Consider the following 57,671-nt stretch of genomic DNA (forward strand, 5'->3'; position numbering starts at 1 on the left):
TGCTGCGATCGGCGCCTTGCACGGCTTCTTCATCGCCTATGAGCGGATACCGGCCTTCATCGTCACGCTTGCCGGTCTCTCGGTCATCCGCGGCGTAGCGCTGCTGATCACCGGCGGCTATTCGATCCCGGTCGAACCGACCAGCTTCTTCGTCAACATCGGCAGGGCCTGGTTTCTCGGTGTGCCGGTGCCGGCGCTGCTCGCCCTTGTCGTGCTGATCATTGCCTATCTCGCCTTCAACCAGACGCCGTTCGGCCGCTATGTCACCGGCATCGGCGCCAATACAGAAGCCGTGCGCCGCGCCGGTGTCGATACGCGCTTCATGACGCTCTTCGTCTACATCCTGTCGGGCATGGCGGCGGCGGTGGCCGGCATCATCCTCGCCGCCAGGCTCGGTTCCGGCTCGTCGAATGCCGGCCAGGGTTTCGAGCTCGATGTCATCGCCGCCGTGGTGCTTGGCGGCACCAGTCTGTTCGGCGGGCGCGGTACGATCGTCGGCACTGTGCTCGGCGCGTTGACCGTCGCGGTCATCGGCAACGGCCTGATCCTGGCGCACATGTCGCCCTTCCTGACGCCGATCGTTACCGGCACAATCATCCTCGTTGCCATCTGGCTGAATTTCCGCCTGTTCAAGGGCGCAACGCGGAGCCGCTGACATGGATCATCTGTTCGACGACAAGCCAAGGGAACGGGCGCCGATCGGCGTTGCCTCCGGCACCGTTATGACCGTTACCGGCCCGGTTGCGATCGCCGATATGGGCGTGACGCTGATGCACGAGCATATCCTGCTCGATGGCGCGACATCGTGGAAATGCCCTTGCCATCCCGACGAGAAGAAGCTCGCCGAGCAGCCGGTCAGCATGGAGATCATCGGCGAGTTGCGGATGAACCCCTACATGAACCGCGACAACGTCTCGCTCGACGACGGCGACCTGGCGCTGTCGGAACTGGCGAAGTACCGGGCGCTCGGCGGCCATACCGTGGTCGATGCGACCAACATTGGCATTGGCCGCGATCCGGTGAAGCTGGCGCGCATCGCCCGTGCCTCGGGACTGCGGATTGTCATGGGGACGGGCTTCTATCTGCAGCACACCCACCCCGACTGGCTGAAGGCGATGGACGTCGACGACGTCACCGAATTCCTCGTCAACGATGTCGGCGGCGGGTCGACGCAGCCCGAGGTGATGGCCGGCATCATCGGTGAGGTCGGCGTCAGCAAGGATTTCACCGACGAGGAGCGCAAGTCGCTGCGGGCTTCGGCTCGTGCGGCGAAAATCACCGGCGTGCCGCTGACCATCCATCTGCCCGGCTGGGAACGGCTGGCGCATGAGGTGCTTGACGTTGTGGAAGCGGAAGGCGCCGATCTCCGGCATACGGTGCTTTGCCACATGAACCCCAGCCACAACGATCTCACCTACCAGAAAAGCCTGGCCGCACGCGGCGCCTTCCTGGAATACGACATGATCGGCATGGATTTCTATTATGCCGACCAGGACGCGCAATCGCCCTCCGACGAGCAGAATGCGCAGGCGATCCGTTCGCTGATCGACATGGGTCTGGTCGACCGGATTCTGCTGTCGCAGGACGTCTTTCTCAAGATCATGCTGACCCGCTTCGGCGGTTTCGGCTACGGCTTCATCCTCAAGCATTTCGTGCCGAGACTGAAACGCCATGGTGTCGAGCAGTCGGCAATCGACACGATGCTCATCGACAATCCAAAGACTGTGTTCGCCGAGGGCCTCAGCCGCGGCTCCAAAACAAGATAGGGAGACTACATGTCCAGGAGGAAGGTTCTTCTCGCAGGCGAGTCCTGGGTCTCGACCGCGACCCACATCAAAGGCTTCGATCAGTTTCCCACCGTGACCTATCACACCGGTGCCGATGAGTTGCTGGCCGCGCTGAAGGACAGCCTGTTCGACGTCACCTTCATGCCGGCGCATGAGGCACAGCGGAATTTCCCGCAGACCATGGAAGCGCTTTCGGCCTTCGACGCGGTCGTGCTCTCCGATCTTGGAGCCAACACGCTGCTGCTTCACCCCGATACCTGGATCCACTCCAAACCGACGCCGAACCGGCTGCGCCTGTTGCGCGACTATGTCGGCAATGGCGGCGGCCTGTTGATGTTCGGCGGCTATTACAGCTTCCAAGGCATCAATGGCGGCGCGCGCTATCACAAGACGCCGGTTGAGGACGTTTTGCCGGTCATCTGCCTGCCGGTGGACGACCGTGTCGAGGTTCCAGAAGGCTATGCGCCGGTCGTCGTCGGCCCGCAGACCCATCCGATCCTCAAGGGCCTCGGCAAGGATTGGCCAATCCTGCTTGGCTTCAACGAGGTCACGGTCAAGGACGGCGCGGAAGTTCTCGCCACCGTCTCTTCCGACTACCGTTCGCTGCCGCTGCTGGCGACCGGCAAATATGGCCAAGGCCGCACCGTCGCCTGGACGTCGGATGTCGGCCCGCACTGGCTGCCGCCGGGCTTCATCGCCTGGAATGGCTACAAGACGTTGTTCGAACAGATGCTAGGCTGGGCAACGGCCAGGGATTAGCCATGCGCGTCCATGTCGTCGGCAATGTCTGTGTCGATACAACGTTTCGGCTGGAGCGGTTTCCCCAGCCGGGCGAGACGCTGAACGCATCGGAACATGCTGACGGACTTGGCGGCAAGGGTGCGAACCAGGCGGTGGCCGCGGCGCGCATCGGAGCCGATGTTCGCTTCCGTGCCGCGATCGGCAACGATCCCGCCGGAGCCTGGATCGCAGAGCAGTTGAGCCGCGATCTCGATGCCAGCCATCTGGCGGTACTGCCACTGCCCAGCGATCGGTCAACGATCATGGTCGATGCGCGGGGCGAGAACCTGATCGTCACCGGAGCCAGTTGCGCCGCCGCGTACAATCCTATGGCCGACAGCGGTTTTACCCGAGCGATCGAACGCGGCGATATCGTGGTATTTCAGGGCAATCTGGCTCCGGATATGACGGCCACTTGCCTGAAGGTGGCGCGCGGCGCGGGAGCGATGACGATCTTCAATCCGAGCCCGCTTGCGGCCGACCACACACCGGGCTTGAGCGACGTCAGCGTCGTCATCGCCAACGCGGGCGAAGCGGCGCAACTGACCGGGGCTGGCGACCCTGCCATGGCGGCCCGCGACTTGATCCGTCAGGGCGCCGGCGCTGCCATCGTGACGCTTGGCGCACTCGGCTGCCTTGTCGCCGATGGCGAAGGACGGATCGACCGGATCGCGGCGCCCAGGGTGGCCGTGCTAGACACCAGCGGCGCGGGCGACGTCTTTTGCGGTTGCCTCGCTGGTTGCCTTGCGGCCGGCATGGAGCTCCCCGCGGCAGCGCGGATTGCGGTCCGCGCCGCAGCCATCTCGGTCGGGCGCGCCGGCACCCTCGGTTCCTGCCCCGACAGACGGGAAATGAAAGTGCTTATGGAAACGACGGAAGCGAAAACCGCATGACAAATTCCCCTAACTCCAAACCCATTGGCCAGGTCGCGGATGATGTGCTGCAGTCGATCTTCGGCAGGAGCAAGGTGGTGATCGGCGTTGTTCACCTTGCACCCTTGCCGGGTGCGCCGCGCTACGATGGCGAGGCGGTCGAGGCCATATATCAACGCGGCCTCGACGATGCGAAAGCCTATCTGCATGGCGGTTGCGACGGCGTGATCGTCGAAAACCACGGCGACGTGCCTTTTGCCAAGCCGGATGACATTGGGCCGGAGACTTCAGCCTATATGTCCGTCGTCTCCGACCGCATCCGCCGCGAACTCGGCCGGCCGATCGGCATCAATGTGCTTGCCAATGCCTCCATTCCCGCGCTGTCGATCGCCAGTGCCTCCGGTGCAGCCTTCGTGCGCGTCAACCAATGGGCCAACGCCTATGTCGCCAATGAGGGCCTTATCGAAGGCGAAGCGGCGCGCGCCATGCGTTTCCGCGCTAAACTTCGGGCCAACGGCATCCGCATCTTCGCCGACGCGCATGTCAAGCATGGCGCCCATGCGATCGTCGGCGACCGGCCGATCGAGGAGCAGGTCAAGGACCTCGTGTTCTTCGATGCCGACGCGGTGATCGCCACCGGCCAGCGCACTGGCCACGCCGCCGACCTCAGCTACATCAGGATGATCAAGGACGCCGCCGGACTGCCGACGCTTGTCGGCAGCGGGGTGACACCCGACAACGCCAACGATATCTTGGACATCGTCGACGGCGTCATTGTCGCCAGCTCGCTGAAACATGATGGAGTGTGGTGGAATCAGGTCGATCCGCAACGGGTAAAGGCCTTCATCCGCGGCCTCAAGCGGTGACTTCAGTGCCGGAGATCGACGGCGAGCGGCTGCTGGGCCGGCTCGATGCCTTCGCCCGGATCGGCGCGACGCCAGCCGGTGGCGTAAACCGACAGGCGTTCAGCATCGAGGATCGCGGCGCCCGGCGCCTGTTGGCGGAATTGGCGCTCGCGCGCGGCTTCGCGGTTTTCCAGGACGCCATGGCAAACCTTTTCATCCGCCGCGAGGGCACGGATGCCACCCTGCCGCCGCTGCTTATCGGCAGCCACCTCGACAGCCAGCCGACCGGCGGGCGCTTCGATGGAGCGCTCGGCACGCTTTCCGCCTTCGAGGCGCTCGAAGCGCTGGAGGACGCGAGGGCCGAGACTCGGATGTCGATCGAGGTCGTCGCCTGGGCCAATGAAGAGGGCAGCCGGTTTACGCCGGGTGTCATGGGCTCCATGGCCTTCACCGGAGCCGACATTTGCGCATGGCGGTCCATAGTCGGTAGCGACGGTGCGTCCCTCGCAGAGGAGCTCGGGGCAACGATCTCCGCCTTGCCAGAGGCAACCCTTCGCCCCCTCGGCATGCCGATATCCGGCTACATCGAGCTGCATATCGAACAGGGACCATCGCTGGAAAAGGAGCGGTTGCCGATCGGTATCGTCACAGCCGTGCAAGGTACGCGCTGGCTGGAGGTCTGCATTGAGGGCGCCGCCGGTCACGCCGGTACAACCGGCCTCGCCTACCGTAGGGATCCGATGGTCGCGGCCGTTGCCGCGATTCACAGGCTCCAGACGACGATCATGCCGTTCGACAGCAGGGCAAGGCTGACGGTGGGCCGGGTGACCGCCCAGCCGGGATCGATCAACGCCATACCGCAGTCTGTGGTCTTCGCCGTCGATATCAGGCATCCGCGGGTAGAGCGGCTCGATGCCATCGAAGCAGAACTGCGCCAGGTGTGCGCGGCGGAGGCAGAAGCTCAGCATTGCACGGTAACGATCAGTCGGTCGTTCGACATGCCGGGGGCGGCATTCTCTCCCGATATGGTCAAAACCGTCGAGGAGGCCGCCAATAGCCTAAAGCTGCCGCACAAACAGATGATCTCGGGTGCATTCCATGACGCGCTGTTCCTCGCCCGGGTGGCGCCTGCCGTGATGATCTTTGTGCCGTGCCGTGACGGGCTGAGCCACAACGAGGCGGAATATGTGGAGCCTGCCCACGCGGTTACCGGCGCGCGGGTTCTGCTTCAAGCGGCCACCGTCGCCGCCTCTTAGGCAGCGACGGTGGCACAGGCGTGCTGGCGTGAAGAGGCAACCCGTGGGACTTCCTGGTGCCCGTCCGTCATTTCGTGACGTCGGCGGGCTGCAACGGGTGGTCAAGGCCGCCGAGCTGCGGCGGATTGATCGCGGACGTACGATCGGCCCACATTCAACACCTGACCCAGCAGAAAAGCCCACCAGATCCCTGGGCCGTCATTGACGCCGTGGGCGATATAGGCGGTGACGAATCTGCTAGGCTATCGCCTCGGCCACCGGCAGGAAATCCCCACGCCCGCCATAGAGCTTGCCCGTGTCGATCGCGAGCAACTGGCGCCGTCCAGCCGTCCAGCGCTGCTGGACGTTGTCGCACTCGAGGCGTCCACAAGGATGCGTGTGTCCCAACTGTCGCTGCGGTTAATCCTAAAGCCAATGTCGCGCACCATGGAAAGAGACAATCCCGATTGGGCACCCAGAAACTGGTGATGTCGCCGGCAAGGGAGGCCGCTTCGTAGTATTGCGCGACGGCGACGCCAGGCATCATGGCAACGAACCTTATTGCCCAAAGGCATCGGCGCTTTCAAAAATGTCGATAGATGACTGCGAGCCGTTTTGATCCTTCCCGGCCATCGCCAGATGGACGTTGCTACCGCACATTAGCAGAACCGGATTTTTCTCGCCAAAGGCGAAAAATCGAAACGTCGTTCCTTATCTCTATAGATTTTGTCGAATATCGTCTGCCCCGGTTTGGAAATGACCGATGCGCATGCAGGGTCTGGGAGATTGACGAGTTGGCAAGGCTATCGGTTCTCGGAATATCCGGCGGCGTAAGCACGCCATCGCGCACAACCGCGGTGGTGAACGCGCTGGTCAAGGACGTCGCGCTGCGCGTCCCGGCAGACACGGGCCTGATCGAAATCACCGAGGCGGCGCCTTCGCTTTTCGTCGGACTGTCCCGTGGCGCCCTCGGCGCGTCCGGCGAAGCGATTATCCAGCGTGTCGAGAAGGCCGATCTGCTCGTGGTCGGAACGCCTGTCTATCGGGCTTCCTACACCGGCGCCCTCAAGCACCTGTTCGACCTCGTCGACTATCGCGCGCTCGCCGGCAAGACCGTGCTTCTCGCGGCGACAGGCGGAAGTCCATACCATGGCCTGGTTCTCGAACATCAGTTGCGGCCATTATTCGGCTTTTTCGGCGCCGTCACCGTACCGACCGGCGTCTATGGGGCGCCCGACGATTTCATCGGCGCCGAAATCGTCGGCGAGGCGATACGCGAACGCATTTCACGGGCCGCATCCGAAGCGGTTTCACTGCTCAATTCCAACCATGCAAATGCCGCCGCCGCAGCGCGCGTCGGCTGAGCCAACCAAAAAGGGAACAACGACATGACGTCTCATTCCGACGGCCTGAAATTCGCCTACTGGGTTCCGAACGTCTCCGGCGGCCTGGTCATCTCCAACATCGAGCAGCGGACCGGTTGGGACATCGACTACAACCGCAAGCTCGCCCAGATCGCAGAGGCCAACGGCTTCGACTACGCACTGAGCCAGATCCGCTTCACCGCCGGCTACGGCGCCGACAACCAGCACGAATCCGTGTCGTTCAGCCACGCGCTGCTGGCCGCCACCACAACGCTGAAAGTGATTGCCGCCGTGTTGCCCGGTCCATGGAACCCGGCGCTGGCGGCCAAGCAGATCGCCACCATCAACCACCTGACCAATGGCCGCGTGGCCGTCAATGTCGTCAGCGGCTGGTTCCGTGGCGAGTTCGCCGCCATCGGCGAGCTGTGGCTCGACCATGACGAGCGCTACCGCCGCTCGGAGGAGTTCATCCGTGCGTTGCGCGGCATCTGGACCGAGGACAATTTCACGCTGAAGGGCGACTTCTATCGCTTCACCAACTACTCGATGAAGCCGAAGCCGATCGATCCGCAGCCCGAGATTTTCCAGGGCGGCTCGTCGCGCGCCGCGCGTGACATGGCTTCGCGGGTGTCCGACTGGTATTTCACCAACGGCAACACACCCGAAGAGATCAGGAAGCAGGTCGACGACATCCAGGCCAAGGCGAAGGCCAATGGCCACAAGGTGAAGATCGGCGTCAACGCCTTTGCCATTGCTCGCGAAACCGAGGCAGAAGCACGCGCGGTGCTGGACGAGATCGTCGCCCAGGCCAATCCCGAAGCGGTGCAGGGCTTCGCCGACCAGGTCAAGAACGCCGGCAAGGCCTCGCCGGAAGGCGAGGGCAACTGGGCGAAATCGTCCCTTGAGGATCTGGTGCAATACAATGACGGCTTCCGCAGCAATCTGATTGGCACGCCGGAACAGATCGCCGAACGCATCCTCAAGCTGAAGGACGCCGGCGCCGACCTGATCCTGCTCGGCTTCCTGCATTTCCAGGAAGAGGTCGAGTTCTTCGGCAAGCGCATCATCCCGCTGGTGCGCGAACTGGAAGCGGCGCGCGACAGGGAGCTTGTCGCCGCCGAATAGGTCAGGGCGCGGCCTTCGGACCGCGCACTCCTTCAAAAATTAGGAACGTGTCATGATTGGTGCTTCGCTGGGAGCAGCCGCATACGAGCGTGCACCCGAAATTTCCGGCATTCTTGCTGTCGCTGCTTCCGTCGAGGAGGCGCGCCCGGCGCGCCTGTCGGCAAAGGTCAATGCAATCCTGGCCCTGAGCAGGGTAGGCATTTCCTTTGGCGGTGTCACGGCGCTGAGCGATGTCGACCTCGAGGTCAAGAGCGGCGAAATCCGCGCCGTGATCGGCCCCAACGGCGCAGGCAAATCCTCGCTGATCAACATCATCAGCGGCCTCTATCACGCCGACCACGGCAAGATCGCGATCGCCGGCCAGTCATTCTCCCGTGTGCCCGCGAACCGTCTGGCACGTCTGGGCGTCGCGCGCACCTTCCAGAACCTGGCGCTCTTTCCCGGGCTTTCCGTGCACGACAACATCGCGTCGGGCCGCGTCCACACCAGGCGCGCCAGTTTCGTCGAACATATTGCCGGCCTGCCACGCGCCAGGCGCGAAGACGCTGCGATTGCCGAAAAGGTCGACCAGACAATCGCCTTCCTGCATCTGGAAACGGTCGCCGATCGGCTGGTCGCGACGCTGCCCTACGGCTTGCAGAAGCGGGTCGAACTGGCGCGAGCGCTGGTTGCCGAGCCGAAGATCCTGCTGCTCGACGAACCGATGGCGGGCATGACGGCGACCGAGAAAGCCGAGATGGCCGGGTTCGTGCGCGCCGCGCGCGACCGGCATGGCGTCACCATCATCCTAATCGAGCACGACATCGGGGTCGTCATGGGCCTATCCGACCGCGTCGCCGTGCTCGATTACGGCCGCAAGATCGCCGACGGCACGCCGGCCGAAGTGCGCGCCGATCCGGACGTGGTCCGGGCCTATCTCGGCACCGCCGAGGGCGAGGATGGCGAGGGCATCTGATGAGCTACTATGATTTTCTCTTCGTCGTCGAAGTGCTGGTCGGCGGCCTGTTGTCGGGAGTCATGTATTCGCTCGTCGCCATCGGCTTCGTGCTGATCTACAAGACGTCGGGTGTGCTGAACTTCGCGCAAGGGTCGATGGTGCTGTTTGCGGCACTCACCTTCGTCAGCCTGGTCGAACGCGGCATCCCGTTTGCGCTTGCGCTGCTCATCACCTTCGCAGTCATGGTCGCGCTGGGTTTCACAATTGAGCGAACCGTGCTCAGGCCGCTGGTGAACCGCTCGCCGATGACAATGTTCATGGCCACGCTTGGCCTGTCCTACATCATTGAGGGCGCTGCCCAACTGATCTGGGGCACGCAGGTGCACGGGCTTGATCTCGGCATCGACGACACGCCCTTCGAGGTCGGCGGCATCCTGATCTCGTCGTTCGACCTTCTGGCAGCTGGCATCGCCGCAGCGATGGTGGCGGGCTTGAGCGCCTTCTTCTACTGGACGCGGATCGGGCTGGCGTTTCGCGCCGTCGCCGACGACCAGTTCGCGGCCCTTGCCGTCGGACTGCGGCTGCCGCGGATCTGGGGAACGGTGTGGACGGCCGCGGGCTTCGTGGCGCTGGTCGCGGGACTGCTGTGGGGTGCCCGCCTCGGCGTCCAGTTCTCGCTGTCACTGATCGTGTTGAAGGCGCTGCCGGTGCTGGTGCTTGGCGGCTTCGATTCCATCCTTGGCGCCATCGTCGGCGGCCTGATCATCGGCGCCAGCGAAAAGCTCGCCGAGGTCTATCTCGGCCCCTTCGTCGGCGGCGGCATCGAAGGCTGGTTCGCCTATGCGCTGGCGCTGGTCGTGCTGCTGGTGCGTCCCTCCGGCCTGTTTGGCCAGAAAACCGTCGAAAGGGTCTGACCGATGGCCGTGCAAGCGCTCGATGCCGCAAGGGCTCCAATCGACTGGCTGAGGTTCGCCCGGAAATTAGCTTTGCCGGCCGTGGCGATCGTCGTCGTCTACGGCCTGGTCCCGGCCTTTGCGTCGAGCTATCTGGTCGAGGCGATCCTGCTGCCGTTCCTTGCGCTCTGCCTGGCGGCAGTCGGCCTCAACCTCCTGACCGGCTATTGCGGCCAGCTTTCGCTTGGCTCCTCCGCTTTCATGGCGGTAGGCGCCTTCGCCGCATACAATTTCAACCTGCGAGTCGAAGGACTGCCGCTGCCTGCCACCATGATCCTGGCCGGGATTTCGGCCGCCGGAATCGGCGTCATCTTCGGATTGCCGAGCCTGCGCCTGCGCGGCTTCTATCTCGCCGTTTCGACGCTCGCCGCCCAGTTTTTCGTGCAGTGGGCGCTGACCAAGTTCGGCTGGTTCTCCAACGACAATCCGTCCGGGGTAATTTCTGCACCGCACCTTGCCGTTGCCGGGTTTTCGCTCGACGGTGCCGCCGGACGCTATTTACTTTCCGTCACCACCGTCGCCTTGCTGACGGCACTGGTCTGGCGGCTGGTCAGCAGCGCCACCGGCCGCAACTTCATTGCCGTGCGCGACAATGAAACCGCCGCGCGCGTCATTGGCGTGCCGGTGCTGCGGACCAAGCTGCTGGCGTTCGCCATTTCGTCCTTCATCATCGGCATCGCCGGCGTGCTGTGGGCCTTCACCTATCTGCGCACGGTCGAGCCGGCCGGCTTCAATCTAGACCGCTCGTTCCAGATCCTGTTCATCATCATCATCGGCGGGCTGGCTTCGATACGCGGTGCGTTTCTGGGCGCCGCATTCATCGTCGTCTTCCCGCTCGTTCTGTCTCGGCTCGGCGCCTTCGTGTTCGGCGGCCTGTTCGATTCTGGTGTGCTCGATATGAGCCAGCGCATCGTGCTTGGCGCGCTCATCATCATTTTCCTCATCGCGGAACCGAACGGGCTGTCGGCCCTCTTCGACCGCCTGAAACGACGGATCGGCTCAAGGTCCAGCTGAGCGCCGCTCGACATTCTCTCACGGACCCAAAACCTCAGGAGACGCAACTCATGACCTTCTTCAGTCACCTCAAGAAAGCGGCGATCGCCACCGCTTTCGTGCTCGGCGCGACAGCCGTGCATGCCGACGAACAATATTTCCCGCTGCAGAGCTACCGCGTTGGCCCATATGCCGCCGGCGGCACCGGCTTCTTTGGGGGCTTCATCGACTATCTCAACCTGATCAACATCCGCGACGGCGGCGTCAATGGCGTCAAGCTGACCTGGAGCGAGGGCGAAACCCAGTATGAGGTCGAGAAGGGCGTCGAGGTCTATGAGCGCTTGAAGAGCAATCCCGGCATCGCTGCCTGGAACCCGCTCTCGGTCGGCATCGCCTACGCCATGATCGACCGCATCACCGACGACAAGGTGCCCCTTATCACCATCAATCACGGCCGCACCGACACCACCGACGGCCGGGTATTCCCTTACGTCTTCCCCCTGCTGCTCAACCCCTACAGCGAAACATCGGGCATCGTGAACTACATCGCCTCCAAGGAAGGCGGCCTCGACAAGCTCAAGGGCAAGAAGATCGTCGTGCTCTATCACGGCTCGCCCTACGGCAAGGAGACGATCCCTATCTATGAGCTGCTGTCGCAGAAATACGGCTTCGAGCTGTCGCAGATTGAAGTTCCGCATCCGGGCAACGAGCAGCAGGCGCAGTGGCTAACCATCCGTCGCGAGCACCCCGACTATGTCGTGTTGCGCGGCTGGGGCGTGATGAACCCGGTTGCGCTGAAGACCGCGCAGAAGACCGGTTTCCCGGCCGATCATATCGTCGGCAATGTTTGGTCCAACTCCGAAGAGGACGTCATCCCCGCCGGCGACGCCGCCAAGGGCTACACTGCCATCACCACCCAGGCGTCGGGCGCCGACTATCCGGTCGTCAAGGAGATCGTCAAGACGGTCTACGATGCCGGCAAGGGCAATCTCGAGGACAAGAGCCGCATCGGCTCGGTCTACCACAATCTCGGCATCGTCAACGGCATCCTCAATGTCGAAGCCATCCGCATCGCGCAGGCCAAGTTCGGCAATCGCACGCTGACCGGCGACGAGGTTCGCTGGGGCTTCGAACATCTCAAGCTCGACCCGGCGCGCGTTGAGGCACTCGGTGCCAAGGACCTGTTCCATTCGATCAACGTCTCCTGGGACAATCACGAGGGTGACGGCTACGTGACCTTCCAGCAGTGGGACGGCAAGAAGTGGAACGTCGTGTCCGACTGGATCGCGCCCGACTGGAAGCTGCTGCGCCCGATCATCGAGAAGTCGTCCGAGGCCTATGCCAAGGAAAAGGGCCTCAAGATCCGCACGGCCGAAGACGCCGATGCTGTGGTCAGCAACTGAGTTTGAAGAGCTCACGGCCGGCCCGCGGGCCGGCCGTGCCATCCATCTTCGCAGCGGAGTTATCGATGTCCAGCCCGGAAAATCCGATCCTGTCGATCAGCCGCGTCGAGGCCGTCTACAACGGCGCCATCGCCGCCCTGCATGGCGTCGACCTCTCGGTCGGCAAGGGCGAGATCGTGGCGTTGCTCGGCTCCAACGGCGCCGGCAAGACGACGCTGTTGCGCGCCGCATCCAATCTTCTGCCGGCAGAGCGCGGCTCCGTCACTGCCGGCCGGATCATTTTCGATGGCGAGGATGTTTCTAGGGCAAGTCCCTCGCACCTCGTCCGCAAGGGCCTGGTCCAGGTTCTCGAGGGCCGGCACTGCTTTCGCTCGCTGACGGTCGAGGAGAACCTTCTGACCGGGGCGCTCGGGCGTTCATCCTCGCGCGTTGGCGTGAAGGCCGACCTTGAGCGTGTCTACGCGCTGTTTCCGAGGCTTCTCGAGAAACGGCGCACGCGGTCCGGCCTCACCTCCGGCGGCGAGCAGCAGATGACGGCGATCGGTCGCGGACTGATGTCGCGGCCGAAACTCTTCGTGCTCGACGAGCCCTCGATGGGGCTCGCGCCGCTGATCGTCGACGAGATCTTCAGCGCCTTGAAGCGGCTCAATCGGGACGAGGGTCTTTCGATCCTTGTCGCCGAGCAGAATTCGGCGGTGGCGCTGAAATATGCCGACCGCGCCACCGTGCTCGAAAACGGTAAAAGCGTGCTGGAAGGGTCGGCTGCCGACCTGCGCCAGCGCGACGACATCAAGATCTACTATCTCGGCGGCGCGCCGCTTCCATCGCAACACTTTCCCCAGGAGACTGCAGCATGACCATCCAATCCAAGCAGCCGTCCGACGCGCGCGTCGCCGTGCCTCCGGTCGAGCGCCCGTCGGCCAAGGCACATATCATCAAGACCGATGCCGAGGCGGTCGCCATCGCCGAAAAACTTGCCATTGAATTCGCTAGGGAAGCCTCGAAGCGGGACCGCGAGCGCATCTGGCCGAAGGAAGAGCTCGATGCTTTTTCGCAGAGCGGCTTGTGGTCGATCAATGTGCCGAAGGCCTATGGCGGGCCGGAGGTTTCCTATGTGACGCTGTCGAAGGTGATCACCATCATCTCGGCGGCTGATCCCTCGCTTGGCCAGATTCCGCAAAACCATCTCGGCGTGGTCGCCGCCATCCGCACGGTTTCGGACGAGGCGCAGAAAAAGCTGCTCTTCGCCGAGGCACTGTCCGGCACGCGCTTTGGCAACGCGTTTTCCGAGTTCGGCTCCAGGCGTGCCGCCGACTTCGAGACCAAGTTTGTCGATGCCGGTGACCATGTCGTGGTCAACGGCCAGAAATTCTATTCAAGCGGCGCCCTGCTCGCCCATCTGGTGCCGATTGTGGCGCTCGATGACGAGGGGCGCGCCTGGTATGCCATCGCCGATCGCGGCGCGCCCGGACTGACCGTCATCGATGACTGGTCGAGCTTCGGCCAGAAGACGACGCTCTCCGGCACGGTCCTGCTCGACAATGTGAAGGTGGCGAAGACGCATCTCGTCCCCGGCTACAAGGGGTACGACAAACCGACAGCCGACGGACCCGTCTTCCAGATCATCCAGGCGGCGGTCGATCTCGGCATTGCCAAGGCGGCGATCGACGAGACGGTCAGCTTCGTGCGCACCAGGTCGCGCGCGTGGATCGACAGCGGCGTCGATAATGCCTGGCAGGATCCCTATACGATCCAGGCGATCGGCGACCTTCGCCTGCGCGCCAATGCGGCCGAGGCTATTCTGGAAAAGGCCGGCCTTGCGGTCGACCGCGCCGTGGCCGATCCTAACGAGAAGACGGTCGCGGAGGCGCAGATCGCGGTCGCCGAATCCAAGATCCTCACCACCGAGATCGCCATCACCGCCACCAACAAACTGTTCGAACTCGCCGGCACGCGGTCCACGCTGGCCGAGCACAATCTCGACCGCCACTGGCGCAATGCGCGCACCCACACCCTGCACGATCCCGTCCGCTGGAAATACGCGATCCTCGGCAACTATTACCTGAACGAGGTCAACCCGCCCCTCCACGCCTGGAGCTGAGCGGGAACGCCGTAAAGTCACAAAGGACTATTCATGAGCACTGCCACCCCCGACAGGATCAAGGTCCTGTGGTTCTTGCCCACCCATGGCGACAGCCGCTATCTCGGCACCTCCGAGGGCGGCAGGGCGGTCGACCTGCCCTATCTCACCCAGGTCGCCAAGGCGGCCGACGCCATCGGCTATTATGGCGCGCTGCTGCCGACCGGGCGCAGTTGCGAAGACAGCTGGGTGGTGGCGTCGGCGTTGGCGCCGCTGACGCAACGACTTCGCTTTCTCGTTGCGGTCCGTCCAGGGCTGCAGTCGCCGACGCTCGCCGCGCGCATGACCTCGACGCTCGACCGCATTTCGGGCGGGCGCTTGCTGATCAACGTGGTCACGGGCGGCGATCCGGTCGAGAACAAGGGCGATGGCATATTCCTCAGCCATGACGAGCGTTATGAGGTGACGCGGGAATTTCTCGACATCTACAAGGCCGTGCTCAGCGGCGAAACCGTAGCCTTCGAAGGCAAGCATTTCCGCATCGAAGATGGCAGGTTGCTGTTCCCGCCGGTGCAGACGCCGCACCCGCCGCTCTATTTCGGCGGCTCGTCGGACGCGGCCAATGCGGTCGCCGCCGAGCAGATCGACAAATACCTCACCTGGGGCGAGCCGCCGGCGGACGTCGCCGCCAAGGTCGAGCATGTGCGCGGCCTTGCCGAAAAGGCCGGCCGCGAAGTGAGCTTTGGCATCCGATTGCATGTCATCGTTCGCGAGACCAATGACGAGGCCTGGGCCGATGCCGATCGGCTGATCAGCCGCCTCGACGACAAGACGATCGCCGAGGCACAGAAGGTTTTCGCCCGCATGGATTCGGTTGGCCAGTCGCGCATGAGCCGGTTGCATGGCGGCAGCCGCGACAAGCTCGAAATCAGCCCGAACCTTTGGGCCGGCGTTGGCCTCGTGCGCGGCGGCGCCGGCTCCGCCTTGGTCGGTGACGCGGCGACCGTGGCAGAACGGATCGACGAATACCGAAGGATTGGCATCGATACCTTCATCCTGTCCGGCTATCCGCATCTGGAGGAAGCCTATCGCTTCGGCGAACTGGTGCTGCCGCTGCTGCCGCTCGATCACGAAATCTCGACCCGGCCGACGACGGTGAACATGGGACCGTTCGGCGAAACGGTGGCCGGAGATCATCGACCATCGGCGCTGCGCGCGAGCCAGTCTTGAGCGCTTCCCGCAGGGCTGGGAAACTGACGGTCGCCATCATTGGCGGCGGCTTTTCCGGCGCCGCAACCGCGTTTCACCTGGCGCGGCTGCTGCCCGCCGATGCAGCCGATATCGTGGTCGTCGAACCGCGCGAGGCGCTCGGCTATGGTCTGGCCTATTCGACGGCCGATCCCTCGCACCGCATCAACGTGCGGGCGTCCAGGATGACGCTGATCTCAGGTGAGGAGGGCCATTTTTCCGACTGGCTGGAGCAGACCGGCGCTATTCTGGACGATACGCAGGCCATTGCCGCCAGCGGCGCGATTTACCCGCAGCGTCGAGTCTTCGGCCGCTATGTCGAATCCCACCTGCAGCCCTTCCTGCAAAGCAAGGCGATCCGCCATGTCAGGGCCGAAGTTGCTTGGGTCGAGCGCAGTGGCGAGGGCTACCGGCTTGTCCTGTCCGATGGCGCAACGCTTTCCGCCGATGCTGTGGTGATCGCGGCGACGCATCCATTGCCGGCCCTCCCGGCGCCGCTGCGCAGCGTGGCCTCAGTCGCCGGATTGGTGGCCAATCCCTACGATCTCGAACGGCTGCAGGCGATCGGCCGCGACGACCGTGTTCTCATTGTTGGCACCGGTCTGACCTCGGCCGACGTCATTGCAGCCCTCGACCGTAGAGGTCATCGCGGCCGCATCACGGCACTGTCGCGCCATGGCTATCGCTCGCATGTGCAGGCCGCCATGCAGGGCGACCCGATAGGCGACTTCACCAGCCTGCCTTTACGCAGCGCCACGGTGCTGCTCAGGCGCATCCGGGCCACGATCGCGGCAGCGACGCGACAGGGCGAAGACTGGTATCCGGTCCTCGACGCTGTCCGGCGTCAGGGGCAGTTGATCTGGCAGGCCTTGCCGCTCGCCGAGCAGCGCCGCGTGGTGCGCCATCTTCGCGCGCTCTGGGACGTGCATCGTTTCCGCATCGCGCCACAGGTAGCAGTCGTGCTGGATCGCCGCCTTGACGAGGGGACGCTCGCTTATCGCGCCGGATCGATTGTCGAGGCCGAAGAGGCCGACGGACGTATCCGCGTCACGCAGCGGTCAAGGCGCCGACACGACCTCATCGTTGAGACGTTCGACAGCGTGATCGTGACGACCGGGCCGGCGCATGCGGACATTCTTCGCACCAACACGGCGATTGCCGCCCTTGGACATCTGGGCCTGGTCCGTCTTGACCCAACCGGCCTTGGTCTCGACACCGACAGCCACGGCCGCGCGGTCGGTAAGTCAGGTCACCCGGCCGACAATATTTTCATCAGCGGACCGCTGGCGCGCGGCAGCGTCGGCGAGCTGATGGGCATCCCTGAAGTCACCGCCCATGCCGAGAGCATGGCCACCGAAATTCACCAATGGTTGGGTTACCAGACGGCGTTGCGTCGCAGGGCGTCGTGAATGTGCAAACACGATGAGGCTATCCAGATGACACTAGCCGAACGCATTCTGCCGGATGAAACCCGGATTCCCCTGAAATTTGCGATGCGACACCTGGCCGGAGCCGTGTCCGTGGTCACCGCAGGCATCGGCGACGAGCGGACGGGCGCAACAATTACCACAGCCCATTCCTTGTCGGTCGAACCGGAGGTGATGGTCGTCAGCATCAACCTGAGCTCGTCGACATGGAGCCATCAGCCGGCATCGGCACTTCTGCGTGAATGTGCTACGCGCCGACCAGATCGCGGTTGCCGACCGTTTTGCTGGTCGAGGCGGCCTCAAGGGGCAGGCTCGCTACGAGGGTGCACGCTGGTCCACCCTTGCAAGCGGCGCATTGGCGCTCGAAGGTGCGCTTGCCGCGGTCGATTGCACCGTCGAGGATACCATAGTTCGCCACAGCCATGCGCTAATACTCGGCAGCGTCCGGCATGTGGTGAGCGGAGAGCCCGGTCCGGCACTGATCTATCATCACGGCGCCTATGGATCGTCGTGAGCGGGTTGATACGTGTCGTTTTCTGACAGCCATGAAATTCTTGGTCTCATTCAAGGCGGCGAAAGGAACGAAATACGAATTCTCCATAGCCCTTCGCCGAGACGCGCCGCACACACCCAAAATGCGAAAACGCGACCGAGATGGCGCGGGAGCACTATGTGCGATTGTTTGGATGTGAGCCAATACGGGCTTTGCGCGTTGTTGTTGAACTTGCGGAAGCCCTTTTCCAGCCAAGAGGCTTGAGAGGAACAATTCTTCCGTGGCGCGTAGCGGCCAGGCACTGCCGTTGGGCAGCCGATTGCGATTGCTACGGCAACGAAGAAGTCATGCCCGCGCGCATGCGGTGCTTGCCGTTGAAGGCCACGACCGATCTGCCACTGGCGCCCGGCGCCGTCGGTCGCTGCGGTCCAGAGTTGCCGACCAGTAAGGACAAGGCAAAATCTGGTGTTCTCGCGAAAAATGGCGACAAGGCGCGGGTCGCAGGACATCACGCCGAAGCCGAAGAAACGCTAGATTCGCGCCGGCAGCCCTAACTAGCGCTGGCGAGACTGGCATGTCCCGCAGCGGCTTCTTGCGCTTCGGCGGCACATAGGCATCGCTCCGATCTTCTGCTCGAGTGACTTAAACTAGGATTTGCAGTCGCCGTGTTTCTACGTTGTGGTTTCGGCGACATCTGTCGTTCGCAACATCAGTAAGTAAACCAGCTAAACGAAATCAATGAGAAAGATCAGGAAATTGCCCGGTCATTCAATCAGGAATCGTTCGCGTTGTCCTTTGCAGAAGGCCAGCGGATACGCCTATGGCTAGCGAAGGTCGTGCGCCTGTAGGGCGCTGTGGGGCGGCATTGTAGGCATCCAAGCATGAGCGGAACCTAATTTGCAGCCGCAAATTAATGTCCAATGAATGAACTCCCAAACCGGAAAAAACTCGTGCCTGACCCTCAACCTCGGCGGGGCTCCAACAAAGGTGTGTTGCTAGCGGCTGCAGCGCTGCTGTTTGCCTTTCTCGCTCTTATTCTGTTTGGGTTTTTTCAGTAAGTGCGCGCGGCGCCGGCTTCCCAGAGAGGGCAGAGCACCTGCCGACGTGATCTTCGATCCGCTCGCGTCCTTGCGGCGGGGCGACTATCCAAGCCGGCTCGGTTCGTCGCTCCTGACGGGTTCGGCGGTCCCACCACAGCAGGATGATCATTCGGCAATTCTTGGCAGCGCCGGTATTCAACTCACGCCCAAAGCGATTGAACTGAAGCTGGCCGTCGATGTCGTGACTGACGCAGCATGAGCCGAACAGGCGAGGCAAGCGCAAGCCTTGGGGCCCAACCTCAGACAGACGAAGCACGCTCGTGCAGTCTGGAGACAGCGCAACGAGTTATTCATTCGGGCGCCTTCGCATCACCAGCGGAACGAAAGAGTTAATTGGCGGTTTACTAGGGAAGGATTGCAGGACGGAAAACATTGAGGATTTCTGCCATGACAATGTTGTTCGAACCACTCGACTCTGAAGGTTACAAGCGCAGCGTGGTCTACCATGCCGCACGCTTGTCCATGCTCCACAATCGAATGCTGAAGCGTTTCGACAAGGTCGATAAAGCGGCTGAAAAGGTTGAAGCCGAGGTGGAGCTGTTTGATGAAGCTGTTCGCACTCTTTACGAATGAGCGGCATGTTGAACGCCGACGTTCCTGCTAGCGCGTATACTGGCGCGGGTCACCGTTGCCCACCAGGGATGTCGCGCCGCGGATTTGGGCTTGATAAGCATGATCTAATGTATACGATTCACCCAGCCGGCCTGGCTCCCCCGCCATCGGGCCGGTCAGGCCCGACGGTTCAACGCACCACCCCAAACGACTGTCGGGCCGCCAGCACGCTCACTGCGCAGCCGGGTTCATGCTTTGCCTTTTTTTCTCGAAAAGCGCGAGCTTGGTCATATAACCAATTCTGATTTTTGCATGGCATTGGGTGCAGTTGAAGTTGGATATCACCTTCAACCACGATCCCTTTTTTATGATGACATGAGAACAGTTTGGACATTCCAGTTCCAGGTGCTCGTCCCCCATATCGTTTGAAATCGGCACTAGGCGACACTCCCCAACAGTTGCCCGTGAAACTTGCGCTTCGAGATCGGCCGGCACCTCCGTGCTCAAACCCCGAACGTGGGTCCTTGGCAGATGTTCCGCAATCCGACCTCTGGCGACCGGGATCGGACCTAAGTCCAAATCGCCGCCAACAGGCCGAGAAGTGGAACCCCGGCGGATGCTTTTTGAACGCTGAATTTCCGTCCTCGCCGGTCGTAGTCCGCCGTCCTCATGGCCAAAGCGCCAATGTTGCCCTTTGTGAGACTGACCTCGTCCGGCCTACCAGGTCGCCAGGGCGCAACTCCGGTAATAATGCGGCGGAGCGAATGTCAGCGCGAAGCTGTGCGCAGGGACGCCAACTCGCTGACAGCAGCAAGGATGACAGCATCGGTTGCCGGCTTCGGCAGGAATCTGCAGTCGCGGAAAGCCGCGGGAACGTCGGCGGGGCCAAATCCCGACAAGAAGGCAAAGGGGATGCCTCGCGCCTGCAATATCCTCGCCACCGGCAGACCCGTTTCACCGTTCAGCTGGATGTCTAGCAACGCCACGTCAATCTTGTCCGATTCGACAAGACGCAGAGCGGCGGATACCGACGGCACAGGTCCGACCACCTGATAACCGGCGCGACGCAGCCGCGCGGCAGTGTCCTGCGCGACTAGCCATTGATCCTCAACAATCAGAACACTCACGCTTTCGCTCACGGCCCCTCTCTGCGATTGACCGGAAATGAGATGTCGATCCGAGACCTTCGGACAGTTGTTTCGACATGTCCGCAAACCTATAGGTAACCTCTCCATGCAGCAAGGTGAGGCTGATGCTGGAGCGGAGGCGCTTCCACCGACCACTTGCTGAATTACTGGAGCCGAAGATTAGCGCGTCAATGGAGCTGCGGTCCGCCTCCGCTCCATCAGAGTTGGATAGGCGTTTACCCTCTCCACGATCCGCAAAATCTAAAAGCCTCCGTACCACGCCATTGGCTCTTCAAAGCATCAGCAGCACCTCTCTCTCTCTCTCCATCTTGGGCGACCTGAGATTGCGATCGGTCAATGAGCGTCAGAAGTGCGATGCACCGAGTTTGTGCCTGCAGTTTTTCGAAGGAAAGGCTTGAGAATTCATGATTTCGGAGCAGGTTTGGCTGGCGCATGAGCGCCGCAGATCTATACTGGGGAGATCAAGCGATGGGGTCGGCCATGAGCAAAGAGTTCAGTGTAGCTGATGCCTATGGCGCCGGCCGCGCCATCTTCATGGGACTTGAACTTCTGGTTTCGCCCGGTGCGCTCGTCCCCAGACCTGAGACCGAGTTGCTCGGCAAGACCGCGCTTGGTGTGTTGCATCAGATGAACCTGCCGGCTCCGCGCATAGTTGATATGTGCTGCGGCACTGGGAATCTGGCGTGCGCGATCGCCTACCATGTGCCCAGCGCCCTTGTCTGGGCAAGCGATCTCACCGATGAATGCGTCGAAACGGCACGCCGCAACACCTCACATCACGGCATGGCTGAGCGTCTTTCGGTGCTTCAGGGCGACTTGTTCGACTCTCTCATAGGCCTTGGGTTAGACGGAACTATCGACGTAATCGTCTGCAATCCGCCTTACATTTCTGAAAAGCGGCTCGAGGGCGACCGCGCCCATCTGATCGAGCTTGAGCCGCGCGAGGCGTTCGCAGCCGGCCCTTACGGCCTGAGCATTCATATGCGCGTACTGAAAGACGCACCGCGATACCTGCGGCGTGGCGGCATCCTGCTCTTCGAGGTCGGGCTTGGCCAAGACCGACAGGTAGCGGGTCTGCTGGAACGCAGCAAGGCATTCGAGAACATCCGTTCGGTCTCGAACGAAGCGGGCGAGGGCCGGGTGGTTCTGGGGCAAGTCAAGACGCAGGCATGAATCCTGCGACAGTCAGACCAAATACGGGGCTGCTCTGGGCGTTACGCTCACCCATCAGTTCATTTTGCGGATGATGTATTGCTCGATCCCCTGGATGGAATCGAGGTTTTCAGGCAGAAGTTCGCTGTCCTCGACGGTAATGCCAAAGGTCTCCTCGATGAAGCCGATAATCTCAAGCACACCCGTCGAGTCGACAATGCCTTGATCGAGCAAGGATGCGTCATCCAGCAATGCCTTGACGTCGCTGACGTAGAAATTTGAAACCAAGAAACTACGAATCTGCTCGCTGTAGATTCCGGTGCGTTCCTTGATGGTCAACATGAATTCGTCCTCCGTGGCGTCATCATTAAATCAGCGACTTGGTTCTGGCCCCGCATCATGACAGCGCCGTTTTCTTGAGTTTTCCCGTGTCCGTCATCGGCAGGTTCGCCACAACGACGATGGATTTCGGGACCATGAAGTTTTCCAGACGCTTCTGGCACTCCTTCTGCAGTTCCCTTTCGCCAATGGCTCTTCCATGCTCCATCACCACAAAGGCTTTCACCGCTTGCCCGAGGAGCTCGTCGGGAACACCGATGACAGCCGCTTCTCGGACTCCTGGAATGTCCATGAGTACGTTTTCCACTTCCCTTGGCGCCACCTTCTCGCCTCGCGACTTTATGATCTCATCCCCACGGCCAACGAAGTAGAGGTAACCCTCCGTATCCATCCGGCAGTAGTCGCCGGTGTATAGGACCTGCTCGCCGGGCAGCGGGCCGGGTTTGAGCTTCCTGGCCGTTGCCTCGGGCTTGCCCCAATACCCCTTCATCACCGTTGCGCCGCGAATGACGAGTTGGCCGACAACGCCTGGGCCTATCCGCCTGTCATGCTCGTCAACGATCCACATCTCCGTATTCGGGATTGCGATCCCTACGCTCAATGGCTTTCGCTCGAGGTCCTCTGGCGGCAAATAGGTGCAACGTTTGCATTCGGTGAGACCGTACATCGAATAGATGCGTGCACCCGAAAACAGCTCGCGAAGCATGAAAATATGCTTGAGGGGTAGGGCTGCCGCAGTGTTTGTGACGTAGCGGATGTTCGAGAAATCCTGGTCTTTGAGGGACCTGAGTTCGGAGAGCGCGGCAAAGATTGTGGGCACGCCGGGAAAGCCAGTAACCCCCTCCTGCCTGATCAACCCCAGGACCTGAGCCGGGAAAGCGAACGAGCGTTCCAGCACCAGCCGGGCGCCGGTACGAAAAGCCATGATCATCTGGTAAAGTCCATAATCGAAGGCGAGGGGTAGGACATTGAGGATCACCTCGTCCTCGGCAATCGCGAGGTAGGAAGCGATAGACGCGCACGCGGTCATCATGTTTCTGTGCGTCAGCATCACGCCCTTGGGTTCGCCCGTCGACCCGGACGTGTAGATGATGGCTGCCAGATCAACATCGATGCACTGCCGTGCCGGCGGCGTATCCGCGCCATTGGCGAGGGCGGCGTCCCAGCGCACGGCAAACGGCAGCTGGGCGAGTTCGACGTCGTCGATCGGTCCCGATACGATCACTCGCAGAAGTGACGGGCAGCCGCGCGCCGGCTCGCGGAAGATCGCGTGCAGATGGCCGTCCGTGATGAGCGCCGTCGGCCGGCAGTCGTTGAGCAGATAATCGAGCTTGTCGCTCTTGGTGAGCGGGTTGACGATGCACACCACCGCATTTGCCTTTAGCACCGCCCAGAAGCTAACCACCGTCTCGACGGTGTTGTCGGCGAAGATCATCACGCGATCACCGCGAACGACTCCGGATGCGGCCAGGTCCCGGGCGATCGCGTTGGCTCGCGTTTCGAGTTCGAGGTAGGTGACACGCTGCCTGTTGCACACCAGCGCCACCTTACTTCCGTGTCGGACGGCTGAATGGGCGAGGTAGTCATGCAGCAATGGTACGGCATCATGCAACATGCAGGCGCTCTTCCCGATGTTCGCAGTCGACGTCGACGCTGAGTGTGCATTCGAGCGTTGCACTGGGACAACCCGCGACGAACTGCTGATGAAGAAGTTGGGTCGACAACACGCCGACCAGCGCCATGTTGTCGGCATTGGACAGGTCGCCATCGCCAGTTCTGGCCTGGCATTTGGCAAGCAGGTGCGTGACCGCCTTTGGATCGAAGACATTCGCCTCGCGCAGGGCCGCCTGCGAAACCGCCTCGCGTGCGTAATCCGGAGCGTCTGCGCCGACGAAGCAAAGCGCGTTGGGCGCACGGAAGGGCTGCTTCTTGCGGGCTATGATCTCGGAGGGCAGGATGGGTGCCGCCATGCGCTTCAGCACGTGCTTCTCGTCGAGGCCGCGGAGTTTGAAGGAGGGTGGCAGCGAATTCGCGAGCCTCACAAGTTCATCGTCCAGGAACGGGAAGCGCCCCTCGACGGAGTGAGCCATCAGCATCCTGTCGCCTTGCGAGGAGAGCAGATAGCCCGACATCAGTGTTTGCACCTCGAGATACTGGTCCTGCGCAAGAGGGCTCCAACGGGCAAACTGCGCGGGCAGACGGGCGAGCAACTCGGACACGGCGTCGCGGCCCTGCGTTCGAGCCCGCATATCGGCCGTAAACAAGCGCTTGATGGCACTGGTGGTTCGCCAGCGTGTTTCATGGGCAAAGCCCGGCGCGTCGTAAGCGTGAATATTTCGCCCGAAGAACTGACGCGCCATCGCCTGCTGTTGCACCGGCGAGCGGGTGAGATAGGGGTAAAGGCGTTCCAGGAGCCGAGAGCGTCGTGTCGAAGTCGGGTGGCGCCCCCAGAAGCGGCGGACCTTGCCTTCGCGGAACAGGTCGTAGCCGGCGAACATTTCGTCAGCGCCTTCGCCGGTCAGCACGACCTTGATGCCACGCTCGCGCACCAGGTGCGAGAGCAGGAAGAGTGGCGCCGGGGCAGTCCTCAGGATCGGGCGTTCGGTGTGTTGGATTACCTCCGGAAAGATTCCGGCTATATCTCTGCGCGAAACGACCACTTCATGGTGCTCACTGCCGATCGTCTCGGCAACCATTCGCTGGAAGCGGGTCTCGTCATATTCGGCGTCGGCAAAACGCAAGGAGAAGGTTTGGAAGCGATCGCCCGCGAAGCGCCTTGCGAGCGCGGCCACAAGCGAACTGTCCAGCCCTCCGGAGAGGTAGCACCCGACAGGCACGTCGGCGCGCACCATTCTGAGCGCCGTCGCGGACTCAAGAGCGCTAGACACGCGGTCCACCGCGTCGTTGGAGGACCCGGGGAACTCGCCCTGCCGCGATCCGAAATCGTCGGGATAGGAAGGCTGCCAAAAAATCCGCTCACGAACGGTGCCATCCTGATAGATGCGGACACGACCCGGCTCGAGTTCGTTGATTCCGTGGAAAACTCCTTGCGGCGGAACGACCGTCCAGAGCGTGAACGTCTGATCGATGCCGGCGGGATCAAAGGCGCGAGGGATGGTTCGATCGGCCGCGAAAATGGCTTTCACTTCGCTGGCGAAATAAAGCCGGTGCGCATGCTCGCTGAAATACAGCGGGCAAATGCCGAAGCGGTCGCGCGACAATACGAGACGATTGGCCACTGAATCCCAGATTGCAATTGCCCATTGGCCGTTCATCCGCTCGAAGGCCGCTTCTCCCCACTCACGATAGGCGTGCAGCGCGACCTCCGTGTCGCTGCGGGTTCGGAAGCGGTGGCCGAGCGCCGTGAGTTTTTCACGCAATTCGACGTAGTTGAAGATCTCGCCGTTGAACACGATCCACGTCGTATCGCCTGTATCCGCCATCGGCTGCTGGCCACTGGAGAGATCGACGATGGACAGGCGCACATGCGCCAGCCCCGCGCGTCTGTCCCGGTAGAGACCGCGCCCGTCGGGCCCGCGATGCGCCAGCGCGCCCATCATCTGCATCAGCGCCTGCCGCGAAGGAGAAGCCGCTGTGGCATTCAGCGCCACGATTCCAGCGATGCCGCACATGCTCGGTCAATCTCCGCCTTCGGCGGACAGCAAAGGCCGCGCGTGGAGATAGTGGGCCGCCCTTCGTTTCGCTTCGATGTCCTTGAACACTTTCTGAAGCTGGGGCTCGGTGAGGCCAGCAACCGCCGCGAGCTCATTGCTGGCGACCCCGTGGTTCAGGCCGTAGAGGCATAGATCCATCAGGTGATAGGGCAGCGCGAAATAGAATTCTTCCTGGCTTTGGGCCATGGAAAAAGTGTCGGTGGTCGGTGGCCGCCGCCGGATTTCATCATCCACCTCGAGATATTCCGCGAGTTGATAAACCTGGGTTTTGTAAAGGTGAACGATCGGCATCACGTCAGCGGCTCCGTCGCCCTGCTTGACAAAAAAGCCCTGGTCGTACTCGAGGCGATTTGGAGTGCCGACAACCGCGTATTTGAGGCGGTCGGCGTGATAGTATTCCGTCATTTTGCGCAGGCGCTGCTTGTAGTTTGTCGCAGCAACGATCTGCAGATAGGCAGCTGGCGGCAGACGCACGGTATCTACTTTACCCTGCGGATCCTGGACCGTGAGGCGGGTTATATTGAGCCCGCTGCTCTCCAGAACCGACGCGATCACCAGCTTGCATTTCCACCCTTCCCCATAGTCGGGAACGACGGTCTGGATCGCATCGATCTGCCGGCGGTAGGCGCCGATGGCCTCCAGTGCCGGTGCTATGTCCTCAAGGACGCTTTCAATGCCAAGCTGTGCCGCGACGCGGCGGCCAAGTCTCAGGGAGTCGCCGGAAGAATCCCGCTCCGGCATGAACAGTCCCAGGACCTTGTCTTTCCCGAACGCGCGCATGCACAAGGTCGCGACGACGGAGCTGTCGATACCGCCGGAAAGACCGACAACCACGCCGCGACGATGCAGGGTGCCGAGAACCTGAGTGCGCAAGGTGTCAACGATGCGATCGACCTCCGCGCCGGCATCGAGCGCCAGCATGTCCTTGCTGAATTCCGGAATTATGTCGATGACAAGTCCTCCCTTTTGCGAGATTCGGCGGGGGAATAGGTCTGCACGATGGCCGTCTTGATAAGCGGACGGTTGGTGGCAAGGTTTGGTTCGACGACAAGGTCGATGTGGCTGCCCTTGATCGAAATGACGTCCAGGTGTGCCAAGACGCTGTCCCAGCCCAAGGCCCGCGGCATTCCCTCCCTGCGACATCGGAACAAGGTACCGGAGAGGGGCAGAGCCGGTTTCGGTGCCTCAAGCCACTGGAAGAATGACTTCGCCCTTAAAACCTCCTGCAGTTCCAGTTTGGTCCTGAAGATCGTCGGGTTGAACTCTCCATTGGCAAATCTGTCTAGAATCCTGGCCAGACGCGCTTCGCCGCCCACGGCGACGGTGATCTTCGCAAGGGCTCTGCAAGCCATCCGGTGCGCGGATATGCGGTTGGTGCGAATACGATAGAACGTACGGGTAAGTGTCTCCCAGTGGTTGCTCGGCTCGTGCAGGAGGCTCGTGTCGAGGATGCCCAGGAACCGCACCGTTCGCCCGGCCTTCATGAGCCGTGCGGCAACCTCGAATGCAACCGCGCCACCCAGAGAATGGCCGAGAAGTCGCACGGGGCCCGCAGGTTGGATGCGGCTTATCTGCTCGAGTGCGGCGCCAGCCATGGCGCTTAGGCTGTTGTGTCCGTCCAGTATCGCCGCAAGGCTCGGATATCGGATCGGGTTTACACGGGCGACTTTCGCCATGGCGGCTGCGAACGCAGCCAGGCTCGGACCATAGCCAACGGACCCTGGAAACAGGAAAAGAACCGGGGGGTGGTGCTTCTTTTCGCGCCCTTCGCCCAACCGTGCAGAGACGACCGCCTCAACCATCTCGTCCAAGCTCATGCCCACGGTGAATGCCTCGAGGCCTAGCTCTTGCCCGATGGCGTTTTCGATCGCCATGACGCAGTGCAGCAGCTGCAGCGAATCTCCTCCAGCATCATCCCAGTTTCCCGTGGCAGTGCCTGTGTTGAGAACCTGCGTCCACGCGTGCTGCACTATTTGACGCGTGTCCTTTGCTCCTCCGGCGGGCCGAGCATCGAGAGTGGACGACCGGGCGGCTCGCGCCCTCCTTCCGTGCGAACGATCTATCTCGGCCAGTGTTGCCAAATCGACCTTACCTCCCGACAGGCGTGGGATTGCGTCAACGGTGTGCAATCGCAAGGGACGCAATGGTGCCGGCAAGGTCATTCTGAGGAGCTGGCGAAGGTCGTCTGCAAAAGCGCCGCCTGCGAAGCGCTGGGGAACCGCGAAGGCGATGAGTTCCTGCGCGGCCGTTACCATCACCACGGCATCCGCCACCGAAGGCGCGCAACGCAAGACCCGTTCGAGTTCGGCGGGCTCGATGCGTCGACCATTGATCTTGATCTGGCGCCCTTTGCGGCCGACGATCCTCAAGATGCCATCATCGTCGAGCCGAACGAGGTCCCCGGTGGAAAAAAGCCGAGCCTCGGGATCGTCGGGGTCCGGCTGCGCGGGAACGACCACACCGTTCTCCCAATGACCGAGCAGGACATAGCGGCTTTTGATCAGAAGCTCTCCACTTTCGCCTGGCCCTACATTGCGCTCCGCTTCGTCGACGATAGCGAATGCCATACCAGGGAGCAGCCTGCCGACGGGAACCGACGCGTCTTGCTCGGGCCAGTCAGGCGGCAAGAACCATTGCGAACCGATGGTTTCAGTCGATGAGTAGCCGATCTGGATCAGGCACTGGTCCGAAACGGCTTTGCGCAGCAAAGCGATGTCCGTCCATGACACTTTCTCCCCACCGATCCGGGCCACTCTGAGCGGCCAGGAAGCGTCGGCGGGCGCCTCAGCCAGGAGGGCTCGAAGCAGTGCCGGCACAAGATAGGCGATCGTCACACCTTCGGACTGCAATCGAGCGCGCGTAGCGCGCAGGCCGACAGCCTCCACCTCGAGAAGATGCAAAGTGGCGCCCGTCAGCAGCGCCGCAAAGATCTCCCGGCAACCGGCGATCGTGGCTGGCCCGGTCAGCGGCAGGAAAACGTCATCCGCGCTGATATGGCACGCATCGACATATTGCCGGACCCGCCATAGCAGGCTTCGTTGGCTGTTGACGATTCCCTTGGGGCGCCCGGTGCTACCTGAAGTGTAAAGCACCAATGCAGGCGCATCGACCGAAACGATAGGGTGCTTATGCTGCTGTTCCGGGTGTTGATCGTTGGGCGCCACGGCGGCGGCAATATCGATCCAGACGATCTCCTGGGCCAATTCGACCGGGCGAACATTTTCGGCGCCTATAATTGCGCCGAGCCGCGCGGCACTGACTATATCGAAAATGCGAGAGGCGGGATCTCTTGTGTTGAGCGGAACCGAAGGCCGTCCCGCCGTCATGGTCGCCAAGATCGCCACAGGATACCAAGCGGAGTTTGCTTGCAGGATGCCGATGGCCTGCCCTTCGGGGACGACGGCACCGATATGAGTTGCCAGCGTCTCGACCGCCCGGAAAAGCTCAGAAAAAGTCAGGCGGTTGGCGCCGTCGCTGATTGCGAGCTTGTCAGGATACCGCCTGGCGACATCTCCAAGGTGATCGAAGATTGGAATGTCCGCAAATTTGGCACCCATCTGTCGGTAACGGCGCCAGACTGGCCCCCCTTGGTCAAGCTCATATTCGGGAACGACTGACCACCTTCGGGTGGGTCGCAGATCCACCTGTAGGTTTTGATTTGCCACTTCCGAATGCAAACACACTGAGGACATTCAGGGCCCCGCCAAGCTGACGGTCGAACATCGCTCGCCGCGGAGATCTTTTCATCAATCATTCGGATGATGCCTCGATCTTGCCTAGCCAGCGCTTCCCGAGCGTCCTTCAGATGTTTTGCCATTTGTGTCCAGCACCGGTCGTTTTTCCTTGCAAGCTCCGTGGAGCGCAAGACGGCTTGCCCAGGCGAACGGATGCGATCGGTATCTCCGCTAGAATCCGGGCTCGGTGCCCAGATTCACTGATTGGAACAATCATTCAAATGAACGTTGGTGTGATCTGAAATCCGGCTAAGCTTGATCGGTAGGGGAATGACTGCTCGTTCGGAGACGAGAGCATATGATCATCGAGTTGTTTGGGCCGCCTGGCGCGGGTAAAACCACGCTGCTTCGCGGCCTCTGCCACGGGCTGGCGAGACACGGCATCAATGTGAAGACAGTAAATGGGTATCGCCTGATTGAACCTGGATCGGCTCAGGATGACGCTCCGGAAATCCGCCACGGCATAGGGCGAATTGGCAAGAAGATTGCCACATCCGGTCCTATCTTGCTGTCGACCTTGCCAAAGGACAGTGTCGCGGCCCGGCTTCTGGCATCGATCCCTCTTCGAAGCCGCGTGTGGTCATGGCGCATGAAGGTCGACATCGCCCAACTGTGCCAGTCCTGGCGCCAAGCGCGGGAGTCGCCCGGTTGCTTCATCTTCGAAGAGGGCATGATTCAGGCTTTGTGTGCGCTGGGTGTGCTGGCTAGAACTCCAAGCCTGGAGGCGGTCCGCAAGTGCCTGGCGTTCCTGCCGCGGCCGGATCTCGTTGTGCAACTCGACGCGCCGCAGGAAACGCTACGCCGCCGTCTTGTGGATAGGCATGCGCAGCAACCGCTCCTCGAGGTTATGCTGTTCGAACTTGGCGTGGACAAAGGATTAAGGCAGGCCGAAATCTCAAGAGAGGTCGGAGAGTGCCTGCGCCAGGACCGATGGCCGTTGATACAAGTCAATGGTGCTGAACCTCACGACGTGGACGGGGTCGTCGCGCGCGTTCTGGGCGAGCATGTTGGTCATGCTGTCTAGGCTGGCCCATAACCTATGATCCATGACACATTTTATGCATTTGGCGCCAAGCCGGGCAGCATCTGCCGCCAAGCGCGCAATCATGTCGAATCGTGCTGATCGAGCACTTCGAGCATGGTCGTCAACATGCTTCCGACTTCCTCAGAAATTTCCTCGGGGCGGATTCCCGCTCTGATGGCATCCGCCGTTGCTTGGTCCGCAAGTTTCGCCGCAAGAGCCGGATCGGCCTTGGTGTAGAGCGGGATCTTATCCTCTATCCATTTCTGCAGGAATTCGATGCCGCGCGCGCTCATACCAACTACAAGCTCGGCGGGGCTTGTTGGTTCCGTCAGCCATATTCAAGAACGTCAGACCATCTTGCTCAGGCTGACGTTCCCGCGGTCACGTCACGATGAACGAGGACGCCGTCAGAGCCAAGTGTGGCGATAGAGTGGCAAATTGGATCTGATGTGCGCCGCCGGAGCCGTCGCTGTCAAAGGAAAGCGCGCCGGTCGTGCTGTTATAGACGATGTGATCGCCGCTGTCGTGCGCGGCCCTGCCGGCGTAGAACGCCGAAGAGGGGAGGGCGCCGGTATGCAGGCCGGCAAACACAGTGTGGTCGAGTTGGATCTTGTCGTGGCCCACTTTGAAATCGGTGACCTTGTCGATATTGCCGACCTTGAGAGCCGAATCGAAGACAAAGACGTCGTTGCCGCCATGTCCCGTCAGAACGTCTCTCCCGCCACCGCCGTTGATAGTGTTGCTCCCGGAATTGCCATCAATGGTTTGGGCGAATTCGTTTCCCGTGAGCTTGATGGCGGCAGTTCCCAATTTGCTGGTGGTCGCAAGATGCTCGACCTGCGAACCGGCCGACAGCGCGTAGCTGACCGATGCCAGCACGCTATCGTTGCCGCTGTGCCGCAGTTCCACCACCTTGTCGCCGGCGTTGTTGACATAGTAGGTGTCGTTGTAGCCGCGGCCCATCATCGTGTCCGCGCCAGCGGTGCCGCGAAGCACATCCGCGCTACCCGTGCCGTAGAAAATGTGATCGCCGGTGCTGGTCGGAGGGACACTTGTGGGCGGAGGCACTGTGCTGGTAGGCGGCGGCGTCGGTTCGCTGGCCGAAGGACCGCTTGCGGTGCTCTGGTTGTGTTGAAGGAACAGAGCCTGCAGCGTCGGCGAGCTCTCAAGCGCCGTGTCGCCCTGTTGAGAACCCCAAGCATAGGCATAGTCGAAGGCGGGCGAAGGCGCTACCTTGGCCCAGTGGTCCAACATAGTCTTTTCCTGAGCAACGCTGGGCAGGACATAGCGACCGCCCGTGTCGGTCGTCCAGTCGCCGCCGCCGAAGGTCTGATACACGGGAACGACCTGACTGAGCGGGATGCCCGAGGCGACGGCCGCCGCCACAGTCCTGTCGATCATGTTGTAGTCAATCGTGCTTGTTCCGGTCCGTACCGGGTAGGGATCCAAGCCGTAATAGTCGATATGCGTGTTGGCAGGATTGAATGTGTTTGAAAAGTCGGGGTTAGCGGAAGACCCCATGTTCATCATGGTTATGAAGGTCTTGGCGCCGGGCAGGTGGCTGTGGATCCAGTCTGACTCCGCCTTCAGATCAGCGGCGGTGGCATAAGTTCCCCATTTGCCGGTCGGGTCCGGCTCATCGACGAGGAAGAAGCCAAACACTTTCGGGTTGCCGATGAAGGGCGTGACCTTCTGGATAAAGGAGGAGGTTGCACCATCGGCTTCATTGAGCCACACTAGGCCTTTCTGGCCGGCCGGCAAGGCGTTGAGCTGGTCCAAGGAAGATACATCAACAAGATTGAATCCGGCTTTCGCGACCTCGGAGGCCGACCCGCCCGAGGCGTAATGGAGTGTTGTCATTGACATACCCTTCGTCCGATTCGGTAGGCGCCCCACACCTGCCTAGGGAAAGGATCCATTAGCGACAAATCAAATACCGGCGCCCCTTGATAGAATCTTTGATCAGCGTCCGAAAAACACAACAGCCTCGATGCTACGCTTGCCTCAGAGGTATGTAGATGATCCAAGTATGGGGTGCTCAAGCCTGCAACGAAAGCATTGCAGCGAAGTCTGCCGGAGCGCCTTGTGCGTTTGCAGTGGCGGCAATCGGCCAATGAACGTTCGGTTGAGCCACCGCCAAATGCGCGCTTCCGCAGGATTTCTTCGAGCTCAGACCGCAAAGGGATCGCGTCCTGACGAAGCCCTCCCATTGCAGCCGCTCAATGCTCCTCGTGAAAAGCCTCGGCGCCAAAATGAGCAAGGCAGTACTCCAAAAGGTCATGCGAGACGCGCGCCGCTGGCAATTGCGGAGAGGCACTGAACTGGATCCCACCGGGTTCAACGGAAAGGCGGGCGTGCCGGTCCGAATGACGGCGAGCATGGCAACGCGGTCGCCCATCCGCGGGAAGAGGCGGCTGGTGGTCCGACCATATCCAGAGACCGGGTGAAAGCCTGTTCCAGACGAAGCGGTCGGGAGAACTGGCGGTGCGAGTCATCACACCATCTGGGGTGCGATGTTGATCCGGCGTGAGAAGGCGGGCGGAAGTTGCTTTGAACGCGGCGCGCGGACCTTTCGAACACAGCCCTTTTTTATATCCGGCCCGCCGTGTCGTACGCGAAGGTGCGGTCCTTGCACCGTCAGACCGGATGAATCCAACTCACTGACCGAGGTGACAGCGATTGTGGCTGCATTGCCGCATCGTTGATCAGCTTGCTTCATGCAAACAGACGAGGACAGCACGAAAGCCTGCTCCTAGCGTGGGACTGGCTGTTGTGTGTTCAGGGGCGATGAAACCGGCCATGGAAACCGCGGATAGGGTCAGCTGTTTTAAGCGATTGGTATCGCATCCAGGAGCGACAGGATGAGTCCGCATCTGGTTTGCGTTGGAGGCGAGGATCATAGACTAAGAATCCCGTTTCTTTTGGCGCTTCGCGAAAGGGGTTTTCAAGTCACTGCCGTTTCGAGTGATCTCGGAGCCGCCTTCTCACCCCACGGCATTGCCCATCGCCGATTTGGGTTCGACCGCTTTGGCAGCGGCGGTGCAGAATGGGGTGCTGTCAGCGCGATCCGTGAACTGATGTCCGAACTGCGTCCGGACATCATTCAAAGTTTCGACACCAAGCCCAATATCCTAACTCCACTGGCGGTGCGCGGGCACGTTCCCGTCGTTCGCACCATCAACGGGCTTGGTTGGACATTCTCGTCGCGGGAGCCGCGGGCCCTGGCATTGCGTCCTTTCTTTTGCGGCCTTCAGGGGGTGGCGTCTCGTTGGACAGCCATGACCGTCTTCCAGAATAGTGATGATCAGGCCTTCTTCGAGCGCTACCGGCTGGTGGCTCGCGGCAAAGGGCGACTGATCCGGAGTTCTGGCATCGACCCCGATGCATTCTCGATGGCAAGGTATCGTGGTCCTTCGGCTGCCACGATGCGCGAGGAACTTGGCCTACAATCAGCCCAGGTCATAATATTTGTCGGCCGGCTCACGCGGCAGAAGGGGATTCCAACCCTCATCGAGGCGGTTCCTCGCGTTATCCGCGAGAGGCCCAACGCGCGTTTCGTACTTGTCGGCCCGCAAGACTCCGAAGGTCCGTTTGCCGTCAGCAGAGCCGATATCGAGCGCCATGTTCCCCACGTTGTCGCATTGGGGCCAAGGCGCGACATTCCAGCCCTCCTTGGGATGGCGGATCTGTTTGCATTTCCGACGCAATATCGCGAGGGAATTCCGCGTGTCCTGCTGGAGGCGGGATTGTCCGGATTACCGATCGTCGCCTCGAATATGCCGGGCTGCAACGATGTGGTTGAGGATGGCTGGAACGGCTATCTCGTGGCGCCGCGCGATGCGGATGGCTTGGCCTCCCGGATAGTCGATCTTCTTTCCGACCCCGCCCGTGGCAAGACCATGGGCAGCCGTTCCGTCGGATTCGTGCGGGAGCGGTTCTCGTTGTCGTGGGTCATCGACCAGTATTGCGACCTGTACAAGACAATCCTGGGTGGCAGATATCGCAGCAGGCTTGTTCAAGTTGCGCAGGCGAATCCGAGGGAAGAGGCGGTGCCGAGCCCCCATCGACTAGGCGAGGCGCGGCAATGATGCGTGATGCGCTTCTGGCCTTCGGCGTCGCGATGTCCTACGCGGCGCAACTCAGCATCCCAGGGCTGCCCTTCGGCTACAGCGAACTATGCCTCACGCTCTGGATAATGCTGTCGATGACGCGAATCCTTGCTGGCGGCCAACTGGAGGTTACGCCGGCCCTGGCCAAGCTTGGGCTTTTCTGGCTGATCCTGGCGCTTGCCATGGGCGTGGGTTACATCATCGGTTTTCTGACAACCACGTTGTTCCTGGATCCGTTGTTGCACGACACGCTGGCCTATGTGCTGTTGGCGTGCGTCACCTGTCTGGCCGCTGCGGAGCCCAACGCGTCTTTCCGTTTGCGTCGTATCGCCTGGTGGATGGTTGCTATCGCGAATGCGGGCTTCATCATTCAGGTAGGGCTTGGCTTCGGCTGGCTCCATCAGGCTGGGGTCGAGCCCTGGTACTGGGACCGCTTCTGCGGATGGTCCGACAATCCGAACCAGCTTGCGCTCTACTGCGCCCTACTCGGTCCACTGGCCTTGCATCTTGCCACAACCACCAGCAATAAATGGGGAAGATGCCTTGCCCTATGCAGCCTCATATTCACCGTTTACGTCGGAAGGCTGACAAAAAGCGATACCTACCTTTATACCACGGTCCTGGCTTGTCTGATCCTTCTCGGGCTGCGGGTCCGGGCCTGGCTGACGAGCGACGGCAATAAGGCGAGCCTTTCAAGGCAGCTTGCCGTCCTGATGGCCGTTGGCTTCCTGCCGCTGGCCCTGTCTATAGCGCCCTATGCCCTCAGCGAGGCCTCCAGCGCCGAAGACTTCGCCAAGAGCCTGACCAAAGACAAGGGCGGGGAAGCGACTGCCCAAACCGCGGCGCTTCGCCTCTACCTCTGGAATGCAGCCTTGGAGAAGGGGGCACGATCGGGATCGCTTGGACTGGGTCCGGGCCCGCACCTAGATAGTCCGCCCGTGGTCAATCAACAGTTTTTGCCGCGGCCCTTCGAGGCGCACAGCACCATCCTGGATCTCTACACTCAGGGCGGCCTGATTTCGGTTCTAGCCCTGATGTGGATCTTCGGCTCGGCTGCGTGGTCCGCCTGGCGGGCGAAGCTGGACGCTCTGGTGGCGCTCGTGGCATCGATCGCCGTTTTCAGTGCTCCGCATTTGGTCATCCGCCATCCGATCGTGTGGTTCTGTCTGACCCTCTGCCTTGCCGCTGGGACGCCGGAAGCGATCCCCGCGATTGTTCGCCAGAGGAGATGCTAGAATGTGTGGGATCGCCGGAATTTTGTTGGCGCCCGATGCAGCCAACGCAAGTGCGCTCAGGGCCATCGGACCGATGGCGACGGCGCTTCGTCATCGCGGACCTGACGGTGAGGCCTTCTGGGTGAGCCGTGAAGGGGGAGTAGCCTTCGGCCACCGGCGACTGGCCATCGTCGACCTGTCCGAAGCGGGTCGCCAGCCAATGCTCTCCGCGAGCGGTCGGTATGTCATCACCTTCAATGGCGAGATATACAATTTTCGCGATCTGCGCCGTGAACTGGAAGGGGCGGGCCATCATTTCCGCGGCGCCAGCGACACGGAGGTCATGCTGTGCGCAATCGAAAGCTGGGGCCTTGATTCAGCCCTCGCGCGCTTCGCTGGCATGTTTGCTTTTGGGCTGTGGGACCTGAAGAACCGAACGCTTCAGCTTGCCCGCGACCGGATGGGGAAGAAGCCACTCTATGTCGCCTTGACACGTGATGCGCTCGTCTTCGCCTCGGAGTTGAAGGCGATCACTTGCTTCCCAGGCTTCACCCCGGAACTCGATGTCGATGCGGCGACGACAATGGTTTCCAAAGGCTGGGTGCCGGATGACCGTTGCATTTGGCAGGGCGTGTTCAAGCTGCCACCTGGATCAGTCCTGTCGGTCACTGCGGCGCAATTCGCCAACGCCCGAGGCACCGGTTCGCTTGCGCATCGCATTCACCCTTGGTGGTCGCTGGCCGATGTCGCCTGCAAGGGACAGCGCGATCCGATAGCTGCCAGCGACGAGGACCTCGCAACCGAGCTCGACAGCCTGCTCCGCCTGGCCGTCAAGGAACGAATGATTGCAGATGTGCCGCTGGGCGCCTTTCTGTCGGGCGGAATCGACAGCTCGACTGTCGTCGCGCTGATGCAGGCACAGTCCCGAAACCCCGTTCGTACGTTCACCATAGCGTTCGGCGAAGGTGGGTTTGATGAAGCTCCCCATGCGGCCGCGGTGGCTCGGCATCTGGGCACCGATCATACGGAACTTCATCTCTCGCCGGCCGCCGCGCTTGAGGTCATTCCGGAGCTGCCCCGGATTTGGGACGAGCCGTTTGCCGATGAATCGCAGATACCGACGCTGCTGGTGTCGCGGCTCGCGCGGCAACATGTAACCGTGGCGCTTTCAGGCGATGGTGGCGACGAGTGCTTCGCAGGCTATTCTCGACACTTCCTGGCAGCCCGCCTCACAAAGCAGCATGAGCTGCCATTGTCATTTCGCCGGCTGTTGGCATCGGGGGCTGGGTTGCTGGCCCAAGCCTCTCAGAAAGATATCTTCGGCAATCTGCCGCTTTCATCGAATATGCGGCATGGCTTGCGCGGTGACCGCCTGGCTCGCCTTGCCCGCCTGCTCGCGGCGCGAGATGAGGACGAACTCCTTCTGCAACTGACCAAATCTTCAGCCAACGACCTTGTTCATCGCAAGCCGTCGACAGCACCTACCGACACGACAAAGCTCGACGGCCTGCTCTCGCGTCTCCTATTCGCCGACATGACAGGCTACCTACCGGGCGACATTTTGGTGAAGCTCGATCGAGCCACTATGGCCAACAGCCTCGAGGGGCGATGCCCGATCCTGGACCATCGCGTCGTTGAATTCGCCTGGCGCTTGCCAGCCCGTGCCAAAGTCCGAAACGGGAAGGGCAAATGGTTGCTTCGCCGACTGCTTGATCGTTATGTACCACGCCGACTGGTCGACCGGCCCAAGCAAGGTTTCGACGTTCCGGTCGGGACTTGGTTGAAAGGGCCCTTGCGCGGCTGGGCAACCGATATCATTGCCACGATCGGCCGCTCCGGGGACGGGGTCATCGACCGTGAGAAGGTCGACGCATGCTGGCGCAATCATCTGCATGGAAGCCAAGATAATTTCCGCGACCTGTGGCCGGTGCTCATGTTTCAGGCGTGGCGCAACGAAGCCATGCGGCCATCGACGGTCGCCACGCACCCTTCTTACCATATCGAACTGACAGGGGATTGAGATGGAAGGTTCCATAGCCAACCGCGCCCGGCGTCCGCGCGCCAAGCAGATGGAAGCTGGGACACTTGAAACCAATCTGCGCTTGATGCGGCCGCCACGCGAGACAACGCAATCGTCACCCTTCCACCAGCTCGTCATCATCCTGACGACGCGAAAATGGTTCTTGCTTGCCATGGCCCTTCTGGGCGGCATCCTGGCCGGACTGGCAGGCTTCACCCGCCCGGTGCTGTTCGAGGCAACGACGCAGGTCATTATCGACGCCCCGAGCAGCAGTGCTTCGGGTGGCGTGGCATCCGCCCAGGACTCGCTGGAATCGAACATCGATGATCATCTGACGATGCTCTCCTCGCAAGGCCACCTGCGTCGGGTCCTGGCAGCACTGCGCAAAGCCCAACCAGTCGACGGTACCGGAAAGAGCGTCGTCAATGCCGTCCCGCCCGCGGCTGGCTCGTTCCTCATCGACCTCCTGAACAGGGCCTGGAGACAGGATAAGACAGTGGCGGAAAATCCGGACGCAGCGGACGCGCCCGAGCTGAAGGCGCTACGCAAGGGAATGAGGGTCGGACAAGAGCTGCGATCGCGCGTCATCACCATCGGGTTCACCGATCCAAGTCCGGCGCGTGCGGCACTTGTCGCGAACACGTTCGCCCAAGTCTACATTCAAGATCTGGTACAAAAAAGCCGAGCATCGGATCAGGTTCATCTGGATTCGATAGTCGCCAGCCTTCCGCAAGTACAAAGGGATCTTGTCGAAGCGACAGATCGGCTGGAGACATACCGGCTCACGCATGGCGCCGTCGATCAGACTGCGGCCAACAACGCAGCCAGTGAGACAGCGGAACTCGGCCGGCAGATATTCCTATCGAAAGCCAGTCTTTCCGCGTCGGAAGCGCGCCTTCGCCGTATTGAGGACCTGCGCAAGGCGGGCGCCCCGGTCACGGCCATCGCTGAAGAAATCGGGTCGCCCGTGTTGACGGACCTGGTGACACGCCAGTCGGGTGCCGCCGCCGACGGCGATCTGCGGAACGCGATCGCCCGCGAAATGGAGCAAAGCGTTGCCCGAATCGCTGCCGAGGCAAATGTTTACCGGTCCCAGGCTACGGCTCTTGAAAGTCGCAAAGCGATGCTCGACGCGGCCGTGGCCGACACGGCGAGCCAACTTTCGGGGCTGCGTTCCCTTGAGCCTCGGGTAGCCATCGTGACGCAGCATTACAACGAACTCCTGAGCCGGCAGCAGGACTTGACACGTCGCATCGCCGCTCCTTCGCCAGGCGTAGCGGTCCTTTCGACCGCCTGGCCGCCGTCGACCCCCATGACATTGTCGCCAATTTTCCTGATTCCCCCCGGCATGGTCGTCTTTGGTCTCATGGGGGCGGTCATTGTCCTGGTCCGCAACGGTTTCAACCAAACCTTGCGCAGTGAAGCCGAAGCCGAAGCCGAGCTTGGGGTCCCGTGCGTAGGACTGCTTCCCAGGGTTGCGGGACTTAACGCCAGAAAGCTACGGCATCTGGTTCTGAGCCAGCAGAACTTGCCGTTCAGCCGCGCCGTGACTTCGCTGCTCGTCACTGCGGCGCCAACTCAGGGGAAGGGGCAGCCGCCGCATATCATTCTCGTGACGTCCAGCATCCAGGACGATGCCAAGACCGAGTTGGCATGGAGCCTGGCGCTGGCGGCAACGCGGCTGGGAGGAAGAGTGCTTTTCCTCGATCTCGATCGCAAGGATGTACGGCTCACGAACGGGTTTCGTGGTGAATTCAGCACCGACAAGGCCCGGAACTCCTTCGGCGACTATGTGAATGAACGTTGCGTGCTGAAGGATGCAATCACGAGGATGCCGGAAATCGGTATCGACCTCATGGCCGCTCCAGCACCTTCCGATGATCTCCTGACGCTTCTGTCCACCGTCGACAAATGCCAGTTCACCGAGGAGCTGCGTTCGGCCTACGACGTGGTCATCATGAACGGTCCCCTGGGCCTCGGGGGGCCTGAAACCAGGCTGCTTAAGCGCTGGGCCGATTCGGTGCTTTTTGCCGTTCGCTGGGCAAGGACGAGGCGCAGCATTGCCCGTGGTGCTCTGGATGCAATAGGGGCCGGCGGATCCGCCACCGTTCCAGTAGGGAGTGTGCTCACCCGGGTGAACCTGAAGAGGCTAGCCGGCTCCAGGCTCGGAGACAACGCCGATCTTCTGTTGGAGAGGGTTTGAAGATGCGTCTGCGATCTTCAACAGAATCTCCAGGGAGCGATCGCGTCCCTAAATCGAGCCAGCTACACGATGATCATTGAATTTTTCGGACCTCCAGGATCCGGCAAAACAACCTTCGCACATGCGCTTGCGCAGCAGCTGCGCGGGAAAGGCTATCACGCCAAGGTCGCCCTCAGCTACAAGCCAAGCACCAGGGCCGCCAAATATGATCTCGGAATCTTTCTGTTCATATCACGGATCGTATCGGCGATATTTTCAACAGCCAGAATATTGCTTTTTTCGGCAGGGCGAGCCGATGATATTTCCAATTCCTTTGCAATGGTGAGGATGATACCGCCAAAAAACCGAATATGGCGCGCGCGAATCTGGCGATACATCCTGCACCTTTCGCGTTGCTGGAAGTCTGCGGAGCAATCGCCCGAAATTACGATTTTCGATCAAGGATATGTTCAAGCGATTGGTTCGCTTGCGATGTTCAATGGGAGCACCAACCCCAGAACGCTGGAAAAGGCGCTCAGCCTCGCACCGGCGGCCGATCTCACCGTCAGGCTCTTGGTGCCAGCTGCGGTCGTGGAAAGTCGCCTTCGTAGGCGGATGGAGCTTGAGCCGCCGGCGGAACGGATTTTCGAGGCCGACTTGAACGTGAACATGCGCTCGTTCGCCGTTTTTGAAGCGATGCATGACCTCCTGACAACATCTGGCCGGGAAATCATCTCCGTCGAATACACCGATGGTCCATCGACCTTTAAAAGTATTTGTCGGATTGAGAGACAAATACTTTCTGCATTGTCGCGCTTCAATAGGGCGGTCGGCGAAAAGCAAATTGAGTTGCCATCTCATCGCGCAGACGTAACAACTGGTTCAGCAACCACACCGCCGCGCAACAAGGACATGGGATCGCGGCTCGCTTGGGCAAGCATCTTCGCCTTGTTGATCTATATTGGTGGCGCTGGTTTGACCAGTCTTGCCCAGTTGGCAATTGCACGCCTTATCGGACCTCACAACTACGGCATCTATTCCTACGTTCAGGCTTGGACGTCAGTGCTCGCCTATCTGGCAACGCTTGGCTTTAATGTATCATTGTTGCGTTTTCTCCCGGCCTATAGGGCCAGTGGCAGGCTTGATCTGGCCCGCGGGGTGATAAGATTTGCGCTGCAGAGATCGCTGATAGCGGCAACCTTGTTCGGGATGATCGGCGCTGCGTCAGTCCTGTTCCTTTCAGATCCAACGGAAAGAGGGCTTGAGACAAGCATCGTGCTCGGCATGATGGCTGTGCCCTTGGTTACCGCCTATGCTCTCGGAGCCACGCTTGTGCGTGCTTTCGGCGGCGTTGTCTCGGCGTTGTTGCCGGAGCGCATCATGCGAGACGGGCTCCTGCTCGTGTTGGTAGCCCTCCTGGCATTGTCGGGATTTCGAACAGTGGATGCGCCCTCGGTGACGCTGGCGGTGCTTGTGAGTTCCGCTTTCACAGCGGCCCTGGTGTTCATCATCGCGAGGAGGTTTGAACCACCCGACCTGGGACACGCCAAGCCAAGTTATGCCTCGAGGGAATGGTGGCTTGCCGTCCCCCCGCTCATGCTCATCACCGGGCTCGATGTTTTCGTCAGTCGGGCAGGAGTCCTGGTTTTGGGCTGGACAAGCCATATTGCTGAAGCGGGTATTTTCGCGCTGGCCTTGAATGTCGCGATGCTCGTGGGCCTGTCCCGTATCGCCGTGGCAACCATGTTTTCGCCAACAGCAGCCGATCTCTACGTCAGAGGCGATCGCAGAGGCCTACAACAGCTGTTCGCGCGCGCAACCCTGCTTTCTGCTGGCGGTGCCATCCTGGTGGCCGTCCCGATGATGGTGATCGTCGAGCCGTTCTTGAGCTATTTCGGTGAGGGTTATAGCGCGGGAGCGCCGATCGCACGGGTTCTGATTTTGGGATATGTCTTTGTCGCGCTGTGCGGGCCCCAACAGAATCTCCTGACCATGACTGGAAATGAATGGGCTGCGGCAACGACGATGATAGCGGGTGCTGTGGCCAATATCATTGCCTGTGCAGCCGGAGTTGCGATGTACGGCCTGCTTGGCGCTGCGGTGGGTGTCGCACTTGCACTGAGCATCTGGAGCATTGCCATGGCCGTCTATATCCGCAAGCGACTGAAAATCATGCCAGGCTTGGTTTTTGCCTTGCTGTCGATCAGGCCGAGCGCGGTCGATGCCCGTCAATGGCATTGGTTCTTGAGGGCAAGCAAATGAGAGCACTGTTTTGGCTACGGTGATTGCCGTCCTTCGGGCAGGAAGTCACGAAGCCCGGATCGCACAAAGGCCATAGGGCTGCACAGACGCTTCGGCGTATCTCTGTTCCGGACACCCGCGCGGGCAGCCGATACTTCGCGGGCTGTGTCCGTCATTTGAAGGATGCATCAGTTTCGGAGGCGCCCCAGGGTGTGCTCACAATCTGCGGAGCATCCATGGAACAAGCCCGAATGGCGAGCGCCTCGGCGCCTGCAGTGCGCCGTCGCTCGGAGAGATCGACGCCTGTCGAGCGCAGCCAACGCGAAACCCTCACCCAAGTTCAGGTCCTGCGCGCCCTCGCGGCTAGTTCGGTCGCGCTGCGACACGCCCAGCATGATGCGGCCACCCTGGAATTACAGGCCGGCCGCACCTTTCAGAGCTGGAATCCGGTACCATGGAGCGCTGGAGTCGATATTTTCTTCGTGATTTCCGGCCTTATCATGGTGCATACGTCGCGACAGCTGTTCGCAAAGCCCGGGGGCGCGCGTCTCTTCATTTCCCGCCGGATCGCGCGAATTGTCCCGCTATATTGGGCGCTCACCTCGCTCTACATTGCGGTAGCGGTGGCCGCCCCAAATTTTCTCAACCAGAGCTACGTCGATTTCAGGTTTGTAGTCGAATCCTATTTATTCGTTCCGGCCAGTCGCCCTGACGGCGTCGTTCAGCCGGTCTACGAGTTGGGTTGGACGCTCAATTATGAGATGCAGTTTTACGTGTTGTTCACGGCGACGATCGTGCTGCCCATGCGGTGGGCAGTTACGGTCCTGCTCACGATCCTGGTTGGGATGGTGCTCTCGGGCGCTCTTGCGGCTCCTTTGCCAGAGCCCTGGGGTTTCTGGACCAATCCGATCATCCTCGAATTTGCTTTCGGCGCGATGATCGGGGTCATTTGCGCCTCGGGCCTGCGGCCTTCCGGCCCAATCAGGGCCTGTGTCGCCGCAACGGGACTGGGTGCCCTGATGCTTGCGGCGGCGTTTCCCGATATCTCGTCCGGCCTTGGTCGCCCTGTCGTGTATGGCATTCCGGCGTCTCTAATAGTTTGGAGTGCTGCCCTGGCACCGCCGGGCAAACTGAGGCATGACAGCCTGGCGGCGAGGTGGGCCGCTGGCGTTGGCGATGCGTCATACGCTCTTTACCTCATGCATCCATTCGTGATCCGCGCCATGCGCATAATTTTCTGGCGTACAGGCTTGATCTTTGTGCTCGGCCCGTGGGCTTTCATCGGTTCGGCCTTGGCGATAACCCTGGGCGTGGCATTTATCACCCACCGTCTGTTCGAGAAGCCGCTCACCCGCTATGCGCGGCGCCTTTTGGGGGTCGGGCACGGCACAGGACGGCAGCTTGGGTCCCTTCCAGTGCCGGCGTATCCCAAGACAGATTGAAGGCGAGCCGCGACCCCGCCACACCTAGGAAACGGCGGCGTTGTGCTCACTATGCCGTTGCCGGAAGGCCAGCTGGTCGCACCTGTCCAACAGGGCGTGCATGGAATTCCCGATACCATTCCACGAAACGTTGCACGCCGTCCTCCAGTGTTGTCGCCGGTGCGAAGCCAACGGCGCGGCGGAGGTCCCTGACGTCGGCGCGGGTTTCCAAGACGTCACCTGGCGGTAAAGGTACGTTGACGCGAACGGCGCGGCGACCAAGGGCCGTCTCGATGAGCGCGATCAGATGGTTGATTTCTTCCGGCCGATCATTGCCGATATTGTAGAGCCTATATGGCGCCGAACTGGTGGCAGGATCGGCAGCGCGACCGTCCCAACCGGGATCCTGACACGGTGGTTTGGCGAGCACGCGAACAACCCCCTCTACGATGTCGTCGATATAGGTGAAATCCCGCCATACGCGCCCGGCATTGGCGATTTCGATCGTTCGGCCCTCGGCGATGGCATGGGTGAAAGTATAGACTGCCATGTCGGGCCTGCCCCAGGGACCATAGACGGTGAAGAAGCGCAGTCCGGTTACGGGCAAGCCGAACAGATGGCTGTAGGAATGCGCCATGCATTCGTTGGCGGCCTTGGTGGCGGCGTAAAAGCTCACCGGATGATTGGCACCATGATGCTCAGAAAAGGGTATGCGTCGATTGGCGCCGTATACGGAGCTCGACGAGGCATAAACGAGATGGCTGACGCCCGCGTGTCGGCAGCCCTCCAGAACGTTGAGAAATGCGACTATGTTTGACTCCACATAGGCATGCGGGTCGACGAGCGAATGACGCACCCCGGCCTGGGCGGCCAGATGCACGAAGTGCGATGGCTGGAATTCGCAGAACAGCGCTTTCACCAGCGACCGGTCCGCCAGGTCGAAGCGCATCGGCGTGAACCTCGGCTCGGCGCAGAGCCGTGTAAATCGCGCCTCCTTCAGCTTCAGGTCGTAGTAAGGCGTGAAGTTGTCGACGCCGATGACCTCGGCGCCGAGCCGCAAAAGGCGTGACGCAACATGAAATCCGATGAACCCAGCGGTGCCCGTGACGATGATCGGCCCCGTGTGCGTAAGGTTCGACGCAGCACCATCCTGCAGCGCGTGAACGATATCCGCCAGCTTGTTGACCTTCGAATCTGCTTCGGCCATGGCAAGTCACTCCCGTTTCCAGGTTCCGCGTTCTGCGCTATCTCGGTAGCGCCTTGAACGATCGGAAATGGCGCCGCCGGCCTTGTGATCTACGCGACAGCGCGCTCAATGCGGGCCGCCGCTGTCTGAATCAAAGCGGATGCAGACAGCAGTCGATTTCTCATGGCAAAACCGAAATGCGCCCCAAAAGAGCCACTAGTTCCGCCTGACGCCTCGTGTCGGTCTTGGCGAATAGTGAGGCAAGCTGAGAGCGGATAGTCGTGCGACTGAGATGCCAACTGCGGGCGATCTCCAGGGGCGCGTCGCCATGGGCGAGGCGTAGCGCCAACTGCGTTTCCGCGCTGGTCAAACCGAACATCCTTTGCAACGTGCGAGGGTTGGCCGCCGATTTGTTATCCCGGTCCAGCAATGCGACGACGGTTGTCCCGTCCGGTGTAACGACGCCCGTCTCGTTCATGGTCACCGGCCTGTCGCCTCTGCTGTGGATCACTACCCATGAGAGTGAGCCCGGCTGGAGGTGGACCGGAACATTCGCGACCAGCCGCCTCAACCCGGCGGCAAGCTCGACGGCTGTATCAGTTGCTTCGCCCTGGCGTGCGAGGGTGTCCCGAGCGGCAGCGTTCCATTCTATTACTTTCTTGTCTCGGTCCAGGACGAGATAGCCGCAACCCATACGATCAAGCATGCCGGTGATGGATTCCAGGCTGCGTCGTCGAGATCCGCCGACCCTTGCGTCCGGTCGGTCCACAAGGCTTATCGGCCGTTCGTGGCGGGTATCGTTCAATACAATGTATTGCCTGCCTGCGAGCGTATCGTTTCGCGTTTCAATCAGTGTCATCGCTTCCACCCAACCCATTGCTACTGACGCAAATAAAATCGGTTGAAGTTGCTGCTTCAACTTGAATTTCCACATACTGCGAGAAATCTGCGAATGGTTTTTCCGCAGCGTCTCTTGGATATACCTTTCTGAAGAGCGCTCCTGACACATGATTTTATTCGCCGGCAAAGTCATGGCAATCGGGCATTGGGATTAGGTGCCACCCCTTCGGCCTAGTCTCGACGGACTAGACCGAAAGTTGTAGTCTTTGCGCATGGGTTCGGACCTGCGCTGGCTCAAATCGAATGTGTCGAGCACTACGTTGGCTCATCTAGCTTCGCTGTTGGTGTTTGCAGCATCGATAGCATTCGAGGCGATAAGTACGGTATATGGCGGCCAGCCGTTGCCGCTTGTTGCGTTTATCCCCATAACCGTTGTCATCGTGTATCTTGAGGGCCGTTTTGTTGCCATCGCAGCAACGCTTCTGATGGCGGTCGCCGGCTTGTGGATGCGACACCTGCTGGACGGTCACCTCACTGGTGGAGACTGGACCGGGGCCGTCTTCCTCCTGGGTTCGGGTAGCCTGATCGCAGCTGTGTTCCACCGCCTGCGACAAGATCTGCACGGTGCGCTCAGGGTGGCAGAAGCGAGGCTCGCTGCCATCGACGCTGCCGCCTTGGGCTTTGCTAATACCAATCGCCATGGCGAACTGCTGCAGTCGAACAGACGGCTTTTGGAGATGACCGGCTACGCGCACAAGGAACTTGCCCAACTCAAGTTGCAGGAACTCATTGTCCCCGACGATCGAGGTACTGTGCGGAAACTTTTGGAAGATTTGGGCAATGGGACCGCGTCTGCGACGGATATCCGCGTTTTGCGCAAGGATGGCACGGCATTCTGGGCTCACCTGGCCCTGTCTTCGTCGCGGCCGGACGAGGCGCCAAATGAGAGCGTATTCGTGGTGGTTGACGATATTTCCGAGCGACAAGCGGCACGCGAGGCCCTTCGGGCTCAGAAGGAATGGCTTGATCTCGCCGTGTCTGCCGGGCGCCTGGGAACATGGCAAATAGACATTGACGATGGGACAGTCGCCGGCTCGAGCAAGTTCTGGGACATTCTTGGTCTGCCTCCGGCCCCAGTCCGCGGCTTGGAAGAACTCTCGGCTGTAATCCATCCCGTCGACTGGCCGAAGCTGTCCGCCTCGGCAAAGCCTTCATCGGCATTGAACTATGACGTCGAGATCCGTGTCCGGCAAGTGGATGGTCACACACGCTGGATTGCTTTGCGTGGACGGCAGGAAGAGCACGGCGACCGCAAAATGCGCATCGGGGTGGCGGCGGATCTGACCGAACGTCGACAAACAACTTTGCTTCGCGCCGCCGTAAAGAGACGCGAGCGCATAATGCGCGAAGAGCGCCATCGGTTCAGCAATGTGTTTCCAGTGATCAGAGCTCTGGTCAACATGATCGATATTCCCGACAATGACGTTGCCAAATACAAGGAGATGTTGATCGATTGGATTCGAACGCTGGAGGCGACCCATCGCATCCTTTCTCGTCACGCCAACCTGTCAGGGATGCTCCATGAGCTCGTGGACCGGGAATTGCAGCCCTTCAAGGAGACACGCGACATAACGATCAGTGGACCTTCCCTCACTGTGCCAAGCGGCGCCGCCGAAGGCTTGGCGATGATCCTTCACGAGTTGACGACAAACTCGGTGAAACATGGTGCGCTGGGTGACCCGAATGGCAGGGTCGAAGTTAAGTGGCGATTTGCATCCGAGGACGAAGGTGACGACCTCGTGTTCGATTGGGTGGAATCGGGCCGACGGAAGAGTTCAAAAGTCGTACGCCGCGGGTTCGGGTCACTGATAATCGGTGTGGACAGCACGCCGCTTGTCGGTCATTCCCCGAATATGGAAATAACCGAAGATGGCCTTCGATATTCGCTGCGTGTATCGCGCAAAGAAATTGAGGAATTTGGATTGCAATAGAGCCCCTCCAAGTCGAAGCCGAATTGGCCAATTAACGGATGGTGTGGGCCCTTTGCTGCGATTTCCTGCAAGCAAACTCGGGCCGGTTCGAGGGGCATACGTCAACTCGCCTGTCTCGTCAGCCAGCTTTGGAGCAACACAGCTGCTTCGGTACGGTTTCTAACCCCAAGCTCACGCAGCACGGCTGCGGCATGGATTTTCGTTGTCGCCTCGGCAATGTCCAGATTGCGGGCAATCTCCTTATTCGAGTACCCCTCTGCCATCAGCTTGAGGACGTCCTTCTGTCTAGATGTCAGCCTAGCGACGTCGCCCGAGCCCTCGTGCCGGCGGCTGGCATTTTGTACCGGAGGTGGGGGGGCATGCGATCTCTGGTCGGCAGACGTTCGAGATAGGAGAGATGGCACATAGATCCGGCCAGCGAGGATTTCGTTTACAGCCAGCACGACTTCTTCGTCGCTCTGCGATTTGACGATATACCCGTGAAGTCCGATCGAAAGCGCGGTCAGTATCTCCGAGCGGGAATCATCCCCGGAAACGATCGCAAAGCGAGTGTCAGGATAGGCAGCCATAAAGTCGCTGAGCACTTCCTGATGGAACAGCCCAGGCATGTTCAGATCGAGGATCGCAAGATCGATGGACGCCTGCTCCTCTAGAAGATTGACCGCGGCATCGAAACACGAAGCTTCGAATATTTCGGCGCTTGGAATTCCAGCCATGAGTGCCAGCCGGAGACCACGCCGATATAAGCCGTGATCGTCGGCAATGACGATCCGAGCCATGCAACTACCCCAACGCGTTACTCGGTTCCCGACGAGAAAACCCGCTGGAACCTCCCATTCGCCTATGATCGACAATCCGTGGTGGTCCTAAAATGGCGGCCATCCACTGGTCAACGCATCACAGTGATGTCCGCAGCGTCCCATCCACGCACATCCAGAACGTCTAATATAATACTAAATTGCGAAGCTCATCCATAGATTTTTAACCCTGGCGTGCGGTGCCTGTCCGCAAAACGATGCCGGTTCCCCATTTGTGGGTCCAAAGCCAGCTGTTCAGGACCATTTCTGTTATGTCGCCACCCGCTGTCGCTGGACCTGTAGGCCGGCCCGGCCCGGGCGGATCGCAGCTTTTTTGAAAGCAACTGCTTTCGTTTTATCGCCGTCATGATCAGTGCCCAATCGCGCTTCTATCGGCTGTTGATCTCGTGGCCATCTAATACCTTGAACGTTTTGAATCCCTACCATTCGAATGCACGACGACAGCCGCCCCGGCTGTCACATACCTTTTCACATATGATGTTCGGATTGCCGCCGAGGTTTGGCCGGATTTGAGGGTATGCCCTGGCCGGACAATGGAACACCGATCCCGAACAAAGCCAACTGCAGATCAGGAGGATCGAATGAAAGCGGTGATTCAATGTGGTGGGATGGGTACGCGCCTTCGACCGTTTACATCGGTCCTGCCGAAACCATTAATGCCGATAGGGGCCCGGCCTGTTCTTGAGTTGCTTTTGAAGTGGCTGCGGCGCAACGGCATTGAAGACGTGTATATTACGACAGGGTATCTAGGGCATTTGATCCGTAGCGTCTGCGGCGACGGATCGCAATGGAACTTGAAGATCAAATATACCCAGGAAATGGAGCCACTCGGCACCGTCGGACCTCTCTCTCTGATTAGGGATGAACTGAACGAAACATTTGTCGTTCTGAACGGCGATGTCCTCACAGATCTAAGCCTGAGCCGGTTTGTAACCGCGCACCGCTTGCATAGGGATCCCGTTACGATTGCCACGGCGTGCCGTCATATCAAGATGGACTTCGGGGTCATCGACGAGATCGACAATACCGTCCAGCTCTTCCGGGAAAAGCCGACGCTTTCCCATCTCGTCAGCATGGGGATTTACTGCATGAACCCAGATGTCCTGCGGTTCATTCCGTCCGGGATCCCATTTGGGTTCGATGACCTGATGCTGCAGATGATGCAGGGCGGCACGACCGTGCATGTTTACAAGCATGACGGTCTTTGGCTCGACATCGGTCGTGTCGATGACTTCCAGAATGCACAGGCAATTGCCTGGGAAGATCAGTCGTCCTCAATCGAGGTCGCGGCTGCCGCCGCAGCCGCATGAAAGTCTGATGCAGAGGTCTAGCCACTAACAAGGCTTTCAGGAGGTCAAGATGCTCTTGGTGAGCGCCCCGATCCTAGGCGTGCCAGAGAAGGCAGCCCTGTCGCAGGTGATTGATAGCGGCTGGCTTACGATGGGGGACAGGGTACGAGAGTTCGAACAGGCCTTTGCCAGCATGCATGGCGCGCGAGATTGCGTTGCGGTTGGTTCCTGCACCGCAGCGCTCCATCTTCTCCTCCATGCTTTGGGCATCGGCCCTGGCGACGAAGTACTGGTTCCTTCGCTGACGTTCGTGGCGACGGCGAATGCGGTGCTGTATGTAGGGGCGACGCCGGTCTTCGTCGATATCGAGTCCGTCGACGTGCCGTTGATCTCGGTTGCGGAAGCCGAAGCGCGGTGCACGACGCGCACGAAAGCGGTCATTCTCGTTCACTTCGCCGGGTATCTCCCCGATCGGGAACAATGGCAGCGGTTCGCCCGGCTTCGCGGGCTGCATATCATCGAGGACGCTGCGCACGCGCCCGGGCTTAGGGAAGTCGGGACCTTCGGCGCCGCGGCCGCGTTCAGCTTCTATGGCAACAAGAACATGACAACGGCCGAAGGGGGCGCCGTGATTGCACGTGACCCCGATCTGCTCGACAGGGTTCGCCTGGCCCGCGGGCACGGAATGACCACGGGGACGCATCAGCGGCTGAACAGTCGTACGCCGCAATATGATGTCACGATGCTCGGGTTCAACTACCGAATGGACGAGATGCGAGCGGCAATAGGGCTGGTTCAGTTGCAGAACCTGCAAGAGTGGAACGAAATCAGGCGTATCATAGCTGTCTTGTACCGACGCCTGATCGCGGACCGTTGCCCAGCCATTGTCATTCCATTTAGCGAACCCCGGACGTCGGCTTACCACATCATGCCGATCGTCCTGCCGCGCTACGTGAGCCGGCAGGATGTCATCGACGAGCTGCGGACACAGGGCATACAGACCACCATCCACTACCCGCCGGTGCACCAAATGACGTTCTACCGCGAGCGCTTTCCCGGCGTGAGTTTGCCCCGAACAGAGGATTTCGCTGAGCGAGAGCTCACAATTCCGCTGCACCCCCAGATCACTTCCGCCGCCGCCGAATCAGTCGTGGCTGCCCTGGCAGCCGCGCTCAAAACAGGCGCGCTCAAAGCAGGCGCCCAAAGAGGAACTGCTGCATGAATGCGTTAGACCCTGCCTTTCACCGGATGTTCGTTCCGAATCCTGATCACGGCTTTGCGAGACGCGCAATCGATCTTGCGGTGGCGGGCATCGCTACCGTCGCATTGGCGCCATTGATGCTGCTGATCGCCGGAGCGCTTCTGCTCGAGGGCGGTGGCTCGATCTTGTTCGCTCAGACCCGCATCGGGGCCGGCGGCCGAACCTTCCGCATGTACAAATTTCGCAAATTCGGTGTGAACTGCGGCTCTCAAGGCCTTGCGCTGACGGTCGTGGGCGATACACGCATGACCACCGTTGGCCGCTTTCTCGCAGCGACGAAGCTGGACGAACTACCGCAGCTGTGGAATGTCCTCAAAGGCGAAATGGCGATCGTCGGCCCACGGCCCGAGAGCCTGGCTTTCGCCGATTGTTTCCGGGGCGAGCTTAGGGCCGTGCTGCAATACAAGCCAGGCCTGCTGGGACCAGCCCAGGTCGTTTTTCGGCACGAAGCGCATTACTTCCCCCAATCCGTAGATCCGATCGTGTTCTACCGGGAAGTCATGTTCCCCGCCAAGGCAACACTGGACCTCTCATATTATCCGCGACGCACCATCGTCTCCGACCTCGCGTGGATGGTGCGGGGAGTGCTGGCAGTGGTCGGTTGGGTTCCGGTACCGCCGATCGACGTTTGAATATCCAAGGGAAGCGTTCCAAACAGCCAAGGGAATGCGCAGTGATGAGCTACAATGGAAAGAAAGTCCTGGTGACCGGCGCGGACGGATTCATCGGTTCGCATGTCACGGAGGCGCTTGTTCGCAACGGGGCAGATGTCACAGCCCTTGCCCTTTACAATTCCTTCGACAGCCATGGATGGCTAGACGATCTGCCGGACACCATCCGCAGCCAGTTGAGGCTCGTCCGTGGTGACGTCCGCGACAGTGCGTTCCTTAACCGGATCATGCGCGGCCAAGTCGCGGTTTTTCATCTGGCGGCGCTTATTGCGATTCCATATTCCTACGCCGCTGCCCAGTCCTATGTGGAAACCAACATCCTAGGCACGGTGAACGTCCTCGAAGCGGCGCGCCTATGGGAGACGGAGCGGGTGATCCATACCTCCACGAGCGAGGTCTACGGAACTGCCCAAACCATGCCGATCGTCGAAACACACCCCCTGCAGGGACAGTCACCATATTCGGCATCCAAAATCGGCGCTGACATGATGGCGGAGTCTTACGCCAGGTCGTTCGATGTCCCTGTGGTCATCATGCGACCCTTCAACACGTATGGCCCGCGCCAGAGTGAGCGCGCCATCGTGCCGACCATTATCCGGCAAGTCCTCGACCCGAAATGTCCTGCGATCATGGTCGGCGATACCAGCCCGATCCGCGACCTGACCTATGTCGAAGACACCGCGACAGCGTTCCTGACCGCAGGTCTCGCCCAGCTCGAGTTCGGCCACGCCTACAACGCTGGCAGCCAACGCGCTGCGACCGTCTCGGACGTATTGGCCATTGTTCTTGAGTTGACCGATTGCAAAAAGCCGGTCCGTCGTGATGAAAGGCGCCTGAGGCCGCAAAATTCCGAAGTTCGCGCCTTGCTCGCCGACTCCTCGCGCTTTGAACGCGAGACTGGATGGCGGACACAGACCAGCCTGCGCGATGGGCTGGAGCGAACAATCACGTGGTGGCGCGAGCGCCTTAGTGAAGGCCGGGTACGGCGCGAAGTGGGTTACATGACATGACCCTGGGCGGCCGTCATGCGTTGGCGCTGTTGCTGGCTGCCGGTGCCATATCTCCCAACATCTACGTTGCCGGTGGCCGTCAAAGCAAGGCAGCGGAGGCGGCGGCCACCGCGGTTGTGGACAACCTGCCGGGCCATGTGCGCCAAACAAGGGATCCTTGGTCTCGCATGGTTTTCGCACGGATCACCAGACCGGGCGTTCTCGGCCGGGCGGGTGTATGCGGGAAGAAGTACTGCACCCACCGTTACTCAAGCGCACAGGCTTGGAATGCCGACCAGAGCCTGCTCCTGATCGCCAATGGCTGCGGTGGCCTGTGCTTTCTCGACGGACAAACCTACTTGCCTTTGTTCCACCGCAACCGCGCGACCGAATGCGAATGGCATCCCACTGATCCCGAGTTGATGATCTGTGTCGGGGGCCGGCAGATTGCGACATGGGCCCCACGTACCGATCATGAGGACGTCGTGTTCGCCTCCGGAGCGTACTCCAACCTCAAATTTGGACCCAACAAAGGCAATCCGAGCCGCGACGGCAGCCGGATTGCGGTGCGTGCAACGAACAATGACGGCCGAGCGGTGGTTTTTGGCTACGATCTCAAGCAACGGCGGAAATTCCCGGATATCGATCTTGCCGAATTCCCGGGAACGACCGGCTCCTGCTCGATCTCACCACTCGGAATCAACATAGTGTGTTCCCAGCAATTACCGGACGGAATCGAAGCGAGTTTCGTCTTCTCCATCGACGGCATATTGCGCCAGAAGTGGATGGAGCACCATCGACCGGGCCATGGCGACATGACGGTCGATTCCGACGGAAGCGAAATCTATGTCGGGATCAGCAAATCGGATCCTGACAAATATCAGGTGATCAAGCGCCGCTTGGCTGATGGCAAGGCTACCTCGCTGATGAAATATGGCGAGGCCATGCATGCGTCACTCAGGTCGCTCGGCAGGCCCGGCTGGGTGTTTCTGAGTTATGGCGGCACGCCAGCCGAACTATCGCAGCACCCGGATTGGGCGCCTTACGCTCAGCAAGTCATTGCTCTGCGTCTAGACGGCAGTGGAGAGGTCCGCCGTGTCGCAGACACGCACAACGCGCCCTTCGACTACTGGAGCGAGACGCATGCCTCTCCCTCTCCGGACGGCTCCCAGGTGGTCTGGTCCAGCAACTGGGGCGTGCCCGGTGGCCCGGTATACGATTTCGTTAGTCGTGTTGAATGGCCTTTGAAGCCGGTGTTTGACCGGAAGGAGATTGTCGCAAATGACCTTCAGTAGACGATACGTTCTTGGCGCAGTCGTGATGATGTCGCTAACCTCGATGGCTTGCGCAGGCGAGGTCGAGCCCTATCAACTCTCACCTGGCGATACGGTCGAGATAGGAATAGCGCCGATCCCTGATCGGACGCAGCGCGCCGTAGTCCAGATGGATGGCAATATCGCCCTTCCGGAGGCTGGAATGATCATGGTCGCAGGCCTGACGGCGTCCCAACTGCAAAGGCGCATGCAAGAGGTCTTGCCAAGCAAGATTTTTCACGTGCGTCTGACTGATGGGCGGGAGCAGACAGTTACTGTCGAGCCCGACGATGTCACAGCGATCATAGCGGACTATCGCCCGATCTATGTAACGGGCGATGTGCTCACCCCGGGACAACAGGCCTACCGTCCGCTCATGACTGTACGGCAGGCGCTGGCCGTTTCCGGCGGCTTCAGTTTCTTGCGATCACGGGCGGGCCAGGCCGGGCCTGATCCGGTCGATCTCAAGCGCGATTACGAAATGCTCTGGGGAGATTACACGAAAGAATACCTTCACGCTGCCCGCATTCGCGCCGAGCTTCAGGGCCAGGCGGATTTCGACAAGAAGACACCACAGGGATCACCTCTTTCGCCGAGCGTTGTAGCCGCGATGGCACAGGCTGAAGCAGAGGCGCTGAAGGTTGCGCTGAGTGATTTCCGGCAAGAGCAGGATTTTCTGGAGAAGGGCCGGACGGACGCTGCCGAGCAAATTGGCGTTTTGCAGAAACGCGAACGAGTCGAGGGCGAGAGCGTGAAGGCGGATGAGCAAGATTTGGCGCGAGTGACGAAGGCATTCGATGCAGGCAATCTGACCAACACCCGGCTCGCGGATGTCAGGCGCGCGTTGCTTTTATCTTCAAGCGGCGCGCTTCAAACCTCGGTCGAACTGATGAGGGCGCGGCGCCAGCAGGAGGACTTTGTCAGACAGCACGAACGCAACGACAATCAAAGGAGGATTGGCCTGCTGACGGATCTGAAGGACACCAACGCCCGGCTGGCGGATGTCACCGCCAGGCTCCATGCCGCCAGCGAGAAGCTGCAGCCGACCGGAGCATCCACACAGCCATTGCCGATTGCCGGCGAAACGGTACGGGCCCAGGTGACCATCGTACGCAAGATCGGCAATGAATGGCGCAAGCTGTTGGTTGACGAAGATGCGATTGTGCTGCCGGGGGATACTGTCGAAGCCAGATTCAGCAGTGAACTGCAAAGTGTGGCAGTCCAATAGGGCGTCAGCCGCAGTCCGTGCGGAGCTTACTGTTCTATCGGGGGGGCGAACCCAACTGAACGGAGATCCAAGGTGAGGCGCATTTTCAACCAGGGAGCGACCCTGACACCCTCAACGAACGCGGATCAGGTGACGCAGTCGTCAAGTTATGCTTTCCATATGCCGTCAGCGCGAATTGTGCGGTCCAGGTCGCGCGCCGGTGAGTCCGGAAATTGGCAGGAATTTACGTCTAGCAAGGAGAGCAATGCGCAGGGCGGCTTCGTGTCGGACGGCTACAGGACCAGCCATTGCGCGCCCGGCTACGGCCTACATTACAACAAAACGCACAGTTCCGGCTATTATGGCGCGCTTTGGGAGAACATCGAAAAGCCGCTGATCCTCGACGTTCTTCGCCCCTTGAGCGGAGCGAGCCGAAACTGCCTTGATTTCGCATGCGGAACAGGCCGCATCGCCGAGGTAGCCGCCGGCCTCTTCAGCGAGGTGGTTGGCGCCGACGTTTCCAGAACTATGCTCGACAGCGCTCAAGTACCGCCCAATGTGAGTTTGCGTCACGTCGACGTGACAAGGGAGCAGTTGGGTATGACGTTCGATGTGGTAACCGCATTTCGTTTTTTCCTGAACGCAGAGGATGAACTGAAATGGCATGCACTGAAAGCGATCAATGAGCACCTTAAAGATGGCGGGCGGCTTGTGTGCAACGTTCACATGAATGCGACGTCGCCCGTCGGCCTGGCGTGCCGGCTGCTCAATCGAGTGTCTCGACGCACCATTCGCAACACGCTGAGCGCAGCGAGGTTCAAGGCCCTCCTGACTGCCTCGGGATTCACCGTCGAGCAGACGATACCGTACGGTTACCTGCCTCGGCCGGGAAACCTGTTGCCAGGGTTCTGTGAAATGATGATGCAGCCTGTCGAGAAGGCCTGCAGAAGGCTTCGCGTTCCTGGCCAGCTGGCGCAACACTTCCTGGTTGTTGCGAGGAAGCGCTAAATCCCGAGAAAGCCCCGAAAACGGCAGGCAGCGGTTTTCTTGGGTGGCTCGCCCGGCATGAAGCCCGTCTAAATACGGTGGAACGGCAGTTTTCCCCCGATTTAATATGTGGGTTCCGGGTTTCTCGGGTCAGCGCCACGATTTTGCTACATTTTGACTAAAGTCCAATCATGTTAGTGGGGCGTAATATTAGAAGGCTAAGGGGATACGCTCCTGAACAGCAAGAGATTGTCCGTGCCCAGTGGGGCCATTGAGCTTGCGCAACGATCTCTCACGGGAGGTCGAAACCCATGAACCCTGGTGGAAGGAGTTCGTCGGATCTGCGAGGCGCAATGCTTGGGACCGTGCCTGGCCTGGTAGGCGTCGGCGTCTTCTCGGCAGTCATAAACCTTCTCGCCCTGACCGGCTCGGTCTATATGCTGCAAATTTACGATCGCGTTTTACCTTCGCAGAGCGTTCCGACGCTTGTCGGGTTCACGATCGGAATGCTGGGTCTTTACGCTGTCTACGGGCTGCTGGATTTCGTGCGGCTGCGCCTGCTGGTTCGAGTGGGCAATCGTGTCCATAGGAATTTGAAGCAGAGGGTGTTCGGCCTCTCACTGTCCTTGCCGCTCATTGGCGGGCAGGATGCGAACCGGATACAGCCCCTCCGTGATCTCGATCAGTTACGCGGCTTCCTTTCCGGAATGGGGCCGACTGTTATATTCGACGCTCCGTGGATTCCATTTTACCTGCTGATCATCTATTTCCTGCATCCTGCGCTCGGTCTGTTGTCCACAAGCGGTGCGATCATTGTCGTGCTGCTCACGGTCATGGCGGAAGTTCTTGGCCGCACATCGGTGACACGCGCGTCCGAGACGCTGGTGTCGCAACGCAATCTCGCCGAATCCGGACGCCGCAACGCGGAAGTCGTACGCGCGATGGGCCTTTCCGCACGGCTTGCCCACCGCTGGGGCGAGATCAATAACGCATATCTGCGGCACCAAGAGAGGCTTTCCGACGTCGTCGGCGCCACCGGGGCACTCTCTAGGGCACTGCGTTTGGCCTTGCAGTCCTGCGTTCTTGGACTGGGTGCCTACCTGGTGATAGGAGGCGAAGCCTCGCCAGGCGTGATCATCGCATCCTCCATCTTGCTGGGCCGCTCATTGGCTCCTGTTGACGCCGCTATCGCGAACTGGCGAGGCTTCGCCGCGTTCCGGCAAAGCTATTCGCAACTGGCAACGGCCCTGGCCGCTTTTCCTGACCGGGACGAACATATGGAACTTCCGCGCCCCCAAGCGGAGCTTGCGGTCGAGGACCTGACTATAGCGCCACCGGGCCAGCAAAAACCGACGGTAGCCAATGTCAGCTTCCGCCTGGCCGCAGGGACGGGAATGGCCGTTGTCGGCCCGAGCGGTTCTGGCAAAAGCACGCTTGTGCGCGCGCTGGTGGGCGTCTGGCAGCCACTTCGCGGCACGGTGAGGCTGGACGACGCCTCGCTTGACCAATGGGACCAAGAACACCTTGGCGCACATATTGGCTACCTGCCCCAGGACGTCGAACTGTTTGATGGAACGGTTGCCGATAACATTTCGCGATTTGGCGGGAAGGGCGACGCCAAGGGCGTGCTTGCTGCTGCCAAGGCAGCGGGCGTCGACAAAATGATC

At 60.7% G+C, this 57,671-nt stretch carries 48 protein-coding genes and 1 pseudogene (2 of these 49 running past the window's edge); 36 read left to right on the forward strand and 13 right to left on the reverse strand.

Translation table 11 applies throughout. The features are described from left to right. The 6 genes in view from NKJ76_RS02505 to NKJ76_RS02530 are tightly spaced (at most 9 nt apart) and all read left to right on the forward strand, a layout consistent with a single transcriptional unit that may run on beyond the window. Window positions 1-655, forward strand: partial view of an ABC transporter permease gene (locus NKJ76_RS02505; RefSeq protein ID WP_352536707.1) — the 3' portion only. The gene continues 356 nt to the left of window position 1, outside the view; 655 of the gene's 1,011 nt are visible here — the last part of the coding sequence; its start codon lies off the left edge, out of view; the stop codon is at window positions 653-655. Window position 656: 1 nt separating this feature from the next. Then, window positions 657-1,766, forward strand: a complete 1,110-nt coding sequence (locus NKJ76_RS02510; protein ID WP_352536708.1) for a phosphotriesterase family protein — start codon at window positions 657-659, stop codon at window positions 1,764-1,766. A gap of 9 nt (window positions 1,767-1,775) precedes the next feature. Then, complete coding sequence (locus NKJ76_RS02515) at window positions 1,776-2,546, forward strand: glutamine amidotransferase (protein WP_352536709.1); 771 nt, start codon at window positions 1,776-1,778, stop codon at window positions 2,544-2,546. A 2-nt stretch (window positions 2,547-2,548) separates the two neighbouring features. Beyond that, window positions 2,549-3,460: a ribokinase gene (locus tag NKJ76_RS02520; RefSeq protein WP_352536710.1), complete on the forward strand. Its 912-nt coding sequence runs from the start codon at window positions 2,549-2,551 to the stop codon at window positions 3,458-3,460. Beyond that, a complete protein-coding gene (locus tag NKJ76_RS02525; protein WP_023686761.1) occupies window positions 3,457-4,305 on the forward strand; it encodes a BtpA/SgcQ family protein in 849 nt (282 codons plus the stop codon). The genes NKJ76_RS02520 and NKJ76_RS02525 overlap by 4 nt, the downstream gene beginning before the upstream one ends. Further along, entirely contained in the window at window positions 4,302-5,540 is a 1,239-nt protein-coding gene (locus NKJ76_RS02530; protein WP_352536711.1) for a Zn-dependent hydrolase, read from the forward strand. Before NKJ76_RS02525 ends, NKJ76_RS02530 begins: the two co-directional genes overlap by 4 nt. A gap of 237 nt (window positions 5,541-5,777) precedes the next feature. Here the strand turns inward: NKJ76_RS02530 and NKJ76_RS02535 are convergent, their stop codons facing one another. Next, window positions 5,778-5,927: a hypothetical protein gene (locus NKJ76_RS02535; RefSeq protein ID WP_352536712.1), complete on the reverse strand. Its 150-nt coding sequence runs from the start codon at window positions 5,925-5,927 to the stop codon at window positions 5,778-5,780. Between the two features lie 386 nt (window positions 5,928-6,313). On the opposite strand from NKJ76_RS02535, the gene msuE reads away from it, so the two are divergent. The 13 genes and pseudogenes from msuE to NKJ76_RS02600 all read left to right on the forward strand — a co-directional run bounded on the left by msuE (window position 6,314) and on the right by NKJ76_RS02600 (window position 19,215). After that, window positions 6,314-6,883 carry an FMN reductase gene (gene msuE, locus NKJ76_RS02540; protein WP_023670623.1) on the forward strand — a complete coding sequence of 190 codons (570 nt, stop codon included), beginning with the start codon at window positions 6,314-6,316 and terminating at the stop codon, window positions 6,881-6,883. 24 nt (window positions 6,884-6,907) lie between these two features. After that, window positions 6,908-8,008 (forward strand): dimethylsulfone monooxygenase SfnG, encoded by a 1,101-nt coding sequence (sfnG, locus tag NKJ76_RS02545; protein ID WP_352536713.1) that lies wholly within the window; start codon window positions 6,908-6,910, stop codon window positions 8,006-8,008. A gap of 52 nt (window positions 8,009-8,060) precedes the next feature. Further along, the gene (locus NKJ76_RS02550) at window positions 8,061-8,963 is read left to right on the forward strand and encodes an ABC transporter ATP-binding protein (RefSeq protein WP_352536714.1); all 903 of its coding nucleotides are present in this window, start codon (window positions 8,061-8,063) and stop codon (window positions 8,961-8,963) included. Continuing rightward, complete coding sequence (locus tag NKJ76_RS02555) at window positions 8,963-9,859, forward strand: branched-chain amino acid ABC transporter permease (protein WP_023739618.1); 897 nt, start codon at window positions 8,963-8,965, stop codon at window positions 9,857-9,859. The genes NKJ76_RS02550 and NKJ76_RS02555 overlap by 1 nt, the downstream gene beginning before the upstream one ends. A gap of 3 nt (window positions 9,860-9,862) precedes the next feature. Beyond that, window positions 9,863-10,912: a branched-chain amino acid ABC transporter permease gene (locus tag NKJ76_RS02560; protein WP_352536715.1), complete on the forward strand. Its 1,050-nt coding sequence runs from the start codon at window positions 9,863-9,865 to the stop codon at window positions 10,910-10,912. Between the two features lie 50 nt (window positions 10,913-10,962). Then, window positions 10,963-12,294, forward strand: coding sequence for an ABC transporter substrate-binding protein (locus NKJ76_RS02565; RefSeq protein ID WP_352536716.1), 1,332 nt, complete (start codon window positions 10,963-10,965; stop codon window positions 12,292-12,294). A 65-nt stretch (window positions 12,295-12,359) separates the two neighbouring features. Next, entirely contained in the window at window positions 12,360-13,151 is a 792-nt protein-coding gene (locus NKJ76_RS02570; RefSeq protein ID WP_352536717.1) for an ABC transporter ATP-binding protein, read from the forward strand. Beyond that, window positions 13,148-14,395: an SfnB family sulfur acquisition oxidoreductase gene (locus NKJ76_RS02575; protein ID WP_352536718.1), complete on the forward strand. Its 1,248-nt coding sequence runs from the start codon at window positions 13,148-13,150 to the stop codon at window positions 14,393-14,395. Before NKJ76_RS02570 ends, NKJ76_RS02575 begins: the two co-directional genes overlap by 4 nt. Window positions 14,396-14,428: 33 nt before the next feature. Then, entirely contained in the window at window positions 14,429-15,604 is a 1,176-nt protein-coding gene (gene ssuD, locus NKJ76_RS02580) for an FMNH2-dependent alkanesulfonate monooxygenase (protein ID WP_352536719.1), read from the forward strand. Continuing rightward, window positions 15,601-17,031 (forward strand): FAD/NAD(P)-binding protein, encoded by a 1,431-nt coding sequence (locus NKJ76_RS02585; protein ID WP_023817735.1) that lies wholly within the window; start codon window positions 15,601-15,603, stop codon window positions 17,029-17,031. Before ssuD ends, NKJ76_RS02585 begins: the two co-directional genes overlap by 4 nt. Before the next feature lie 84 nt (window positions 17,032-17,115). Continuing rightward, window positions 17,116-17,563: pseudogene (locus tag NKJ76_RS02590) on the forward strand (flavin reductase family protein). Between the two features lie 1,083 nt (window positions 17,564-18,646). Beyond that, the gene (locus NKJ76_RS02595) at window positions 18,647-18,841 is read left to right on the forward strand and encodes a hypothetical protein (RefSeq protein WP_023697124.1); all 195 of its coding nucleotides are present in this window, start codon (window positions 18,647-18,649) and stop codon (window positions 18,839-18,841) included. 188 nt (window positions 18,842-19,029) lie between these two features. Continuing rightward, complete coding sequence (locus NKJ76_RS02600; protein ID WP_023681021.1) at window positions 19,030-19,215, forward strand: hypothetical protein; 186 nt, start codon at window positions 19,030-19,032, stop codon at window positions 19,213-19,215. A gap of 169 nt (window positions 19,216-19,384) precedes the next feature. Here NKJ76_RS02600 and NKJ76_RS02605 read toward each other — a convergent pair whose 3' ends face one another. Both NKJ76_RS02605 and NKJ76_RS02610 read right to left on the reverse strand, forming a co-directional pair. Beyond that, window positions 19,385-19,588, reverse strand: coding sequence for a hypothetical protein (locus NKJ76_RS02605; protein WP_155921622.1), 204 nt, complete (start codon window positions 19,586-19,588; stop codon window positions 19,385-19,387). 373 nt (window positions 19,589-19,961) lie between these two features. Further along, on the reverse strand, window positions 19,962-20,333 hold the full coding sequence (locus NKJ76_RS02610; protein ID WP_023670881.1) for a response regulator: 372 nt from the start codon (window positions 20,331-20,333) through the stop codon (window positions 19,962-19,964). Window positions 20,334-20,822: 489 nt separating this feature from the next. Here NKJ76_RS02610 and NKJ76_RS02615 point away from each other — a divergent pair, with 489 nt between their 5' ends. After that, window positions 20,823-21,515: a N5-glutamine methyltransferase family protein gene (locus NKJ76_RS02615; RefSeq protein ID WP_023681023.1), complete on the forward strand. Its 693-nt coding sequence runs from the start codon at window positions 20,823-20,825 to the stop codon at window positions 21,513-21,515. Between the two features lie 54 nt (window positions 21,516-21,569). Here NKJ76_RS02615 and NKJ76_RS02620 read toward each other — a convergent pair whose 3' ends face one another. The 5 genes from NKJ76_RS02620 to NKJ76_RS02640 are packed head-to-tail and all read right to left on the reverse strand — an operon-like array spanning window position 21,570 to window position 29,199. Further along, complete coding sequence (locus NKJ76_RS02620; RefSeq protein ID WP_023670883.1) at window positions 21,570-21,836, reverse strand: acyl carrier protein; 267 nt, start codon at window positions 21,834-21,836, stop codon at window positions 21,570-21,572. Between the two features lie 55 nt (window positions 21,837-21,891). Continuing rightward, window positions 21,892-23,448 (reverse strand): class I adenylate-forming enzyme family protein, encoded by a 1,557-nt coding sequence (locus tag NKJ76_RS02625; protein ID WP_352536720.1) that lies wholly within the window; start codon window positions 23,446-23,448, stop codon window positions 21,892-21,894. Further along, a complete protein-coding gene (asnB, locus tag NKJ76_RS02630; RefSeq protein ID WP_023748024.1) occupies window positions 23,438-25,465 on the reverse strand; it encodes an asparagine synthase (glutamine-hydrolyzing) in 2,028 nt (675 codons plus the stop codon). Before asnB (NKJ76_RS02630) ends, NKJ76_RS02625 begins: the two co-directional genes overlap by 11 nt. 6 nt (window positions 25,466-25,471) lie before the next feature. After that, window positions 25,472-26,452, reverse strand: a complete 981-nt coding sequence (gene nadE / locus NKJ76_RS02635; RefSeq protein ID WP_280805595.1) for an NAD(+) synthase — start codon at window positions 26,450-26,452, stop codon at window positions 25,472-25,474. Next, window positions 26,449-29,199 (reverse strand): AMP-binding protein, encoded by a 2,751-nt coding sequence (locus tag NKJ76_RS02640; RefSeq protein WP_502902266.1) that lies wholly within the window; start codon window positions 29,197-29,199, stop codon window positions 26,449-26,451. Before NKJ76_RS02640 ends, nadE begins: the two co-directional genes overlap by 4 nt. 340 nt (window positions 29,200-29,539) lie before the next feature. On the opposite strand from NKJ76_RS02640, the gene NKJ76_RS02645 reads away from it, so the two are divergent. After that, complete coding sequence (locus NKJ76_RS02645) at window positions 29,540-30,265, forward strand: AAA family ATPase (protein ID WP_023741165.1); 726 nt, start codon at window positions 29,540-29,542, stop codon at window positions 30,263-30,265. 80 nt (window positions 30,266-30,345) lie between these two features. Here the strand turns inward: NKJ76_RS02645 and NKJ76_RS02650 are convergent, their stop codons facing one another. Both NKJ76_RS02650 and NKJ76_RS02655 read right to left on the reverse strand, forming a co-directional pair. Further along, on the reverse strand, window positions 30,346-30,558 hold the full coding sequence (locus NKJ76_RS02650; protein ID WP_023733260.1) for a DUF768 domain-containing protein: 213 nt from the start codon (window positions 30,556-30,558) through the stop codon (window positions 30,346-30,348). Window positions 30,559-30,646: 88 nt separating this feature from the next. Then, window positions 30,647-32,125, reverse strand: coding sequence for a M10 family metallopeptidase C-terminal domain-containing protein (locus NKJ76_RS02655; protein ID WP_023701115.1), 1,479 nt, complete (start codon window positions 32,123-32,125; stop codon window positions 30,647-30,649). A gap of 1,001 nt (window positions 32,126-33,126) precedes the next feature. Between NKJ76_RS02655 and NKJ76_RS02660 the strand changes: the two genes are divergently transcribed. The 6 genes from NKJ76_RS02660 to NKJ76_RS02685 all read left to right on the forward strand — a co-directional run bounded on the left by NKJ76_RS02660 (window position 33,127) and on the right by NKJ76_RS02685 (window position 43,473). Beyond that, entirely contained in the window at window positions 33,127-34,353 is a 1,227-nt protein-coding gene (locus tag NKJ76_RS02660) for a glycosyltransferase family 4 protein (protein WP_352536722.1), read from the forward strand. Then, entirely contained in the window at window positions 34,353-35,609 is a 1,257-nt protein-coding gene (locus NKJ76_RS02665; RefSeq protein WP_352536723.1) for an O-antigen ligase family protein, read from the forward strand. The genes NKJ76_RS02660 and NKJ76_RS02665 overlap by 1 nt, the downstream gene beginning before the upstream one ends. 1 nt (window position 35,610) lies before the next feature. Then, window positions 35,611-37,608 carry an asparagine synthase (glutamine-hydrolyzing) gene (gene asnB / locus NKJ76_RS02670; protein ID WP_023741167.1) on the forward strand — a complete coding sequence of 666 codons (1,998 nt, stop codon included), beginning with the start codon at window positions 35,611-35,613 and terminating at the stop codon, window positions 37,606-37,608. Between the two features lies 1 nt (window position 37,609). Then, window positions 37,610-39,811, forward strand: coding sequence for a GumC family protein (locus tag NKJ76_RS02675; protein ID WP_352536724.1), 2,202 nt, complete (start codon window positions 37,610-37,612; stop codon window positions 39,809-39,811). 69 nt (window positions 39,812-39,880) lie between these two features. Further along, window positions 39,881-42,052: a polysaccharide biosynthesis C-terminal domain-containing protein gene (locus NKJ76_RS02680; protein WP_352536725.1), complete on the forward strand. Its 2,172-nt coding sequence runs from the start codon at window positions 39,881-39,883 to the stop codon at window positions 42,050-42,052. A 215-nt stretch (window positions 42,053-42,267) separates the two neighbouring features. Next, entirely contained in the window at window positions 42,268-43,473 is a 1,206-nt protein-coding gene (locus NKJ76_RS02685; protein WP_352536726.1) for an acyltransferase family protein, read from the forward strand. Window positions 43,474-43,522: 49 nt separating this feature from the next. Here NKJ76_RS02685 and NKJ76_RS02690 read toward each other — a convergent pair whose 3' ends face one another. Both NKJ76_RS02690 and NKJ76_RS02695 read right to left on the reverse strand, forming a co-directional pair. Next, window positions 43,523-44,659 (reverse strand): NAD-dependent epimerase/dehydratase family protein, encoded by a 1,137-nt coding sequence (locus NKJ76_RS02690; protein WP_352536727.1) that lies wholly within the window; start codon window positions 44,657-44,659, stop codon window positions 43,523-43,525. Between the two features lie 160 nt (window positions 44,660-44,819). Further along, window positions 44,820-45,557, reverse strand: a complete 738-nt coding sequence (locus NKJ76_RS02695) for a helix-turn-helix transcriptional regulator (RefSeq protein WP_352536728.1) — start codon at window positions 45,555-45,557, stop codon at window positions 44,820-44,822. Between the two features lie 193 nt (window positions 45,558-45,750). Between NKJ76_RS02695 and NKJ76_RS02700 the strand changes: the two genes are divergently transcribed. Beyond that, window positions 45,751-47,469: a sensor histidine kinase gene (locus tag NKJ76_RS02700; protein ID WP_352536729.1), complete on the forward strand. Its 1,719-nt coding sequence runs from the start codon at window positions 45,751-45,753 to the stop codon at window positions 47,467-47,469. Between the two features lie 101 nt (window positions 47,470-47,570). Here the strand turns inward: NKJ76_RS02700 and NKJ76_RS02705 are convergent, their stop codons facing one another. Next, window positions 47,571-48,248: a LuxR C-terminal-related transcriptional regulator gene (locus NKJ76_RS02705; protein WP_023681040.1), complete on the reverse strand. Its 678-nt coding sequence runs from the start codon at window positions 48,246-48,248 to the stop codon at window positions 47,571-47,573. A gap of 620 nt (window positions 48,249-48,868) precedes the next feature. Between NKJ76_RS02705 and NKJ76_RS02710 the strand changes: the two genes are divergently transcribed. From NKJ76_RS02710 to NKJ76_RS02745, 8 genes are all read left to right on the forward strand, one after another. Continuing rightward, on the forward strand, window positions 48,869-49,597 hold the full coding sequence (locus tag NKJ76_RS02710; RefSeq protein ID WP_352536730.1) for a nucleotidyltransferase family protein: 729 nt from the start codon (window positions 48,869-48,871) through the stop codon (window positions 49,595-49,597). A 49-nt stretch (window positions 49,598-49,646) separates the two neighbouring features. Beyond that, window positions 49,647-50,798, forward strand: a complete 1,152-nt coding sequence (locus NKJ76_RS02715; RefSeq protein WP_352536731.1) for a DegT/DnrJ/EryC1/StrS family aminotransferase — start codon at window positions 49,647-49,649, stop codon at window positions 50,796-50,798. Further along, window positions 50,795-51,469: a sugar transferase gene (locus tag NKJ76_RS02720; protein ID WP_023681043.1), complete on the forward strand. Its 675-nt coding sequence runs from the start codon at window positions 50,795-50,797 to the stop codon at window positions 51,467-51,469. The genes NKJ76_RS02715 and NKJ76_RS02720 overlap by 4 nt, the downstream gene beginning before the upstream one ends. Before the next feature lie 44 nt (window positions 51,470-51,513). Continuing rightward, the gene (locus NKJ76_RS02725; protein WP_352536732.1) at window positions 51,514-52,518 is read left to right on the forward strand and encodes an SDR family NAD(P)-dependent oxidoreductase; all 1,005 of its coding nucleotides are present in this window, start codon (window positions 51,514-51,516) and stop codon (window positions 52,516-52,518) included. Further along, window positions 52,515-53,792 (forward strand): hypothetical protein, encoded by a 1,278-nt coding sequence (locus tag NKJ76_RS02730; RefSeq protein ID WP_023739597.1) that lies wholly within the window; start codon window positions 52,515-52,517, stop codon window positions 53,790-53,792. Before NKJ76_RS02725 ends, NKJ76_RS02730 begins: the two co-directional genes overlap by 4 nt. Further along, the gene (locus tag NKJ76_RS02735; RefSeq protein ID WP_023691487.1) at window positions 53,779-55,038 is read left to right on the forward strand and encodes a polysaccharide biosynthesis/export family protein; all 1,260 of its coding nucleotides are present in this window, start codon (window positions 53,779-53,781) and stop codon (window positions 55,036-55,038) included. Before NKJ76_RS02730 ends, NKJ76_RS02735 begins: the two co-directional genes overlap by 14 nt. Window positions 55,039-55,110: 72 nt before the next feature. Continuing rightward, window positions 55,111-56,025 carry a class I SAM-dependent methyltransferase gene (locus tag NKJ76_RS02740; protein ID WP_023706596.1) on the forward strand — a complete coding sequence of 305 codons (915 nt, stop codon included), beginning with the start codon at window positions 55,111-55,113 and terminating at the stop codon, window positions 56,023-56,025. A gap of 332 nt (window positions 56,026-56,357) precedes the next feature. Then, on the forward strand, window positions 56,358-57,671 hold the 5' portion of the coding sequence (locus tag NKJ76_RS02745) for a type I secretion system permease/ATPase (protein WP_023681048.1). Its footprint extends 399 nt past the window's final position; the window shows 1,314 of its 1,713 coding nt (coding positions 1-1,314); the start codon lies at window positions 56,358-56,360; its stop codon lies beyond the right edge, outside the window.

It is taken from the genome of Mesorhizobium sp. M0029 (genome assembly GCF_040323735.1).
GTDB lineage: Bacteria > Pseudomonadota > Alphaproteobacteria > Rhizobiales > Rhizobiaceae > Mesorhizobium.

Excerpts from the sequence above, each read along its gene's own strand:
- NKJ76_RS02510 (WP_352536708.1), top strand. The coding sequence starts at position 657 with ATGGATCATCTGTTCGACGACAAGCCAAGGGAACGGGCGCCGATCGGC.
- NKJ76_RS02515 (WP_352536709.1), top strand. The coding sequence starts at position 1,776 with ATGTCCAGGAGGAAGGTTCTTCTCGCAGGCGAGTCCTGGGTCTCGACC.
- NKJ76_RS02520 (WP_352536710.1), top strand. The coding sequence starts at position 2,549 with ATGCGCGTCCATGTCGTCGGCAATGTCTGTGTCGATACAACGTTTCGG.
- NKJ76_RS02525 (WP_023686761.1), top strand. The coding sequence starts at position 3,457 with ATGACAAATTCCCCTAACTCCAAACCCATTGGCCAGGTCGCGGATGAT.
- sfnG (WP_352536713.1), top strand. The coding sequence starts at position 6,908 with ATGACGTCTCATTCCGACGGCCTGAAATTCGCCTACTGGGTTCCGAAC.
- NKJ76_RS02550 (WP_352536714.1), top strand. The coding sequence starts at position 8,061 with ATGATTGGTGCTTCGCTGGGAGCAGCCGCATACGAGCGTGCACCCGAA.
- NKJ76_RS02555 (WP_023739618.1), top strand. The coding sequence starts at position 8,963 with ATGAGCTACTATGATTTTCTCTTCGTCGTCGAAGTGCTGGTCGGCGGC.
- NKJ76_RS02560 (WP_352536715.1), top strand. The coding sequence starts at position 9,863 with ATGGCCGTGCAAGCGCTCGATGCCGCAAGGGCTCCAATCGACTGGCTG.
- NKJ76_RS02565 (WP_352536716.1), top strand. The coding sequence starts at position 10,963 with ATGACCTTCTTCAGTCACCTCAAGAAAGCGGCGATCGCCACCGCTTTC.
- NKJ76_RS02570 (WP_352536717.1), top strand. The coding sequence starts at position 12,360 with ATGTCCAGCCCGGAAAATCCGATCCTGTCGATCAGCCGCGTCGAGGCC.
- NKJ76_RS02575 (WP_352536718.1), top strand. The coding sequence starts at position 13,148 with ATGACCATCCAATCCAAGCAGCCGTCCGACGCGCGCGTCGCCGTGCCT.
- ssuD (WP_352536719.1), top strand. The coding sequence starts at position 14,429 with ATGAGCACTGCCACCCCCGACAGGATCAAGGTCCTGTGGTTCTTGCCC.
- NKJ76_RS02600 (WP_023681021.1), top strand. The coding sequence starts at position 19,030 with ATGACAATGTTGTTCGAACCACTCGACTCTGAAGGTTACAAGCGCAGC.
- NKJ76_RS02605 (WP_155921622.1), bottom strand. The coding sequence starts at position 19,588 with ATGTCCAAACTGTTCTCATGTCATCATAAAAAAGGGATCGTGGTTGAA.
- NKJ76_RS02615 (WP_023681023.1), top strand. The coding sequence starts at position 20,823 with ATGAGCAAAGAGTTCAGTGTAGCTGATGCCTATGGCGCCGGCCGCGCC.
- NKJ76_RS02620 (WP_023670883.1), bottom strand. The coding sequence starts at position 21,836 with ATGTTGACCATCAAGGAACGCACCGGAATCTACAGCGAGCAGATTCGT.
- NKJ76_RS02625 (WP_352536720.1), bottom strand. The coding sequence starts at position 23,448 with ATGTTGCATGATGCCGTACCATTGCTGCATGACTACCTCGCCCATTCA.
- asnB (WP_023748024.1), bottom strand. The coding sequence starts at position 25,465 with ATGTGCGGCATCGCTGGAATCGTGGCGCTGAATGCCACAGCGGCTTCT.
- NKJ76_RS02640 (WP_502902266.1), bottom strand. The coding sequence starts at position 29,199 with ATGTCCTCAGTGTGTTTGCATTCGGAAGTGGCAAATCAAAACCTACAG.
- NKJ76_RS02645 (WP_023741165.1), top strand. The coding sequence starts at position 29,540 with ATGATCATCGAGTTGTTTGGGCCGCCTGGCGCGGGTAAAACCACGCTG.
- NKJ76_RS02650 (WP_023733260.1), bottom strand. The coding sequence starts at position 30,558 with ATGAGCGCGCGCGGCATCGAATTCCTGCAGAAATGGATAGAGGATAAG.
- NKJ76_RS02655 (WP_023701115.1), bottom strand. The coding sequence starts at position 32,125 with ATGACAACACTCCATTACGCCTCGGGCGGGTCGGCCTCCGAGGTCGCG.
- NKJ76_RS02660 (WP_352536722.1), top strand. The coding sequence starts at position 33,127 with ATGAGTCCGCATCTGGTTTGCGTTGGAGGCGAGGATCATAGACTAAGA.
- NKJ76_RS02665 (WP_352536723.1), top strand. The coding sequence starts at position 34,353 with ATGCGTGATGCGCTTCTGGCCTTCGGCGTCGCGATGTCCTACGCGGCG.
- asnB (WP_023741167.1), top strand. The coding sequence starts at position 35,611 with ATGTGTGGGATCGCCGGAATTTTGTTGGCGCCCGATGCAGCCAACGCA.
- NKJ76_RS02675 (WP_352536724.1), top strand. The coding sequence starts at position 37,610 with ATGGAAGGTTCCATAGCCAACCGCGCCCGGCGTCCGCGCGCCAAGCAG.
- NKJ76_RS02680 (WP_352536725.1), top strand. The coding sequence starts at position 39,881 with ATGATCATTGAATTTTTCGGACCTCCAGGATCCGGCAAAACAACCTTC.
- NKJ76_RS02685 (WP_352536726.1), top strand. The coding sequence starts at position 42,268 with ATGGAACAAGCCCGAATGGCGAGCGCCTCGGCGCCTGCAGTGCGCCGT.
- NKJ76_RS02690 (WP_352536727.1), bottom strand. The coding sequence starts at position 44,659 with ATGGCCGAAGCAGATTCGAAGGTCAACAAGCTGGCGGATATCGTTCAC.
- NKJ76_RS02700 (WP_352536729.1), top strand. The coding sequence starts at position 45,751 with ATGGGTTCGGACCTGCGCTGGCTCAAATCGAATGTGTCGAGCACTACG.
- NKJ76_RS02705 (WP_023681040.1), bottom strand. The coding sequence starts at position 48,248 with ATGGCTCGGATCGTCATTGCCGACGATCACGGCTTATATCGGCGTGGT.
- NKJ76_RS02710 (WP_352536730.1), top strand. The coding sequence starts at position 48,869 with ATGAAAGCGGTGATTCAATGTGGTGGGATGGGTACGCGCCTTCGACCG.
- NKJ76_RS02715 (WP_352536731.1), top strand. The coding sequence starts at position 49,647 with ATGCTCTTGGTGAGCGCCCCGATCCTAGGCGTGCCAGAGAAGGCAGCC.
- NKJ76_RS02720 (WP_023681043.1), top strand. The coding sequence starts at position 50,795 with ATGAATGCGTTAGACCCTGCCTTTCACCGGATGTTCGTTCCGAATCCT.
- NKJ76_RS02725 (WP_352536732.1), top strand. The coding sequence starts at position 51,514 with ATGAGCTACAATGGAAAGAAAGTCCTGGTGACCGGCGCGGACGGATTC.
- NKJ76_RS02730 (WP_023739597.1), top strand. The coding sequence starts at position 52,515 with ATGACCCTGGGCGGCCGTCATGCGTTGGCGCTGTTGCTGGCTGCCGGT.
- NKJ76_RS02735 (WP_023691487.1), top strand. The coding sequence starts at position 53,779 with ATGACCTTCAGTAGACGATACGTTCTTGGCGCAGTCGTGATGATGTCG.